Source organism: uncultured Tateyamaria sp. (assembly GCF_947487805.1).
Taxonomy (GTDB): Bacteria; Pseudomonadota; Alphaproteobacteria; order Rhodobacterales; family Rhodobacteraceae; genus Tateyamaria.
The window spans coordinates 169,912-227,582 of the sequence record NZ_CANKXW010000002.1 but is presented as its reverse complement, the minus strand read 5'-3'; the positions used below and the strand labels follow the sequence as shown (position 1 = coordinate 227,582).

General features: G+C 62.6%; 49 protein-coding genes and 1 tRNA gene (2 of these 50 only partly in view). 23 read left to right on the top strand and 27 right to left on the bottom strand.

Going from position 1 to position 57,671, the window contains the following annotated elements; genetic code table 11:
- Positions 1-775 carry the 3' portion of an NAD(P)-dependent oxidoreductase gene (locus Q0949_RS06685; protein WP_299369911.1) on the top strand. The gene continues 98 nt to the left of window position 1, outside the view, so the window shows 775 of its 873 coding nt (coding positions 99-873); the start codon falls outside the window, past its left edge; it ends in the stop codon at positions 773-775.
- 202 nt (positions 776-977) lie between these two features.
- Here the strand turns inward: Q0949_RS06685 and Q0949_RS06680 are convergent, their stop codons facing one another.
- Together Q0949_RS06680 and hemB are read right to left on the bottom strand one after the other, a co-directional pair.
- The gene (locus Q0949_RS06680; protein WP_299369910.1) at positions 978-1,544 is read right to left on the bottom strand and encodes a YSC84-related protein; all 567 of its coding nucleotides are present in this window, start codon (positions 1,542-1,544) and stop codon (positions 978-980) included.
- A 117-nt stretch (positions 1,545-1,661) separates the two neighbouring features.
- The gene (gene hemB, locus Q0949_RS06675; protein WP_299369909.1) at positions 1,662-2,663 is read right to left on the bottom strand and encodes a porphobilinogen synthase; all 1,002 of its coding nucleotides are present in this window, start codon (positions 2,661-2,663) and stop codon (positions 1,662-1,664) included.
- Positions 2,664-2,803: 140 nt separating this feature from the next.
- On the opposite strand from hemB, the gene Q0949_RS06670 reads away from it, so the two are divergent.
- Positions 2,804-3,331, top strand: coding sequence for a component of SufBCD complex (locus Q0949_RS06670; RefSeq protein ID WP_299369908.1), 528 nt, complete (start codon positions 2,804-2,806; stop codon positions 3,329-3,331).
- Positions 3,332-3,386: 55 nt separating this feature from the next.
- Positions 3,387-6,842 carry a transcription-repair coupling factor gene (gene mfd, locus Q0949_RS06665; protein WP_299369907.1) on the top strand — a complete coding sequence of 1,152 codons (3,456 nt, stop codon included), beginning with the start codon at positions 3,387-3,389 and terminating at the stop codon, positions 6,840-6,842.
- Here the strand turns inward: mfd and Q0949_RS06660 are convergent.
- From Q0949_RS06660 to Q0949_RS06650, 3 genes are all read right to left on the bottom strand, one after another.
- The gene (locus tag Q0949_RS06660) at positions 6,839-8,050 is read right to left on the bottom strand and encodes a multidrug effflux MFS transporter (protein WP_299369906.1); all 1,212 of its coding nucleotides are present in this window, start codon (positions 8,048-8,050) and stop codon (positions 6,839-6,841) included. The genes mfd and Q0949_RS06660 overlap by 4 nt on opposite strands.
- 122 nt (positions 8,051-8,172) lie before the next feature.
- Positions 8,173-8,817, bottom strand: a complete 645-nt coding sequence (locus tag Q0949_RS06655) for a DsbA family oxidoreductase (protein WP_299369905.1) — start codon at positions 8,815-8,817, stop codon at positions 8,173-8,175.
- A gap of 17 nt (positions 8,818-8,834) precedes the next feature.
- Positions 8,835-10,355: a class I adenylate-forming enzyme family protein gene (locus Q0949_RS06650; RefSeq protein ID WP_299369904.1), complete on the bottom strand. Its 1,521-nt coding sequence runs from the start codon at positions 10,353-10,355 to the stop codon at positions 8,835-8,837.
- A 65-nt stretch (positions 10,356-10,420) separates the two neighbouring features.
- Here Q0949_RS06650 and Q0949_RS06645 point away from each other — a divergent pair, with 65 nt between their 5' ends.
- A complete protein-coding gene (locus tag Q0949_RS06645) occupies positions 10,421-11,044 on the top strand; it encodes an XRE family transcriptional regulator (protein WP_299369903.1) in 624 nt (207 codons plus the stop codon).
- Positions 11,045-11,051: 7 nt separating this feature from the next.
- On the opposite strand, the gene Q0949_RS06640 is transcribed toward Q0949_RS06645, so the two are convergent.
- The 3 genes from Q0949_RS06640 to Q0949_RS06630 all read right to left on the bottom strand — a co-directional run bounded on the left by Q0949_RS06640 (position 11,052) and on the right by Q0949_RS06630 (position 13,767).
- The gene (locus tag Q0949_RS06640) at positions 11,052-11,270 is read right to left on the bottom strand and encodes a hypothetical protein (RefSeq protein ID WP_299369902.1); all 219 of its coding nucleotides are present in this window, start codon (positions 11,268-11,270) and stop codon (positions 11,052-11,054) included.
- A gap of 132 nt (positions 11,271-11,402) precedes the next feature.
- Positions 11,403-12,050 (bottom strand): aquaporin, encoded by a 648-nt coding sequence (locus Q0949_RS06635; RefSeq protein ID WP_299369901.1) that lies wholly within the window; start codon positions 12,048-12,050, stop codon positions 11,403-11,405.
- 4 nt (positions 12,051-12,054) lie between these two features.
- Complete coding sequence (locus Q0949_RS06630) at positions 12,055-13,767, bottom strand: extracellular solute-binding protein (protein ID WP_299370825.1); 1,713 nt, start codon at positions 13,765-13,767, stop codon at positions 12,055-12,057.
- A 400-nt stretch (positions 13,768-14,167) separates the two neighbouring features.
- Here Q0949_RS06630 and Q0949_RS06625 point away from each other — a divergent pair, with 400 nt between their 5' ends.
- Both Q0949_RS06625 and Q0949_RS06620 read left to right on the top strand, forming a co-directional pair.
- Complete coding sequence (locus Q0949_RS06625; RefSeq protein ID WP_299369899.1) at positions 14,168-14,953, top strand: 3-hydroxybutyrate dehydrogenase; 786 nt, start codon at positions 14,168-14,170, stop codon at positions 14,951-14,953.
- A gap of 18 nt (positions 14,954-14,971) precedes the next feature.
- Complete coding sequence (locus Q0949_RS06620) at positions 14,972-16,003, top strand: patatin-like phospholipase family protein (protein WP_299369897.1); 1,032 nt, start codon at positions 14,972-14,974, stop codon at positions 16,001-16,003.
- Positions 16,004-16,012: 9 nt separating this feature from the next.
- Here the strand turns inward: Q0949_RS06620 and Q0949_RS06615 are convergent, their stop codons facing one another.
- The 4 genes from Q0949_RS06615 to Q0949_RS06600 all read right to left on the bottom strand — a co-directional run bounded on the left by Q0949_RS06615 (position 16,013) and on the right by Q0949_RS06600 (position 19,522).
- Positions 16,013-16,762, bottom strand: a complete 750-nt coding sequence (locus Q0949_RS06615) for a DUF502 domain-containing protein (RefSeq protein WP_299369895.1) — start codon at positions 16,760-16,762, stop codon at positions 16,013-16,015.
- Between the two features lie 73 nt (positions 16,763-16,835).
- Entirely contained in the window at positions 16,836-17,756 is a 921-nt protein-coding gene (locus Q0949_RS06610; protein WP_299369893.1) for a pseudouridine-5'-phosphate glycosidase, read from the bottom strand.
- A complete protein-coding gene (locus Q0949_RS06605; RefSeq protein ID WP_299370823.1) occupies positions 17,753-18,646 on the bottom strand; it encodes a PfkB family carbohydrate kinase in 894 nt (297 codons plus the stop codon). Before Q0949_RS06605 ends, Q0949_RS06610 begins: the two co-directional genes overlap by 4 nt.
- A gap of 54 nt (positions 18,647-18,700) precedes the next feature.
- Positions 18,701-19,522, bottom strand: coding sequence for a DUF4198 domain-containing protein (locus Q0949_RS06600; RefSeq protein ID WP_299369891.1), 822 nt, complete (start codon positions 19,520-19,522; stop codon positions 18,701-18,703).
- Between Q0949_RS06600 and Q0949_RS06595 the strand changes: the two genes are divergently transcribed.
- The gene (locus Q0949_RS06595) at positions 19,521-20,669 is read left to right on the top strand and encodes a HupE/UreJ family protein (protein WP_299369889.1); all 1,149 of its coding nucleotides are present in this window, start codon (positions 19,521-19,523) and stop codon (positions 20,667-20,669) included. The genes Q0949_RS06600 and Q0949_RS06595 overlap by 2 nt on opposite strands.
- A gap of 4 nt (positions 20,670-20,673) precedes the next feature.
- Here the strand turns inward: Q0949_RS06595 and Q0949_RS06590 are convergent, their stop codons facing one another.
- Entirely contained in the window at positions 20,674-21,291 is a 618-nt protein-coding gene (locus Q0949_RS06590) for a thiamine phosphate synthase (protein WP_299370821.1), read from the bottom strand.
- Between the two features lie 135 nt (positions 21,292-21,426).
- Between Q0949_RS06590 and Q0949_RS06585 the strand changes: the two genes are divergently transcribed.
- The 4 genes from Q0949_RS06585 to Q0949_RS06570 all read left to right on the top strand — a co-directional run bounded on the left by Q0949_RS06585 (position 21,427) and on the right by Q0949_RS06570 (position 25,249).
- Positions 21,427-22,155: an RNA methyltransferase gene (locus tag Q0949_RS06585; protein ID WP_299369887.1), complete on the top strand. Its 729-nt coding sequence runs from the start codon at positions 21,427-21,429 to the stop codon at positions 22,153-22,155.
- Positions 22,156-22,215: 60 nt separating this feature from the next.
- A complete protein-coding gene (gene ctaA / locus Q0949_RS06580; RefSeq protein ID WP_299369885.1) occupies positions 22,216-23,358 on the top strand; it encodes a heme A synthase in 1,143 nt (380 codons plus the stop codon).
- A gap of 3 nt (positions 23,359-23,361) precedes the next feature.
- A complete protein-coding gene (locus Q0949_RS06575; protein ID WP_299369883.1) occupies positions 23,362-24,837 on the top strand; it encodes a carboxypeptidase M32 in 1,476 nt (491 codons plus the stop codon).
- 85 nt (positions 24,838-24,922) lie between these two features.
- Positions 24,923-25,249: a hypothetical protein gene (locus tag Q0949_RS06570; protein ID WP_299369881.1), complete on the top strand. Its 327-nt coding sequence runs from the start codon at positions 24,923-24,925 to the stop codon at positions 25,247-25,249.
- A gap of 41 nt (positions 25,250-25,290) precedes the next feature.
- Here Q0949_RS06570 and gyrA read toward each other — a convergent pair whose 3' ends face one another.
- The gene (gene gyrA, locus Q0949_RS06565) at positions 25,291-27,996 is read right to left on the bottom strand and encodes a DNA gyrase subunit A (RefSeq protein WP_299369879.1); all 2,706 of its coding nucleotides are present in this window, start codon (positions 27,994-27,996) and stop codon (positions 25,291-25,293) included.
- A 231-nt stretch (positions 27,997-28,227) separates the two neighbouring features.
- Between gyrA and Q0949_RS06560 the strand changes: the two genes are divergently transcribed.
- Positions 28,228-28,497 (top strand): usg protein, encoded by a 270-nt coding sequence (locus Q0949_RS06560; protein WP_299369877.1) that lies wholly within the window; start codon positions 28,228-28,230, stop codon positions 28,495-28,497.
- A 78-nt stretch (positions 28,498-28,575) separates the two neighbouring features.
- On the opposite strand, the gene Q0949_RS06555 is transcribed toward Q0949_RS06560, so the two are convergent.
- Positions 28,576-29,517 (bottom strand): radical SAM protein, encoded by a 942-nt coding sequence (locus tag Q0949_RS06555; RefSeq protein WP_299369876.1) that lies wholly within the window; start codon positions 29,515-29,517, stop codon positions 28,576-28,578.
- A gap of 190 nt (positions 29,518-29,707) precedes the next feature.
- Here Q0949_RS06555 and zwf point away from each other — a divergent pair, with 190 nt between their 5' ends.
- From zwf to Q0949_RS06535, 4 genes are all read left to right on the top strand, one after another.
- A complete protein-coding gene (gene zwf, locus Q0949_RS06550) occupies positions 29,708-31,159 on the top strand; it encodes a glucose-6-phosphate dehydrogenase (protein WP_299369874.1) in 1,452 nt (483 codons plus the stop codon).
- Positions 31,156-31,824 carry a 6-phosphogluconolactonase gene (gene pgl, locus Q0949_RS06545; protein WP_299369872.1) on the top strand — a complete coding sequence of 223 codons (669 nt, stop codon included), beginning with the start codon at positions 31,156-31,158 and terminating at the stop codon, positions 31,822-31,824. Before zwf ends, pgl begins: the two co-directional genes overlap by 4 nt.
- Positions 31,825-31,828: 4 nt before the next feature.
- Positions 31,829-33,406, top strand: coding sequence for a glucose-6-phosphate isomerase (pgi, locus tag Q0949_RS06540; protein ID WP_299369870.1), 1,578 nt, complete (start codon positions 31,829-31,831; stop codon positions 33,404-33,406).
- 154 nt (positions 33,407-33,560) lie between these two features.
- Complete coding sequence (locus Q0949_RS06535; RefSeq protein WP_299369868.1) at positions 33,561-35,180, top strand: long-chain-fatty-acid--CoA ligase; 1,620 nt, start codon at positions 33,561-33,563, stop codon at positions 35,178-35,180.
- 58 nt (positions 35,181-35,238) lie between these two features.
- On the opposite strand, the gene Q0949_RS06530 is transcribed toward Q0949_RS06535, so the two are convergent.
- From Q0949_RS06530 to speB, 7 genes are all read right to left on the bottom strand, one after another.
- A complete protein-coding gene (locus tag Q0949_RS06530) occupies positions 35,239-37,143 on the bottom strand; it encodes a PhoX family phosphatase (RefSeq protein WP_299369866.1) in 1,905 nt (634 codons plus the stop codon).
- 166 nt (positions 37,144-37,309) lie between these two features.
- Positions 37,310-38,953 carry a sulfatase-like hydrolase/transferase gene (locus Q0949_RS06525; protein ID WP_299369864.1) on the bottom strand — a complete coding sequence of 548 codons (1,644 nt, stop codon included), beginning with the start codon at positions 38,951-38,953 and terminating at the stop codon, positions 37,310-37,312.
- A gap of 3 nt (positions 38,954-38,956) precedes the next feature.
- Positions 38,957-39,217 (bottom strand): nitrate/nitrite transporter NrtS, encoded by a 261-nt coding sequence (nrtS, locus tag Q0949_RS06520; protein WP_299369862.1) that lies wholly within the window; start codon positions 39,215-39,217, stop codon positions 38,957-38,959.
- 88 nt (positions 39,218-39,305) lie between these two features.
- Positions 39,306-39,379 (bottom strand) — tRNA-Gly (locus Q0949_RS06515).
- Positions 39,380-39,424: 45 nt separating this feature from the next.
- Positions 39,425-40,267 (bottom strand): class I SAM-dependent methyltransferase, encoded by an 843-nt coding sequence (locus tag Q0949_RS06510; RefSeq protein WP_299369860.1) that lies wholly within the window; start codon positions 40,265-40,267, stop codon positions 39,425-39,427.
- The gene (locus Q0949_RS06505) at positions 40,264-42,303 is read right to left on the bottom strand and encodes an ASKHA domain-containing protein (protein WP_299369858.1); all 2,040 of its coding nucleotides are present in this window, start codon (positions 42,301-42,303) and stop codon (positions 40,264-40,266) included. Before Q0949_RS06505 ends, Q0949_RS06510 begins: the two co-directional genes overlap by 4 nt.
- A gap of 104 nt (positions 42,304-42,407) precedes the next feature.
- On the bottom strand, positions 42,408-43,373 hold the full coding sequence (gene speB, locus Q0949_RS06500; protein WP_299369856.1) for an agmatinase: 966 nt from the start codon (positions 43,371-43,373) through the stop codon (positions 42,408-42,410).
- A gap of 114 nt (positions 43,374-43,487) precedes the next feature.
- Here speB and guaB point away from each other — a divergent pair, with 114 nt between their 5' ends.
- The 3 genes from guaB (at position 43,488) to Q0949_RS06485 (ending at position 48,587) form a co-directional block, all read left to right on the top strand.
- The gene (guaB, locus tag Q0949_RS06495) at positions 43,488-44,936 is read left to right on the top strand and encodes an IMP dehydrogenase (RefSeq protein ID WP_299369854.1); all 1,449 of its coding nucleotides are present in this window, start codon (positions 43,488-43,490) and stop codon (positions 44,934-44,936) included.
- Between the two features lie 43 nt (positions 44,937-44,979).
- The gene (locus Q0949_RS06490) at positions 44,980-46,137 is read left to right on the top strand and encodes an RsmB/NOP family class I SAM-dependent RNA methyltransferase (RefSeq protein ID WP_299369852.1); all 1,158 of its coding nucleotides are present in this window, start codon (positions 44,980-44,982) and stop codon (positions 46,135-46,137) included.
- A 248-nt stretch (positions 46,138-46,385) separates the two neighbouring features.
- Positions 46,386-48,587 carry an ATP-binding protein gene (locus Q0949_RS06485; RefSeq protein ID WP_299370819.1) on the top strand — a complete coding sequence of 734 codons (2,202 nt, stop codon included), beginning with the start codon at positions 46,386-46,388 and terminating at the stop codon, positions 48,585-48,587.
- Between the two features lie 2 nt (positions 48,588-48,589).
- Here the strand turns inward: Q0949_RS06485 and Q0949_RS06480 are convergent, their stop codons facing one another.
- Positions 48,590-49,186 carry a gamma-glutamyl kinase gene (locus Q0949_RS06480; RefSeq protein WP_299369850.1) on the bottom strand — a complete coding sequence of 199 codons (597 nt, stop codon included), beginning with the start codon at positions 49,184-49,186 and terminating at the stop codon, positions 48,590-48,592.
- Between the two features lie 198 nt (positions 49,187-49,384).
- Between Q0949_RS06480 and recA the strand changes: the two genes are divergently transcribed.
- The 3 genes from recA (at position 49,385) to Q0949_RS06465 (ending at position 53,537) form a co-directional block, all read left to right on the top strand.
- A complete protein-coding gene (recA, locus tag Q0949_RS06475) occupies positions 49,385-50,464 on the top strand; it encodes a recombinase RecA (protein WP_299369848.1) in 1,080 nt (359 codons plus the stop codon).
- A gap of 129 nt (positions 50,465-50,593) precedes the next feature.
- Positions 50,594-53,248 (top strand): alanine--tRNA ligase, encoded by a 2,655-nt coding sequence (alaS, locus tag Q0949_RS06470; RefSeq protein ID WP_299369846.1) that lies wholly within the window; start codon positions 50,594-50,596, stop codon positions 53,246-53,248.
- 1 nt (position 53,249) lies between these two features.
- Entirely contained in the window at positions 53,250-53,537 is a 288-nt protein-coding gene (locus Q0949_RS06465) for a DUF1330 domain-containing protein (protein WP_299369844.1), read from the top strand.
- 87 nt (positions 53,538-53,624) lie between these two features.
- Here Q0949_RS06465 and typA read toward each other — a convergent pair whose 3' ends face one another.
- From typA to Q0949_RS06450, 3 genes are read right to left on the bottom strand one after another with little or no spacing between them, the layout of a single operon-like run.
- A complete protein-coding gene (typA, locus tag Q0949_RS06460; protein WP_299369842.1) occupies positions 53,625-55,442 on the bottom strand; it encodes a translational GTPase TypA in 1,818 nt (605 codons plus the stop codon).
- 59 nt (positions 55,443-55,501) lie between these two features.
- Complete coding sequence (locus tag Q0949_RS06455) at positions 55,502-55,837, bottom strand: SMR family transporter (RefSeq protein ID WP_299369840.1); 336 nt, start codon at positions 55,835-55,837, stop codon at positions 55,502-55,504.
- 13 nt (positions 55,838-55,850) lie between these two features.
- Entirely contained in the window at positions 55,851-56,309 is a 459-nt protein-coding gene (locus Q0949_RS06450; RefSeq protein ID WP_299369838.1) for an Lrp/AsnC family transcriptional regulator, read from the bottom strand.
- 116 nt (positions 56,310-56,425) lie between these two features.
- On the opposite strand from Q0949_RS06450, the gene Q0949_RS06445 reads away from it, so the two are divergent.
- A complete protein-coding gene (locus Q0949_RS06445; protein WP_299369837.1) occupies positions 56,426-56,632 on the top strand; it encodes a DUF6356 family protein in 207 nt (68 codons plus the stop codon).
- 38 nt (positions 56,633-56,670) lie between these two features.
- Here Q0949_RS06445 and Q0949_RS06440 read toward each other — a convergent pair whose 3' ends face one another.
- Positions 56,671-57,671: the 3' portion of an NADP-dependent isocitrate dehydrogenase gene (locus tag Q0949_RS06440; protein ID WP_299369835.1), read on the bottom strand. The gene runs 214 nt beyond the window's last position; the window shows 1,001 of its 1,215 coding nt (coding positions 215-1,215); the start codon falls outside the window, past its right edge; it ends in the stop codon at positions 56,671-56,673.

Genomic DNA, 57,671 nt, shown 5'->3' with positions numbered 1-57,671 from the left:
CGCGTCGCGGGCGCAGGATTGGGTCGACGCGCATGGCGGTGCGATGGCCGAGACCCCGCGTGCGGCGGCGCAAGGAGCGGAGTTCGTGCTGGCCTGCGTTGGCAACGACGACGATTTGCGGTCCGTGTGTCTGGGGGATGAGGGGGCTTTCGCCGGGATGGGCGGTGGCTCCGTTTTTGTCGATCACACCACGGTGTCGGCGCAGGTGACGGCCGAGTTGTTTGATCTGGCGAATGCGGCGCATATCAGTTTCGTGGATGCGCCGATTTCAGGCGGTCAGGCCGGGGCGGAGAACGGGGCGCTGTCGATCATGTGTGGCGGTGATGCGGGGGCTTATGCGCGGATGGAGCCCATCGTGCAGCCCTATGCCAAGCTGTGCCGCCGGATCGGCGAGAGCGGTGCGGGCCAGCGGACCAAGATGTGCAACCAGATCGCGATTGCCGGTTTGGTGCAGGGGTTGAGCGAAGCGCTGCATTTTGCGGAGAAGGCGGGGCTGGATGGGCGTGCGGTGGTTGAGGTGATCAGCCAGGGGGCCGCGGGCTCGTGGCAGATGTCGAACCGGTACGAGACGATGCTGGATGATGCGTTCGAGCATGGTTTTGCCGTGGACTGGATGCGCAAGGATCTTGGGATTTGCCTGGACGAGGCGGATGCGAATGGTGCGAGCCTGCCGGTGACGGCGGTGGTCGATCAATTCTATAAGGATGTGCAGAAGATGGGTGGCGGACGCTGGGATACGTCGAGCCTGTTCAAGCGGTTGCGGCATTTGGGGTGAGGATTGGGTCGGGGGCGGGACTGTTTGCCTGACGGCAAAGGCGCCCGCCCGCCGACCCTTTTGGGGTGTTGTGTTTGCCGGTCGCGTTTGCCTTCGCAAACGGCGGATGGCAGCTCTTTATGGATCTACTGTGTGGCCGGCAGCTTTTCTGGTGAAAAGCAGCCCTTGCCACTGGTCGCGTTTGCCTTCGCAAACGCGACCGTCAGGGGATAATCCGCGTATATTTTGTGCCTTCGAGCGTCGCGCCAACGCGCAGGCCTGCGCGGGCGAATACTGCGGCCAGAACGGGCGTCAGGGCGGTTGTGGTGTCGGCGGCGACGCTGTCGCCCTGGTCCGAGACCACGTATTCGAGGTCCGCGCCCGCGGCCCAGCCGGGCGACCGGCGGAAGCTGGTCAGCGCGTCATCTGTCATGAAGAAGAGCACATGGGCAAATTGCTGGGCGCCGATTTGCAGCCCGCCCGAGCCCTTGACCACGGAGTAGTAATCGACCGTGATGTCGTTGACCAGAAGTGCGCCGCGCCCGTAGGCGCCGCCAAAGCCAAGCCCCGCTTCGGTCACCAGCGGCATGACCAGCATGCCATTGGCCTTTTGCGCCAGCGTCACCGTGTTGGGATAGCTGCGATACATTTCGTCCAGCGTCGTGCTGACCCGTGCGTCGATGAGCGACGCGCCCCGTCCGCCGACCCCGTTGCCGCATGCGGCAAGCACGCCCGTGCTGGCCAGCGCCCCAGCGGCGAATGCGCGCCGCGAGATACCATTCGTTTTCATGTTGAACCGCCTGTACTGCTCAATGTGGTGCGCGGTTTGCCCGCGCTTGTGGGCAGGTATACGCCGATTGTGCGCAGCTGTCACCACTTTGCGCGACACTGGCAGGTTTCTGCCGGATCAGCCGCCCCGGAGGAGGCGTGCGGCGGCGGGGGCGAAATAGGTGAGGATGCCGTCGCAGCCCGCGCGTTTGAAGGCCATCAGGCTTTCCAGCATCACGCGGTTCTCGTCGACCCAGCCATTTGCGCCCGCAGCCTTGATCATCGCGTATTCGCCCGACACCTGGTAGGCGAAGGTCGGCGCGCCGAATTCGGTTTTCACCCGGCGGCAGATATCGAGATAGGGCAGGCCGGGTTTGACCATGACCATGTCGGCGCCTTCGGTGAGGTCGCGTTCGATCAGGCGCATGGCCTCGTCCGAGTTGCCGGGGTCCATCTGGTAGGTCTTTTTGTCGCCGGTCAGCGCGCCGGATGCGCCCACCGCGTCGCGGAACGGGCCGTAGAAGGCGCTGGCGTATTTGGCGGCGTAGCTGAGGATCATCACGTTCTGATGGCCCGCGCTTTCGAGTGCCTGACGGATCGCGCCGATGCGGCCGTCCATCATGTCGGAGGGGCCGATGATATCTGCGCCCGCCTCGGCCTGGGACAGCGCCATTTTCACCAGTGCTTCGACCGTGCGGTCGTTCACGATCTCGCCATCTTCGACAAAGCCGTCATGGCCGTTGATGTTGTAGGTGTCGAGCGCCACGTCCGTCATGATCGCAATCTCGGGCACCGCGTCCTTGATCGCGCGGATGGCGCGATTGGCGTGGTTGTCGGGATCCCACGCACCCGCGCAATCCTCGGTCCGTTCCTCGAGCCCGGTATAGGGAAAGATGCAGATCGCGGGGATGCCCAGATCGGCGGCCTCGCGGGCGGCGTCCACCACCTTGTCGACCGACCGGCGCAGGACGCCGGGCATGGAGGGGATCGGTTCCTCAATGCCTTCGCCAGAGCGCACGAAGACCGGCCAGATGAAATCATCGACGGTCAACGTGTTCTGCCGGACAAGGCCGCGGATGGCGGCGCTTTGACGGGTGCGGCGGAGGCGGGTGGCGGGATAGGGGCTTTGGGTAGGGCGCATGAAAGTGTCCAGTTTGAGTGACAGATTATCCGTGCCACGTATTTTTGCGCTTGCCAAGTCTAGGCACCGCCGTTTGCGCACGCTAAGAGGGGCGACAATCACGACGGGAACCGCGCAAGGCGCGGGCAGCAGGGCACCCATTGGACTGGCACGACACGATCTTTGAACTCATCGACATGCGGTCATTCTCGAACCTGTGGTTCTGGATTGCGCTGGCGGTTGTGTGGTCGACGGCCAGCCACTGGGTTCTGGGCGTGCCCTATGACATGGTCGCACGCGCCCGGCGCAATGGCGGGCAGACGGCCGAAGACCTCGAAGACCTTGTGCGGATCAACATCAACAGGTTGCTGTTCATCGGCAATGTCTCGGGCCTGTGGGTTCTGGGGATCACTTGTTTCGTGCTGACGGGGCTGGCGCTGTTGGGTTTTGTCTATGGGGTGGAATTTGCCCAAGCCGTTTTCCTGCTGGGCTTTCCCATGTCGCTGGTGGGGGCGCTGAACCTGTCCACGGCCCGCCTGATCCAGGCGGAGGGTGCCACGGGCGAGCAGTTGTGGCGGCGGCTGACGCGGCACCGCACATATGTGCAGGCCATCGGGATGATCGCGATTTTCGCCACGGCCCTGTGGGGGATGTACCAAAACATGTCCGTTGGCCCCTTCGGCGGTTGACAGGGCGCGGGATTGCCCCAATTGAAAACGCCTGTTTCACGAAGGCCCGTTGCGCATGAATCCGTCCGATCACATCACAGTCTCAGGCGCGCCCGAAGGGTTTGACGCCAAGCTGATCTTGGGCGAGGTCGCGGCCCGCGGCCCGGTGGTGCATGTGGCGCGCGACGACAAGCGGCTGGCGGCGATGCAGGCCGCCTTGCGCTTCTTTGCCCCCGACATGCCGGTTCTGGTGTTTCCGGGCTGGGATTGCCTGCCCTATGACCGGGTGTCGCCCAATGCCGATATCTCGGCCCAGCGGATGGCGACGCTGGCGGCACTGGCGCATGGGATGCCAGAGCGGTTCATCCTGCTGACCACGCTGAACGCCGCGACCCAGCGGGTGCCTGCGCGGGGGCTGTTGAAAGAGGCGGCCTTTACCGCGCGTGTGGGCAGTCGTGTGGACGAGGCGGGCCTGCGGCAGTTCCTGGTGCGCATGGGCTTCGTGCAAAGCCCCACGGTGATGGAGCCGGGGGATTACGCCATTCGCGGCGGCATCATCGACATCTATCCGCCCGGCGATCTGGGGCCTGTGAGGCTGGATCTGTTTGGCGATGTGCTGGACGGGGCGCGCCGGTTTGACCCGGCCACGCAGCGCACCACCGAAAAGCTGGATGTGATCGAGCTGGCCCCGGTGTCCGAGGTCATTCTGGACGAGGCGGCGGTGACGCGGTTTCGCCAGACCTACCGGCTGGAATTTGGTGCGGCTGGCACGGATGATCCGCTGTACGAGGCGATCAGCGCGGGGCGCAAGCATCAGGGGGCGGAGCATTGGCTGGCCTTTTTCCACGACGAGATGGACACGCTTTTTGACTATGTGCCGGGGGCGGTGATCACGCTGGACGATCAGGTCACGCCCAGCCGGTTGGCCCGCTGGGAGAGCATCGAGGACCAATACGAGACGCGGCGGCTGGCCATGGCGAACCGGTCCAAGATGGACAGTGTCTACAAACCTGCGCCACCGGGTGGGCTTTATCTGGACGATGCCGCGTGGGAGACGGCGGTGACCGGGTTCCGGGTCCTGCAATTCGCGGCGCTGGCACAGGCGACGGGGCCTGGTGTCACGGATGCGGGCGGGCGGGTCGGGCGCAATTTCGCGCCGGAGCGCCAACAGGAATCCATCAGTCTTTTCGGGGCTTTGGCAGCGCATATTAAGGCAAAGCTTGATGTTGGGCCGGTGGTTGTTGCCAGCTATTCCGAGGGTGCGCGCGAGCGGTTGACCGGGCTGATCGAGGATGAAGGTCTGGCCGAGGTCATCCCCATCACCGATGCCACGCGGATCGGCAAACGCGGCCTGCACCTGACCGTCTGGGCGCTGGAACACGGGTTCGAGGCGCCGGGCCTCACGGTGATTTCGGAGCAGGATGTTCTGGGGGATCGGCTGATCCGCGCGCCCAAGCGCAAGCGGCGGGCGGAGAATTTCCTGACCGAGACGCAGTCGCTGTCGCCCGGCGATCTGGTGGTGCATGTGGATCACGGGATCGGGCGGTATGTCGGCATGGAGGTCGTGACGGCCGCCGGGGCCGCGCATGAATGCCTGCTGCTGGAATATGCGGAACGATCCAAGCTGTATCTGCCGGTTGAGAACATCGAGCTGCTGTCGAAATACGGCCACGAGGAAGGGCTGCTCGACAAACTGGGCGGTGGCGCGTGGCAGGCCAAGAAGGCCAAGCTGAAGGAGCGCATTCGCGAGATGGCGGATCGTTTGATCCGCATTGCTGCCGAACGGGCGTTGCGCAAGGCCCCGGTCCTTGAGCCGCCCCCCGGCATGTGGGACGCGTTTTCGGCGCGGTTCCCCTATCAGGAGACGGACGATCAGCTGTCGGCGATTGCTGCCGTGATCGACGATCTGACCAGCGGCTCGCCGATGGATCGGCTGATCTGTGGCGATGTCGGTTTTGGCAAGACGGAAGTGGCGATGCGCGCGGCCTTTGTTGCGGCCATGACGGGAGTGCAGGTGGCGGTGATTGCGCCCACGACGCTGCTGGCGCGGCAGCACTACAAGAGCTTTGCCGAGCGGTTCCGGGGCTTTCCCATCGAGGTGCGGCAGTTGAGCCGCTTTGTCAGCGCCAAGGAGGCCAATGACACCCGTGCCGCCATGTCCAAGGGGACGGCGGATATTGTGGTGGGTACCCACGCGTTGCTGGCCAAGGGCGTGCGGTTCCAGAACTTGGGCCTGTTGGTGATTGATGAAGAGCAGAAGTTCGGTGTAACCCACAAGGAGCGCCTGAAGCAGTTGCGCAGTGACGTGCATGTACTGACCCTGACGGCGACGCCGATTCCACGGACCTTGCAGCTGAGCCTGACGGGTGTGCGTGATCTGTCCATCATCGGCACGCCGCCGGTCGACCGGCTTGCGATCCGGACCTATGTGTCCGAGTTCGATGCGGTGACGATCCGCGAGGCGCTTTTGCGCGAACACTACCGCGGCGGGCAGTCGTTCTATGTCGTGCCGCGCATCTCGGACCTGCGCGAGATCGAGGAGTTCCTGAAGGAGCAGTTGCCCGAGCTGACCTATGTGGTGGCGCATGGGCAGATGGCCGCCGGGGAGCTGGATGACCGGATGAACGCGTTCTATGACGGCAAATATGACGTGCTGCTGGCGACGACGATTGTGGAATCGGGCCTCGATATCCCTACCGCGAACACGATGGTGGTGCACCGGGCGGATATGTTCGGGTTGGCGCAGCTTTATCAGATCCGGGGGCGTGTGGGGCGGTCCAAGACGCGGGCCTATGCCTATCTGACCACCAAGCCGCGCGCCAAGCTGACGGCAACGGCGGAGAAACGGCTGCGCGTGTTGGGCAGCCTCGACACGCTGGGGGCGGGGTTCACGCTGGCGTCTCAGGATCTGGACATTCGCGGGGCGGGCAATCTCTTGGGCGAGGAACAGTCGGGCCAGATGCGCGACGTTGGGTTTGAACTCTACCAGTCGATGCTGGAAGAGGCGATTGCCAAGATCAAGGCGGGCGAGATGGAGGGCCTGTCGGAGGCCGATGAGCAATGGGCACCGCAGATCAATCTGGGCGTGCCGGTGCTGATCCCCGAAGACTATGTGCCTGATCTGGATGTGCGGCTGGGTCTCTATCGTCGCCTGTCGGGCCTGTCGACCAAGGTCGAGCTGGAAGGGTTCGCGGCCGAATTGATCGACCGGTTTGGCAAGTTGCCGCGCGAGGTGAACACGCTGATGCTGGTGGTGCGGATCAAGGCCATGTGCAAGCGGGCCGGTATTGCCAAGCTGGATGGCGGACCCAAAGGGGCCACGATCCAGTTCCACAACGACAAGTTCGCCTCGCCGCAGGGGCTGGTCGAATTCATTCAGGACCAGCGCGGGTTGGCCAAGGTGAAAGACAACAAGATCGTGGTGCGGCGCGACTGGAAGAAGGATGCCGACAAGATCAAGGGCGCCTTTGCCATCGCCCGTGACCTCGCCGAGAAGGTGATCGCGGAAAAGAAGAAGGCCAAGGCGGGCTAAGCTGCCGCGACCTCGGCCCGGCGCATCATCTGCATCATCACCGACGCCAAAAGGCACGCGATCAGAACGGTTGCAACCAGCGGCATCGGCGTGCCGTCAAACAGTGTCGCGATGGGCGAGGCAAGAGCCGCCCCAAGCACCGTCGACACCGCGCCGATCACCGACGCGGCCATGCCCGCGATGTGGCCCATCGGCTCCATCGCGATGGCGTTGAGGTTGGCGACGGTCAGTCCGCCCTGAAACATCACGCCCCATTGCCAGAAGATGTAAAAAGCAAAGAGGCCCGGCAGGTCGGCCATCATCCACAGCACAAAGGTCGTGGACACGACCAACTGGGCCAGAAGCGCCCAGGTAACGAGCCGCCGCATGCCGAACCGCCCCACAATGGCTGCGTTGAGCAGGCTGGACACGCCCGAGGCCAGCGCAATCGCGCCAAACCACAGCGGAAAGCTGTCGAGGCGGTCAAAGGTCACCTCAAAGATCGGCTGCACCATGGTGAGGATGGAAAACAGGATCATCAGCATCAGCGTCTGCACAAGGATCGACAGGCGCACGGTCGGGTGGGCGAACATCTGGCGCACGGCATCAACGATCAGGGGCGCGCGCAGCGGGCGGCGGTCCTCGGGCGCGAGGGATTCGTGGATGCGGGTGCTGAACCACAGCAGGATGCACAGGCCAAAGATCAGGAAGGCGGGAAAGATCGCGCGCCAGCCAAAGGCGTCGGTGACCAGCGACCCGATCAACGGCGCGACGGCGGGCACGAGCAGGAACACCATCATGGTCAGCGACAGGATGCTGGCCATGGCGCGCCCGCTATAGAGATCCCGGATGATGGCCGCCGACACCACGCGCGGCCCCGCAGCACCGAGGCCTTGCAGCACGCGCGCGGCCAGCACCAGTTCCAGCGTCGGTGCGGCCCATGCCAGCACGGCCCCGATGGCATAGATTGCAAGGCCGAAGAATACGATGGGCCTGCGCCCGTAGGCATCCGAGATCGGCCCGGCAAAGAAGGTGCCGACCCCCATCCCGATCAGGAAGGCAGTCATGATCCACGCGGCCTGATCGACCCCGCCGGGGGCGATGTCGGCGGCGATATCGGGCAGGGCGGCCAGCATCGCGTCTATGGAAAAGGCAATGATCGCAAACATCATCGCCATAAGGGCGATGAACTCGGGTTTGCTGACGATCTGACCTTTGGGTCGGGTCACGGGTGGGGTCCTGCGTTGAAATTGACGCTGTTTCACGTCACCTTGGCGACGCGATGCGGGAATGGCAACGACCCTCGGTTGAAAAAATGACCAATCGCTTAAGATGTGATCAGCAGAACGGTTTAGACTGCCCCGGTTGTCAGCTCATCAATCACACGCGCCCACAGTTCGGGCGGTTGCGCGCCGGGGACGGCGTGTTTGCCCGCGACGATAAAAGTCGGCACGGAATTTACGCCCATCTGCCGGCTGTGGGCATCGCGGGCCGAGATGTCGTCGCGGTCGGCATCGCTGTCCAGCAGTTTGCGCACCACGGCGGCGTCCATCTGGATGCTATCGGCGATGTCGGCCAGCACCTCGTGATCGCCAATGTCGCGGGCGTCGACGAAATAGGCCTTGAACAGGGCAGAGACGGCTGCGGTCTGTTTGCCCTCGATCCCGGCCCAGTGGATCAGGCGGTGCGCGTCCAGCGTATTGGGCGTGCGCTGCATGCCTTCAAAGTCGATCTTGAGCCCGGCCTTTTCGGCATGTTCGACCACGGGCGCATAGGCGCGCACGGCCCCTTCCTTGCCGCCGAACTTGCCCTCGAGATAGGCGCGGCGGCCCATGCCTTCGCGCGGCATGTCGGGGTTAAGCTGGAACGGGTGCCATTCGATGACAAAGGGGTGGTCCGGGTGGGCGGCCAGCGCGCGGTCAAGATGCGCCTTGCCGATATAGCACCAGGGGCAGATCGGGTCGGACATGATGTCGAGTTTGATGGGATCGGGCATGGGGTCTGCTTTCCTGGTCATTGCGGTCTGGACGGGTTCCAGAACTGGGGCAGGCGGCGGCGGAGCAGCTTGCCATTGGCGCCCAGTGGCATCCGGGCGATGTGGATGTAGGCGCGGGGGTGTTTGTAGCGCGCCAGCTTGGCGTCGACATAGGCGTGCAGGGACGCTTCGTCCAGTGCCGCGTCCGCGGTATAGAAGGCGGCGATGACAAAGGTGCCGGGTTTGACCTCGATCTGGGTCACACCGACTTGTCGTACGCCGGGCGCGTCGGCCAGGGCCGCCTCGACCTCGAGCGGGGAGACGCGGTAGCCGCCGGCGTTCATCATGTCATCGTTGCGGCCCAGATAGGTGATCTGTCCGTCTGCATCCATTTCGCCCATGTCGCCGGTCAGGAACCACCCGTCGCGGAACCGCGCGGCGGTGTCATCGGGCTGGTGCAGGTAGCCGAGCATGAGGCCCGGATCGGCGCGGTCCACCGCGATGATGCCGGGGGTGCCGTGGGGCACGGGGCCATCGGGGCCAAGGATCGCCACGCGGCGGCCCGGTTGCGGGCGGCCGAGGGCGTGCGGCGCGCACGCGCGATCCGGGCTCGACGAGATGAAGGTCGAGCATTCGGACATGCCGTAGGCCTCGAAGATCGGCGTGCGCGTTGTGGCTTCCCAGCGGGTGCGGGTGATCTGGGGCAGCTTTTCGCCCGCGCTGAGCCCGTGGCGCAGATGGGGCAGCTCGGGCAGAGTGGCGCGGTCGAGCATCTGGCGGAACACGCCGGGTGCTGCGGCAAAGAGCGTGGCGCGGTGGGTGGCGAGCAGGGTGCCCATGGCCTCCGGTGGTGTGCCGGGCGCGGGGATCAGAGCGGTGGCGCCGACCGTCCACGGGTCCATCAGCCCGGTGCCCAGCGTATAGGTCCAGTTGAACGCGCCCGCATGCAGCAGCCGGTCCTGCGCGGTCAGCCCGTACCAGCCTGCGTGCATCATCCGGCGGGCCCAGATGGCGCGGTGTGCGTGCGACACGGCGCGAGGATGTCCCGACGTCCCGGAGGTATAGATGATGTAGCCGGGCCGGTTCGGATCGCCCATGTGCCAGTCGGTGGCGGGCATCTTGCGCATGGCGCGCAGCGTGGCCAACCCGATCTCGGGCGCGCCGGGGGCGGACGCCACGGCCGGGTCGCGCAGGATCAGGCGGGGGGACAGTTCAGCGACGATCCGCGCCACTTCGGTCTCCGTCAGCGCGGCAGATGTGGGCACAGGCACCAGCCCCACGGCCAGCGCGCCCAGATAGGCGATGGGAAAGTCGAGCGTATTGCCCAGCCGCATCAGGATGATGTCACCGGGTGCGCAGCCCGCCTGAAGGAACCCGGCCCCGGTGCCGCGCACAGCCTGTATCAGCGCGGCATAGCTCAGGTCCTGCGCGCTGTCCGTACCGAGGATCGATACGGCGATCTTGTCCGGCATTTCGGCGCCCGCCTCCAGCACATGGGCCGCCATGTTGAAAGGCGCGGGGCAGGGCGGGGGTGGGCCGATGTCGAACAGGCTTGGCATATCTGTTGGCTATGCTGTGGCGCGCGGCGTTGCAAGCCTGACACGGGCGACCTATACAGATCGCCATGCAAGGCAAAGACCCCAAATCCCTGATTGAGATCGCCCGCGCGACGGGCAGTTCCGACGCCGCAGAACCGCTGGATCTGGGCGCGCGGGTGCGCGATCTGCGCAAGGCGCGCGACTGGACGCTGGAACAGGCGGCCAGCCAGGCGGGCCTGGCACGGTCGACCCTGTCCAAGATCGAGAACGGACAGATGTCACCCACCTACGAGGCGCTCAAGAAGCTGGCCGTGGGGCTGGAGATCTCGGTACCGCAGCTGTTCACACCGCCCGAAAAGGGGCAGGTCAACGGGCGCATGGTCGTGACCAAATCGGGCGAGGGCAATGCGCAGGCGACCGTCACCTACGAGCACGAGTTGCTGGCCGAGGCACTGACCAAGAAGACGATGCTGCCCTACCGCGCGCGGGTGCGGGCCCGGTCGATGGATGAATTCGACGGCTGGGTGCGCCATGACGGCGAAGAGTTTCTGTACGTGCTGACCGGGGTGATCCGGCTTTATACGGAATTCTATGAACCGATCGAGATGCGCCGCGGCGACAGCGCCTATTACGACGCCACGATGGGTCACAACGTGGTATCAACCAGTGATGACGACGCGCTGATCCTGTGGGTGACGTCGCTGGCCTGAGATCTGCTCAGGCGGTGTGCATCATGCCCGCGGAACGCTCCAGGAACGCATCGAACGCATCCTGCGCTTCCTTGAGGCTCATTTCATGTGTCGCGGCCAGGTAGCTTTCAAAGCGATCCTGATCGGCCTTGAGAAACGGCATCGCGCTGGGTTCGAGGCCGGGAAATTCCTTGCACAACGCGCGATAGCTCTCGGCCCAGTTCTGGGTCAGGTCATTCCAAGTCATATCTACCCCCGTCAGGTTTTATTCGGCCCCCGTTTTCAGGGGCAACTTGGGACGTCGCAATTTCTTGAGGTGCGCACGTCGGACATCCACCACGGGCCAGACAATATTGCAATTTGGTGACAGATCAACCGTTTATCTGAAAAGTTTCCGCAGTGCAGCATGCGCAACTAGGGCTGTGCCCAGTTGCGCCAGCACGAAGGCGGCGATGTGACCCGGATAAATACCTGCAAACGTGTCGGAAAATCCGCGCGCGATGGTGACAGCCGGGTTTGCGAAGCTGGTCGACGATGTGAACCAGTATGCACCGGTAATGTAGAGGGCCACCAGGGTCGGCACAACCTGTGGTCGTGATTTCAGCCCGCCAAAGATGACAAAGAGCAGCCCGAAGGTCGCGACACACTCAGACCACCACTGTGCTTCACCCGTGCGGTGCAGCGTTTGCGAGACCTGCCAGAGGGGCAGGTCGAACATCGCGTGCGTGGCCCACACACCCAGCAGCGCGCCCGCGATCTGCACCGGCACATAGGCCAGCGCAGTGCGGGTGGCGATATCGCTACGCAGCCAGAAGGCCAGCGTCACGGCCGGGTTGAAATGCGCGCCCGAGATCGGCCCCAGCACGGTGATGATCACATAGAGCATGCAGCCTGTCGCGATGGCATTGGCTAGCAGGGCGATGGCGGTGTTTCCGTCCGCCAGCGCCTGTCCCATGATGCCCGATCCGATCACGCTGATCAAAAGCAGCGCGGTGCCGAGGCCCTCGGCGGCCAGTTGGCGCAGCATGGGATTACTCTTGATACCACCAGAATTGCGGCATCCAGTCGGGGCCATCGCCATAGATCGGCAGCACCTCTGGATGGCGCATCTGGGCGACATGGGCGATGCGCCCGGTGGTGAACTGCCAGAACGGCACCACATAGCGGCCCGAGATCAGCAACCGGTCCAGCGCGCGTGTGGCGGCGATGCTGTCCTCGCGGGTGCGCGCGTTCAACATGGTGTCGATCATCGCGTCGATGGCCGGATCCTTGGCCCCCATCAGGTTGCGCGTGCCGTCCTCGTCCGCGGCCTTGGAGCCCCAGTAGAAATACTGTTCATTGCCGGGGCTGAGCGACATGGCGCGGCGGTGATAGGTCATGTCAAAGTCGTAGGTTGCCGTGCGTTCGGTATATTGCGCGCCGTCCACCAGATCGATGTCGACCGTGATGCCCATCTGGTCCAGCGCTTGGGTATAGAGATCCGCGATGGCGCGGTCCTCGGTGCGTTGCTGGTCGAGCAGGATGGTAAAGGCCATCGCGGTGCCGTCTGCATTGCGCAGCTTGCCGTCCTGCGTGGTCCATCCGGCCTCTTCCATCAGGCCAAGGGCGCGGCGCAGGCCGCGGCGGTTGCGCAGGGTGCCGTCGCTTTCGGGCAGGGTATAGCCCTCCATCACGCCGGGCAGCAGTTTGCCGTTGAACGGGGCGAGCAGGGCCGCCACAGCGCCCTTGGCCGGGCCAGGTTCCATCGCGAGCGGGGAGTTGGAGAAATAGGAGGTGATGCGCGGCTGTGCGCCGCCGGTGAGCGTGTCGTTGATATATTCGAAGTTGAAGGCGGTGATCAGCGCCTCGCGCACGCGCCAGTCGTCAAAGGGCGCGCGGCGGGTGTTCATCACGAAGCCAGTGATGCCCGACGGTTTCTGGTGTTTGACCTCGGTCTTGATCACATCGCCGGACGTGGCACGGGGAAAGTCGTACTGGTTGGCCCAGGCATCGGCGTTGAACTCCCGGATGGCTGAGACTTCGCCCGCCTTGAATGCCTCGAACACCACGTCCTGATCGCCGTAGAAGTCGATGGTGATCTCGTCGAAGTTGAAGGTGCCTTTCATGAAGTTCAGATCCGCGCCCCAGTAGTCGGGATTGCGGGTGAGCACGACGTTGCGGGCGGCCTCGAAGTCGCTGACCACATAAGCGCCGGAGCCGATGGGCACGTCATTGATGGTGGCGGCGGCGAAATCCTTGCCTGCCCACTGCGCCTTTTGCAGGATCGGGCGCATGCCCGCGAGCAGGGCCAGCTCGCGGTTTTCGGTGTTGAAGGTGAACTTCACGCTGCGCGGTCCGGTCTGTTCCAGCGTTTCGATCTGGCCCCAGAGGCTGCGGTAGCGGCCGTGGCCTTCGGTGCCCAGCGTCTCGTAGGACCACATGACATCCTCGACCGTGACCGGGCTGCCATCGGAGAAGCGGGCCTCGGGGCGCAGGGTGAATTCGACCCAAGACCGGTCGTCCGGCACCTCAATCGATTCGGCCAGCAGGCCATATAGCGCGAAAGGTTCGCTGCGGTTGCGCCCCATCAGGCTTTCGTGGGTGAGAAAGCGCAGCTGCCAGGGCACGTTGCCTTTCTGGATGTAGGGATTGAGCGAATCAAAGCTGCCGGTATTGGCAAGCGTGATCTTGCCGCCTTTGGGCGCGTCGGGATTCGCGTGCGGAAGAGATACAAAATCCGGTGGTAGCTGAGGTGCCCCATACATAGCTATGCCATGCATTGGCTCTGCTTGTGGTTGCGCAGGTGCAGCAAACACCCCGCCGAGAATCACGGCCAGCGCCGCAAAATGCGTGCGCTTCATTTGGAAAAAATCCTGCCCCATTTCGTAAACAATCCCTGGTTGCCCTTGTTTTGTTAACAATAGCGGGGCTCAGACCTTTACGCATTATCAAACTTTTAGCTTGGACTCTGTGCGCGGCTTTGCGTATAAAGATGTCACTGCTCGATAGGTTTCTTGCCTGTATGAAACCTGCCTCAATAACTTAACGCCAGCTTCGTGCTGGCGTTTTTTTTTGGCCCCGTGCAACCGTCACGGGACATGGATTGTTCCTTTTGCAGGTGCAGCATGACATGCTGCGCGCAACATAAAGCAAAGGAACATCGTCATGGCGTTTGAAATTTCACTCTCCGGTAAAACCGCTGTCATCACCGGGTCCAATTCCGGGATCGGTCTGGGCATGGCGTGGGAACTGGCGCGCGCAGGGGCGGATGTTGTGTTGAATTCCTACTCTGACACCGAAGAGGATCACGCCATCGCCAAGGAGATTGCCGATGCGACGGGCAGCAACGCGCGTTACATTCAGGCGGACATGTCCAAGGGCGACCAATGCCGGGCGCTGATCGAAAAGGCGGGCGCTTGCGATATCCTGATCAACAACGCGGGCATTCAGCACGTGGCAGGCATTCCCGAATTCCCGGTCGAGAAATGGGACGCGATCATCGCGATCAACCTCAGCTCGGCCTTTCACACCACGGCAGCGGCGCTGCCGATGATGCGGGACGCCGGGTGGGGGCGGGTGATCAATGTGGCCTCGGCCCATGGTTTGACCGCGTCGCCCTATAAATCCGCCTATATCGCGGCCAAGCACGGCATTGTCGGCCTGACCAAGACCACTGCGCTTGAAACGGCCGAGGAACCGATCACGGCGAACGCGATCTGCCCCGGATATGTCCTGACACCGCTGGTCGAAAGCCAGATCCCCGACACGATGAAGGAATATGACATGGGCCGCGAGGAGGTGATCAAGAACGTCATGCTCAAGCGGCAGCCATCCAAGGAATTCGCAACCACCGAACAGATGGGCGGCACGGCGGTGTTCCTGTGTTCGTCCGCTGCCGACCAGATCACCGGCACCACGATCAGTGTGGACGGCGGCTGGACCGCGCTGTGATGCGCTGAGGATCGGGCCATGGCGGTGAAAAAGATCAACCTCGCGCTTCAGGGGGGCGGTGCACATGGCGCGTTCACCTGGGGTGCGCTGGACTGTTTGCTGGCCGATCCGCGGATCGAGATCGCGGGGATTTCGGGCACGTCTGCGGGCGCACTGAATGGCGCTGCGGTCAAGGCCGGGCTGGCCGCAGGCGGTGCAGAGGCCGCACGCGACAACCTTGCATGGCTCTGGGATCAGGTGGCGGGCACGCAAGACAGCCGCCTGACCGGCTGGCTGGCGCATCTGGGGCCGGGGCAGGTGTCGCAGGCGCTGGAATATTCGCTGCCCTATGCTTTTGGCGACGCGTTCACGCGGATGGTGTCGCCCTATGCCTACGGTCCGTTCTATCGCAATCCGCTGACGGATATCGTGGCGCGGTTCGACATGGACAAGGTGTGTTGCGATGCGGGCCCGCAGCTTTTCATCAACGCCACGCGGGTGCGCAACGGCAAGCTGCGGGTATTTTCGCAGGCCGAGGTGACACCGGACGTGATCATGGCGTCGGCCTGTTTGCCGACCCTGTTTCAAGCGGTAAAGATCCACGACAACGAGACCGGGCAGGACGAGGAATTCTGGGACGGTGGTTATACCGGCAACCCGGCGCTGTTCCCGATGTTCGACCGGTCGTTGCCGGATGACATCGTGGTGATCAACATCAACCCGCTGGAACGCGAGGATCTGCCGCGCACGCCGCAACAGATCCAGAACCGGATCAACGAGATCAGTTTCAATTCGTCGCTGTTGCGCGAGATGCGTGCCATCGATTTCGTGCAGCGGTTGCTGGATGACGGGACCTTGCCCGAGGGGCGCATGGCGCGGGTCCTGATCCACATGATTGCGGATGATGATCTGATGGGCGAGTTGAGCGTGGCGACCAAGACGGTGCCCAATGCCTATGTGATCTCGCAGTTGAAAGAGGCGGGAACGCGCGCTGCACAGGCGTTTCTGGACGCGCATTTCGACGACATCGGCAACAAAAGCTCGGCAGCCTTGCGCCAGATGTTCGCCTGAGGCGACGGGTCAGCCAGGGGGCGTCGTCGGATCCTTGCCATTGGGATAGACGAGGCCCGCCGAGATCACCAGCTTGGCCGCGTCCTCGACGCTCATGTCAAGTTCGATCACGTCTTCGGCGGGGAAGAACAGCAGGAAGCCCGAGGTCGGGTTCGGCGTAGTGGGCACAAAGATGCTGAGCAGCGTGCCGGTGTTGCCCGCACGTTCGGACACTTCGCCCTTGGCCACGGTGGAGATGAAGCCGATGGCCCAGATGCCCTTGCGCGGGTATTCGATCAGGCATGCCTTTTCAAAGGACCGTTCGGATTGGGCAAAGACGGTTTCGGAGATCTGCTTGATGCCTGAATAGATCGAGCGCACGACGGGCGTGCGTTCCACGAGGCTTTCGGCGTAGCGGATCAGCGACCGACCGATAAAGCCCTTGGCCACCCAGCCGATGAAGATCGTGAACAGCAGGAAAACGATGACGCCCACGCCGCGGACGTTGACGTTGATCCAGTCGGGATTGGCGATCCGCAGGCCCGCGTCGTTTTCGATGAACCGGGGATTGCCCACGAAATAGTTCACGATGGAATCAGGTTGCCAGACGGTCGGCACCAGCGGCCAGACGAACCCGTCGACCCAGCCGATCACCGTCCAGATCAGCCAGATGGTCAGGCCCACGGGCGCAATGACCACGATGCCGGTCAGGAACGACGCGCGCAGCCGGGAAAACAGGCCGGGGCGGCGGGGCTGTTGCGGATCAAATGGGGTGTTCATAAATCGTTGGGCGCCTTTGTTATGGACTAGTTAGGGGAACCCATGGGCCCTTACAATGGCGAACGCCCGCTTGTTACGCCTGTTGCGCAAGTTTGCCCAATTCGGTGGCGATTTCCGCGGCCAGCCGGGCGTTGTTGCGGACCAGCGCGATATTGGCGGTAAGCGAGCGTCCATCGGTCAGCTCGAATATCCGTTGCAGCAGGTAGGGCGTGACGCCCTTGCCGCTGATCCCGTGCGCGTCCGCGTCCTGTGTGGCTTGTGTAATGATCGGGGCCAGCGTGGCGCGGTCGATTTCGGCCTCTGCCGGGATCGGGTTCACGACCAGCTGCCCGCCGGGCAGGCCGAGGGCTGTGCGCATCTTCTGGGCCGCGGCAATGTCGCTTGCCCGGTCCATGCGCAGGGGCGCGGGCAGGCCCGCGCTGCGCGACCAAAAGGCGGGCATGTCGTCCTGACCATAGGCGATGACGGGCACGCCCTGGGTTTCGAGCACCTCCAGCGTCTTGGGAATGTCGAGGATGGCCTTGGCCCCTGCGGCCACGACCGTCACGGGGGTTTGTGCCAGTTCCATCAGGTCGGCGGAGATGTCGAACGTGCCCTCGGCCCCTTTGTGCACGCCACCGATGCCGCCGGTGGCAAACACGCCGATGCCTGCGATGCGCGCGGCGATCATGGTGGCGGCCACGGTTGTGGCCCCGGTGCCGCCCGTCGCCATGCAGGCCGCCATGTCGGCGCGGCTCAGCTTGGCCACGCCCTTGGCTTGTGCCAACGCCTCGAGCTGGGTGTCGGTCAGGCCGCAATGCAGCCTGCCGTCAATCACCGCCATGGTGGCCGGTTCTGCCCCGCCTGAGCGCACGTCCGCCTCGACCTGCCGGGCAACCTCGAGATTCTGGGGATAGGGCATGCCGTGGGTGATGATCGTACTTTCCAGCGCGACAACAGGCGTGCCGCTGGCCAGAGCTGCCGCGACGGCGGGCGAGGGGGTGTGGAGGGTCATGTCGGTGTCTTTCCTGAAACATAGATCGCGGCGGCATCAAGGGCGCGGTCCAGCGCCTGCGCCCGGTCTGCGCCGCGCAGTTCTGCGGCGATGTGGGCGGCCATGAACGTATCGCCTGCGCCGGTGATGCGGGTGACGAGGACCTGCGGCGGCGTCTGGCTGATCAACCCATCAGCAGAGCCTTCGGTCGCCATGTCACCGCCATTGGTGACCAGCACCCGTGCCGCACCGCGATCCAGCAACCCCTTGGCGGCATCCTCTGCGCTGTCAAAGCCGCGCTGGCACAGCAGGCCCGCCTCTTCGAGGTTCACATAGAGCGTGCCGCGCGTCCGGGTGAGGAAGGGCGACAGGCGTTCGGCCTTGCCCGGAGAGGCAGGCGCCACGCGCAGATCGGCCTGCGCCAGCACCGGGCTGGTGGCGATCTCGTTCAGCAGATCCAGCGTCAGGTTCCCGTCAAGCGCGGCAAGGCCCGTATAGGGGGAAGCCTCTGTCGCGACAGTGCCATCGGTCAGGGGGCGCAGGATCTTGGCCCCGGCCTTTTCCAGCGAATGCGCATCTGCGATGGCGGCGATCAGGCCGTTCGCCCCCTCGACGGCCATGTATTGGTCAGTGGGCAGATCTTCGGAGCGGTAGACGGTCGAGGTGATCATGCCGCGCGCGGTGCAGGCCGCGATCAGCTCGTCCCCTTCAGCATCGCGGCCAATGGCCGTCAACAATGCGGGCGTCAGGCCAAAGCGGGCCAGCGTCATCGCGATGTTCATGGCCACGCCACCGGGCAGGCGCGTGATGCGCCCCGGCACGTCCGATCCCTGCCGCATGGCAAGGGGCGCGCGTCCGATCACGTCCCACAGGACGGATCCGATACACAGAATGTCAGGCTTTTGCGTCATGCCCGCCTTGTGCCGCCCGTCGCGGTCCAAGGCAAGGGCCAAGGCGTGCGATGGTCAGCGCGCGGGCACGCCAAAGGTCAGTGCCGCCCAGAACGTGTCCCAGACCGCCTCGCTGTTTCCATCGTCGATGGGCGCGAGCGTGACCGCGTCAAAGAGGTACTCATGTCCGGGCGCCACGGGCACCCGCGCGATGCCGTCCGCATCGGTCCAGTGCAGCGTGATTGTCACGGCATCGGCGGCGTCGCGGTCAAATACTTCGACCTGGGCATCTGCGCGTGGCGCGCCATCCAGCAGGACCTGCACCGCCATGGTGCCGTCGAAATCCGCGGCATAGGGGTTGGTCAGAGCCACGAATTCGGTTTTCAGACCCAGCGCCCGGTCGGCCCCTTGCGCGTCGCCCACGCCGATCAGCGCCTTGGCGTGGCGGGTGTAGCGTTCCTTGAACGGCACATCCGGAAAACCGTTGGCGGCATGGCGCGCGGCGATATCGGGGAAATCCTTGTGATCGGCGAATTTCTGGAATTTGGCCCATTCGGAATAGGTCACGAAGGACGGCGTCGTCTCGTGTACAACCATCACCAACCCACCAACGGGGGCGGGTACATCGAGCGCGGGGTTGTCGCCCATACGCCCTTCGACCGGGCGGATCGTGTCGCCCACGACGACGTCAAACCGTGTGATGCTGCGTTCGAAATAGGACACCGTCGTGCCTTTGAATTCCTGCCCGTTTTTTAGCCGGGCGACCAGTTTGCCCGATGGGGCGACCTGATAGGTATCCGCCTCGATCCAGAACTCATGTGCGGTTGCAACCCCGGCGTAAATCGCGCACCAAAGCGACAGGAGAAATCTGATCAGGGTGAGGCGGGACAGAGCCATGAGTGGAACCTTTCTGGGGTTGAGTGGAAAGCTGCGGTTTTGTGCCGTGATGTCAAGCCTGTGGCTGGGTTTCTGGGCTGGAATGGCCGTGGCTCACGAGGTTGTGCCCACCATATCGGACCTGACCGTGGCGGATGGTGCCGCGCGGATCGAGATGCGGGTGAACCTAGAGGCGCAGCTGTCGGGCATCGATCTGGATGCGATCGAAGACACCGATGCTGCTGAGAACGCGGCCGACTATGATGCCCTGCGCGCGCTGACGGCGGCGGATGTGGCCGCGCGAGTGGATGCGCTGATCGCAATCTGGAACACCGAACCGCTTTTGTCCGTGGACGGCGCGCCTGTGGCTCTGTCGGTCGAGGCGGTGACGGTGCCGGATGTGGCGGATATCGAGCTGCCGCGGATCTCTGACCTTGTTCTTACCGGGGTGGTGCCTGCGGATGCGGCGACCGTTACCGTGGCATGGCCTGCGGGCGCGGGCGATCTGGTTCTGCGCCAGCAGGGTGTCGATGCGCCCTATACCGGGTTGATCGGGGGCGGAGAAACCAGCGGCGCGATCGCGCTGGCCGGTGGCGATGCGGCAACCGGTTGGCGAACCTTTGTGGACTACATTCCGGTCGGCTTTGACCACATCCTGCCCAAGGGGCTGGATCACATCCTGTTCGTGTTGGGCTTGTTTTTCCTGTCCACGCGGCTGGGTCCGCTCTTGTGGCAGATCAGCGCGTTCACATTGGCGCATACGGTGACGCTGGCGCTGGGGGCGCTGGGGTTGGTCAATGTACCCGGCAGCATCGTGGAGCCGTTGATTGCGGCGTCGATTGTCTATGTCGCGGTGGAGAACATCTTTGCCAAAGGCGGATTGAGCAAATGGCGGCCCGTGGTGATCTTTGGCTTTGGCCTCCTGCACGGGTTGGGGTTTGCGTCGGTGCTTGGCGAGTTCGGCCTGCCGCAGGGGCAGTTCATCCCGGCGCTGATCGGGTTCAACATCGGGGTCGAGTTGGGGCAGTTGACAGTAATCGCTCTGGCGTTCCTCGCCGTGGGCTGGTTCGCATCCAAGGCGTGGTATCGCACGGCAATTGCGGTGCCCGCATCGGTCGTGATCGCGGCCATCGGGGCCTATTGGGTGGTGGAACGCGTGTTCCTGTAACCGCCTAGCCGCGCAGCGCGGCTGTCAGGTCGGCCAGCGCTTGCGCTGGTGTGTCCGCGATCCAGATTTCTTCGCCGATGCCGAAAAAGTCGGTGATGGGGGCGAGGCGCGCGATAATCTCGGGTGTCAGGCCCCCTTCGGCGACGACAGGAACCTCAATCATCTCGGACCACCATTGGAACAGATCGTCATCTGCCACGGCGCTGTCGGCCACGCCCGTCAGGGGGCCGAAAGAGATGTAATCCGCCCCGGCTTCGCCCGCGCTCATCCCGGCATGGCGCGACGTGCCGCAATTGCTGCCGACGATGGCGTCAGGGCCAAGCGCCTTGCGCGCGTCGCGGACGGATTTGGCCGCGTCCATCAAGTGCACGCCATCTAGGCCCAGCCGTTCGGCCAGTGCGGTGTGGTCGTTAACCACGATCGCCACATCGCGCGCGTGCGCCACTTCGCGGCAGACGTCTGCGGCGCGGGAAATCCGGTCTTCGTCCTGGGTGGCGAGGGCGAGGCGGATGCAGGCGATGTCGTGGGCGTCGAGAACGGCGGCCAGTTGATCGGGGAAATGCGACAGCTCGAACACGGGCGGCGTCAGAAGGTAGAGTTGCGGCTGCTCGGGTGCGTCCATCATGGGGTGTCCTGTTGCTTTTCGCCTGCTCTAGCGGATGTGGCGGGGAAAGAAAACTTTTATGCCTGCGGCGCGCATATTTTGGGAACAATGAAGGGATTGTGGTGCGCCGCAGCGATGGGGTAGACGGCGGACATGACACCGACATTTGTGCTGACACGGCCCCAGATGGGCGAAAACATCGGGGCGGCGGCCCGGGCGATGCTGAATTTTGGCGTGGACCGGATGCGGATCGTGGATCCGCGCGACGGCTGGCCCAACCCGGCCGCAGTGGCACTGGCCAGCGGGGCGGGCCGGGTGCTGGATGCGGCGAGCGTGCATGATGATCTGGCGGGGGCGGTTGCGGATTGCACTTACGTTTATGCAACGACCGCGCGGCAGCGGGATCTGACCAAGGAGGTTCTGAGCCCGGAGGCGGCGATGGCGGATGCGGCGCGGCGCATGGGCGACGGCGCGCATGTGGCGGTGTTGTTCGGACCGGAGCGGGCGGGGTTGGAGAATGAGGACATCGCGCAAGCCAACGCGTTGATCTCGGTCCCCGTGAACCCGGAATTTCCGTCGCTCAACCTGGCGCAATGTGTGTTGCTGGTGGGCTATGAGTGGATGCGGGCCGCAGGTGACGTGACCGCGCACAGCACAGAGATGGCTGGCACGCAGTGGGCAACGGCAGACGAGGTGGAGCATCTGGCGCGCCATTTCGAGGATCGGCTGGATACGGCCGGTTTCTTTTTCCCGGACCACAAGGCCGCCAGCATGCGCGTCAACCTGCGCAACATGTGGAGCCGGATGCCGTTGACGCGGGCGGATGTGCAGACGCTGCACGGGATGCTGCGTCAGATGGTCCGGTGGGCCACGCGCGACTGACGCTGGACGCGCCCGCCCTGCGGACTTAGGTTGCCGGCTGACACGACAGATGAGGCTGGCATGGCAAAGAACCGCAGCATTTTCGAAGAGGTGGGCACCACCGAGAAACAGGTGGCGCAGGCAGGTGTGATCGACGCAGGCCGTGGTGGCGCACGAGGTGCGATCCGGGTGTGGCTGATGATCCTTTTCGGGCTGGTGGTCTTGATGATCGCGGTGGGCGGTTTGACCCGCCTCACCGACAGCGGGTTGTCGATCACCGAGTGGCGGCCCCTGACCGGAGCGATCCCGCCGATGAATGCCGCCGACTGGCAATCGGAGTTCGAGAAATACCAAGCCATCGACGAATTTCGCATCCAGAACCAGTGGATGGAGCTGTCGGATTTCAAGGTGATCTATTGGTGGGAATGGGGCCATCGCCAGTTGGGCCGCGTGATCGGCGTTGTCTGGGCCATCGGGTTCCTGTGGTTCCTGTTGCGGCGCAAGATCCCGACGGGCTGGACGCTGCCCCTGCTAGGTCTGGGCGTGCTGGGTGGTCTGCAAGGGGCCATTGGCTGGTGGATGGTGGCCAGCGGTGTGACCACGGGCGAGGGGATGGTGGATGTGGCAAGCTACCGGTTGGCCACGCATCTTGGGCTGGCCTTTGTCATTCTGGGCTTTATCGCGTGGTACGTGTTTCACATGGGCCGGGCGGAGCGGGACCTGATGCAGGCCCGCCGCGGCAAGGAAACGCGGCTGTTCTCCATATCCACCGGGCTGATGCATTTCGCGTTTTTGCAGATCCTGATCGGTGCACTGGTGGCGGGGATTGACGCCGGGCGCAGCTATACTGATTGGCCGCTGATGGGCGGGCAGGTGTTTCCAGCGACGGCGTTGATCCTTGAGCCGTGGTGGCGCAACCTGTTTGAAAGCCCCGGTCTGGTGCAATTCGTGCACCGGATGACGGGATACCTGCTGTTTGCTTTTGCGGTGGTGGTATGGCTGCGCGGGCGGCGCTCGGCCCATCCGCGCACGCGTTTTGCATTCAATGCAGTCATGGCCGCGATGGCGTTGCAGATCGTGCTGGGTATCGTCACCGTTCTCTATGCCGCGCCGTGGCAGGTGGCGATCCTGCACCAGTTGCTGGCCGTGATCCTGTGGGTGTTGATCCTGCGCGCGCGCTTCCTGTCTGCATATCCTGTTGCCACATCCATTCGGGGGACCTGACCGATGACTGCTTATGATGACCTGATGGCCTTTGATCACGACACGCAGGCCTTGTCGCAAGTGGCCGGGCGGCTGGGGTGGGATCAGGAGACAATCATGCCCCGCGGGGCCGCACCGCAGCGCGCCGAAGAGATGGCCGCGATGGAGGGCGTCTTGCATGCCCGCCGGACCGACCCGCGCGTGGGTGACTGGCTGGCGGCGATTGATCCTGCGACGCTGGATGCCGTGGGGGCGGCGCGTGTGCGCGAAATCCGCCGCAGCTTTGACCGGGCCTCAAAGGTGCCGGGGGATCTGGCGGCGACCATCGCGCGGGTGACATCCGCGGCGCAAGGCGCTTGGGCCGAGGCACGGGCGGCCGATGACTTTGCAGCCTTCGCACCGGTGCTCGAAGAGGTCGTAGGCCTCAAGCGCGAGGAAGGGGCTGCACTGGCCGCAGGTGGCGACGTCTATGACGCGATGCTGGCCGACTACGAGCCCGGCACGACCGCTGCCGATCTGGAGGCGATGTTTGGCGCATTGCGCCCGGCACTGACCGAGTTGCGTGCCGCAATCCTGGACAAACCCGCGCCCAAGGGCCTGAGCGGTACGTTTGACGAGGCCAAGCAACTGGCGCTGAGCAGCAAGCTGGCGGAGGCCTTTGGCTATGACATGGGGCATGGCCGCATCGACAAGGCGGTGCATCCATTCTCGTCCGGGTCTGGCCTGGATGTCCGCATCACCACACGCACCAATCCGGCCGATCCGTTCAACTGTTTCTACTCCACGATTCACGAGGTCGGGCATGCTTGCTACGAGCAGAACATCGACGGCCAGCACCTGCTGACCCCTCTGGGGCGTGGCGTGTCGATGGGGGTGCATGAGAGCCAGAGCCGGATCTATGAAAACCAGCTGGGTCGCAGCCGCGCGTTCACCGGCTGGCTTTTCGGTCAGATGCGGGACGCGTTTGGCGATTTCGGGATCGCGGACGAGGACGCATTCTATGCCGCCGTCAACAAAGTGTCCGACGGCTATATCCGCACCGAGGCGGATGAGGTGCAGTACAACCTGCATGTCCTGATGCGGTTCGATCTGGAACGTGCGCTGATGGCGGGCGATTTGCAGGTGGCCGATCTGGAGCCTGCGTGGAATGACCGGTTTGCCGCCGACTTCGGCTATGCTGTTGATAAGGCGTCGAATGGCGTCTTGCAGGATGTGCACTGGTCGGTGGGTCTGTTTGGGTATTTCCCGACCTACAGCCTTGGCAATGTCTATGCCGGATGCCTGTACGAGGCGCTGCGCGCTGCTGTTCCGGGGCTCGACGATCAACTGGCGCAGGGTGATACATCCGCCGCCACAACCTGGTTGCGTGACAACCTTCAGACACATGGCGGGCTTTATGCGCCGACAGATATTATCGCCCGCGCAAGCGGAATCTCGCCGAAACCAGACCCCCTGATCGGCTATTTAACGTCGAAGTTCACCCAACTATACGATTTGTGACGCAGCATCCGGCGAATTCCCCTTTAGTTGCGGAACCATTTTTCGTGTTGATGGTTAACGTAATCTAAAGAGTGGAGTGAACAGAATGAAACGCATGCTATGTGCTGCGGTTGCGGCCACATTGATGGGCGCACCTTTGGCTGCGCAGGAAACGACACAGCAAACCGTGTTGGGGGCCTCGGGCGACTCGGTCTATTCGGTGCGGGTTGTCGGTGCGAATGGCGAAAGCTATAACTGCCGTCCCAACATCGAGACCGTTGGTGGGCAGCTTGTGCGCCGTTGCCAACGTCTGAACGTTGTGAATGGGCAATTGCTGGGCGGGTCGCTGACGACCGGCGCTGCGGTTGCAGGCGCTGCGATTGTCCTGCTGGCGCTGGCTGCCGACAATTCGACCACAACCACAACCAACTGATAAATATCGGAGGAAGGCCAAAGCGGCCTTCCTCATTTTGCTCAGCTTTCTTCCGCGTCCTCGTCCGCCTGATCGGCGATCCATGCGACGCTGACGACTTCTTCATTCTTGCCGGTGTTGAAGACCTTGACCCCGCCCGCGCTGCGCGAGCGGAAGCTGATGCCATCCACGGGCACGCGGATCGATTGCCCCTTGGACGTGGCCAGCATGATCTGGTCATCCATGTCCACCGGGAAGGAGGCGATGATATCGCCTGTCTGCATCCGCTTGTCCCATGCCGTCACGCCCATGCCGCCGCGTCCGCGCAGGGGGTAGTCATGCGAGGATGACAGTTTGCCAGCCCCCCCCGCAGTGATGGTGAGGATCAGGTTTTCGGCCGCCGACATCTCGGCATAGCGGTCCTGTGGCAATGGCATGTCGGCGTTTCCGCCTTCGTCGTCCGTCATGTCCGGATCGTCCGCGATGCCCGCCATGGCGCGGCGCATCTTGAGATAGGCGGCGCGTTCGTCCGAGGTCGCCTCAAAGTGCCGAATGACGGACATCGACACCACGCGGTTGTCGCCCGACAGTTTGATCCCCCTCACACCGGTCGAGGCGCGGGAGTTGAACACCCGCACATCGTCAGCACGGAAGCGGATGGCGCGCCCGGCGTTTGTGACCAGCATTACGTCATCATCGTTGGCGGCAATGCGCGCGTTGATCAGCTTCCAGCCTTCGCTGTCGCCTTCGAACTTCATTGCGATCTTGCCGTTGGCTTTCACATTGGTGAAATCCGACAGCTTGTTGCGGCGCACAGTGCCGTGGTCGGTGGCAAAGACGACCTGCAGGTCATCCCATTCCTTTTCATCCCGGTCGACCGGCATGATGGCGGCGATACTGACCCCTTGGGGGATCGGCAGGATGTTGATAATCGCCTTGCCCTTGGACGTGCGGCCACCTTGCGGCAGGCGCCAGGTCTTGAGCTTGTAGACCATGCCGTCGGTGGTGAAGAACAGCAGTTGCGTATGCGTATTGGCGACGAAGAGGGTGGTGATCACGTCCTCTTCCTTGGTCTGCATGCCCGACACACCCTTGCCGCCGCGTTTCTGGCTGCGGAAATCGGCGAGCGGCGTGCGTTTGATATAGCCGCCCGAGGTGACGGTCACGACCATGTCCTCGCGCTCGATCAGATCCTCGTCTTCCATGTCGCCGGACCAATCGACGATCTCGGTGCGACGGGGGACTGCGAACAGTTCGCGGGTTTCCTTCAGCTCGTCGCCGATGATGCCCATGATCCGTTCGCGGCTGCCCAGAATCTCCAGGTATTCCTTGATCTTGCCTGCCAGTTCTTCAAGTTCGTCCGTGACTTCCTTGACGCCGATCTGGGTCAGACGTTGCAGACGCAGATCGAGGATCGCGCGGGCTTGTGTCTCGCTGAGGTTATAGGTGCCGTCCTCGTTCGCGGTGTGGGTCGGATCGTCGATCAGCGCGATGTAGGGCAGGATGTCCTGCGCAGGCCAGCGGCGTTCCATCAGCTTGGCGCGGGCGGCGGCGGCATCGGCGGATTGCCGGATGGTCGCCACGACCTCGTCGATATTGGTGACGGCAACGGCAAGGCCACAGAGGATGTGGCTGCGTTCGCGCGCCTTGCGCAGCTCGTAGGCGGTGCGGCGCGCGACAACTTCCTCGCGGAAGTCTATGAAACTGGTGAGAAAACGGCGCAGCGTGAGTTGTTCAGGTCGGCCGCCGTTCAGGGCCAGCATGTTGCAGCCAAAGGACGTCTGCATCGGCGTGAAGCGGAACAGCTGATTCAATACCACCTCGGCGGTGGCATCACGCTTGAGTTCGACGACGACGCGCACACCGTTGCGGTCAGATTCGTCCTGTACGTGGCTGATGCCTTCGATGCGCTTGTCGCGCGCGGCCTCGGCGATGCGTTCGATCATCGTGGCCTTGTTCACCTGATAGGGAATCTCATCGATTACAATGGCATAGCGGTCTTTCCTGATCTCTTCGACGCGGGTCTTGGAGCGGACGATGACACTGCCGCGTCCTTCGAGATAGGCTTTACGCGCGCCGGAGCGGCCCAGCATGATACCACCCGTGGGGAAGTCGGGTCCGGGCACGTAGTCGATCAGCTGTTCGCTGCTCAGGTCGGGATCCTCGATCAGGGCCAGGCAGGCGTCGACCACTTCGCCAAGGTTGTGCGGTGGGATGTTGGTGGCCATGCCGACCGCAATGCCGCCCGCACCGTTGACCAGCATGTTGGGGAAACGCGCGGGCAGAACCGTAGGCTCGCGGTCCTTGCCATCATAGTTGTCCTGAAAATCGACGGTGTCCTTGTCGATGTCGGCGAGGATGAAGGCGGCGGGCTTGTCCATCCGCACCTCGGTATAGCGCATGGCGGCGGGGTTATCACCGTCCATGGAGCCAAAGTTGCCCTGGCCGTCCAGCAGCGGCAGCGACATCGAGAAATCCTGCGCCATCCGTACCAGCGCGTCATAGATCGCAGAGTCGCCGTGAGGGTGGTATTTCCCCATGACGTCGCCCACGGGGCGCGCGGACTTGCGGTAGGACTTGTCGTGGCTGTTGCCCGTCTCGTGCATGGCATAGAGGATGCGACGGTGCACAGGTTTTAGGCCGTCCCTTAGATCGGGAATGGCGCGGCTGACGATGACAGACATGGCATAGTCCAGGTAGGACGTGCGCATTTCTTGTTCGATAGACACCGTGGGGCCGTCATAGGCGGGCCGTTCCGGCGGGGTCATTTCATCATCGTTTTCAGGGGGTTGTGGCGTGTCGTTCACGTGGGCCTGCCCGTTCTTTGCGTGGCTCTATATCTTGGGTCCCAGTCTATCAGAAACCACAGATCATGTGCAATGGCCGCTGCTGTGGTGCTGTTAGCAGCCGTGGGTGTTCGGTGCTAATCAACTGTTTTCATTGAAAATTAAACTGCGCTGAAGTGAGATGGCGGGCAACAGGCAAGAAAGGTAGATAATATGGCGGAAAGCGAGACTGAATTGATGCTGAAGGGCTATGGGCTGACGACGGCAGAGATGTTTTATCACATGCCCGATTATACGCATGTGCTGAATACGTTTGTCTGGCAGGATTATGATCTGGCGCCGGACCATCCGAGACTGTTCCGGTTCATCGATTTCTGGAAGGCAGAGATCGAGGGAATGCTGCATTCGGTGCGGTTTACCCATCGCAAGATGATTGCGCCGGGGGAGTGGCGGCATGTGACCGTGGAATTTACAGTGCACTGACCGGGTCGGGTGTTGCGTGTGCACTCTTTGCTGCGCAAATTCGCCCACCCACCACACCCGGGGGACCGGAGCCCCTTGTCAGGCGGAGCAGGAGGCGCCGCCGAGGACGCAGAATTTAGCGCAGTGCGGGTGGTTCAGTGATACGTCGCGTTCGGCATCCTGCAACGACGCGCCCAGCTCGAATTGTGGATCATAGGGCAGCAGAGTGCAGGCCAGGACGGCCGGCGTCGCGGCGCCCTTGCGTTTGACCACCATCCGGGACGAGGCGCACATGACGGCCTCGGGATGTTTGCCCAGAATGCCCCAGCAGGCGGTTGTGATTTCCGGCACCTCGACCGTTTCATCCATTTCGGGAAACAGAACGGTCATGCTCGGATCCTGCGCATCAATGTTCCAGCCATGCCCGGCGTAAAGTGCGGCATAGCCTGCGCGCGCTTCGGTCTCGCTTTCGGCCATTTCGACACGACCGGCCACGGCCAGCCGTGCACCGATGGAAGCCAGCCAGTTGATACCGGCGAGCGTCTTTTCAAATGTACCATCGCCGCGTTCGGCGTCGTGGATGTGGGCGGCGTGGTGATCGAGGCTGATCCTAAAGGTGAGCTTGGCGCCATAGGTAGCCACCAGTTCGGTCAGGCCTTCCTTGATCCTGGGTCGCATCATCGGCGCCATAGCGTTGGTTAGCACCAGCACGTCATAGCCGCGCACGAGGCTGCGGCCGAGCATGTCGAGAAAGGCGGGGTTCATGAACGGCTCACCCCCGGTAAAAGCAATCTCGCGCACATTCCAGGCGCGGGTTTCAAGCTGGTCGAGGTAGTCCGACACCTCATTCGCCGTCAGGTAGACCAGTGCGTCATTGGTGGGAGAACTTTCGATATAGCAATTCGTGCAGGCGATGTTGCAGAGCGTGCCGGTGTTGAACCACAGCGTTTCGGGATTGCTCAGCGACACGCGGGCCCTGTCTTCGCCCTTGGCCGTCACATCAGGGTTCTGAAATTTTCCCAGATTTGCGAGGTCTTTCATCGGGGCCGTCCTGTCAGTTTTTCGTGACAGTAGACCTAGGGCGTCGCGGGGCAAGTGGAAAGCGCGTCTGTGATCCCCTGACAGCTTTGTGATAGGCATATGGTCGCAAGGGGGGCGGGGCGTGTTTCCTGCGTTGAGTATGTCATTGAACTTGCGTATGTTTGCGCAAACATTCTGAGGAGCCAGAACCATGGTGTCGCGCGTCATTCCGGTGGACCCGTTTGATCTAGTTATCTTTGGCGGTACGGGCGATCTGGCCCGTCGCAAGATCCTGCCGGGGTTGTTCCGGCGGTTCTGTGCCGGGCAGATGCCCAAGGATGCGCGCATCATAGGTGCCGCACGGGCGGACATGGATGCGGCGGGGTACCGGGATATGGTCGCCGAGGCGATTGCCGAATTTGGCGGCGCGCGGGCCTGCGAGGACGGCACGCTGGAGGAATTTCTGGATCGTCTGGACTATGTGTCGATCGACGCGCGCGGCGAAAAGGGCTGGCAGGATCTGGCAGAGATGGTGCGCGGCGACGTGGTGCGGGCGTTCTATTTTTCGGTCGGCCCCAGCCTGTTCGGCGACTTGGCCGAGCGCTTGAACACCCATGGCATGACCGACGCTGCCACCCGTATCGTCGTGGAGAAACCGTTTGGCCGGGATCTGGCTTCGGCCAAGGCTTTGAACCGGGATCTGGCTGCGTATTTTGACGAAAGCCAGATTTACCGCATCGATCATTACCTGGGCAAGGAGACGGTGCAGAACCTGATGGCGGTGCGCTTTGGCAACATGCTGTTCGAGCCGCTGTGGAACAGCCAATACGTTGATCACATTCAGATCACCGTGGCCGAGACCGTGGGCGTGGGGGGGCGTGGCGAATATTACGACCGCTCGGGCGCCATGCGCGACATGGTGCAGAACCACCTGATGCAGCTGCTGTGCCTGATCGCGATGGAGCCGCCGTCGAAATTTGATCCCGACGCGGTGCGGGATGAAAAGCTCAAGGTGATCCGCGCCCTCGATGCGGTCGAGCCGCATCACATCGTGCGCGGTCAGTACGAGGCAGGTGCCGAGGGTCCGGGATACCGCGAAGAGGCGGGCGACCCGCGGTCGCGCACCGAAAGCTATATCGCGATGAAGGTCGGCATTTCGAACTGGCGGTGGGCGGGCACGCCGTTCTACCTGCGCACGGGCAAGCGGCTCAAGGCGCGGTCGAGCGAGATCACCGTTGTGTTCAAGGAGTTGAACCACTCGATCTTTGGCGAACAGCAGGATCATCGCAATGTCTTGTCCATCCGACTGCAACCGAACGAGGGCATCACGCTGGGCGTGACCATCAAGGAGCCGGGACCGGGTGGGATGCGTCTGGTGGACGTGCCCTTGGACATGACATTCGCGGATGCCCTGGGCGAGGAGGGCGCGGATCAGACCGATGCCTATGAACGTCTGATCATGGATGTGATCCGGGGCAACCAGACCCTGTTCATGCGCGGTGACGAGGTCGAGGCAGCCTGGGCCTGGACCGATCCGATCATCGAAGGTTGGGAAGCACGCGGCGATGTGCCAAAAACCTATGACAGCGGCAGCGAGGGCCCCGTGGATGCGGTGCAGATGCTGGCCCGCGACACACGTGTCTGGCGCAAGGTGGCCCCATGAACATCATCGAATATCCCGACCGCGAATTGCTTGCCATGGGTGTCGCGGACATTCTTGCCAGTGAGTTGAAGAACTGCCTGCTGGTGCACCAGTGGGCCTCTTTTGTGGTGCCCGGAGGCACGACTCCGGGGCCGATTTTTGACAGTCTGTGTGCTGCTGACCTCGATTGGGATCGGGTGCACGTCATGCTGAGCGACGAACGCTGGGTGCCCGAAGACCACGACCGGTCCAATGCCAAGCTGCTGCGCGCGCACCTGTTTCAGAGCCGCGCCGCAGAAGCGCGGTTCGTGCCGTTCTATACCGATGGCGAGACGCCTGCGTCGGCCGCACCCGGCCTGTCGGACCGCCTTGCCGAACAGGTGCCGGTTTCGGTGCTGTTCCTCGGCATGGGCGCGGATATGCACACCGCGTCGCTTTTCCCCGGTGCCGAAGGTTTGGCCGATATGCTCGCCGATGATGCACCGCTGGTCGTACCGGTTAGCGTGGCGGGGCAGGAGCCCCGCATTTCTTTGTCGGGGCCTGCATTGGCGGGTGCGATGGCCAAGCATCTTGTCATATACGGAGCGGAGAAGCGCGCGGCACTGGAGCGGGCGCAGACGCTGGATGCGACGCAGGCACCGATCAAGGTGGTGCTAAACGGGCTGACGGTACACTGGGCGGAGTAAGACGATGTGGAATGACCTCAAGGCGCGGGCAGCGCAGGCGGCAGAGCGGAAAATCCTGGACCTGTTCGATGCTGACCGCGCCGCGGATTTCGCGGTTCAGACGCAGCACATGCGCTTTGACTATGCCAAGACGAATATCGATGCGGGCACCCGTGACGCGCTGCTGAAATTGGCCGAGGACGCGGGCGTCGCTGCTCGCCGCGATGCGATGTTCGCCGGTGAAAAGGTTAATGAGACCGAAGGGCGCGCCGTTTTGCACACCGCTCTGCGCAACTTGGATGGCGGGTCGGTGCACGTGGATGGCACGGACGTCATGCCCGGGGTCCTTGAGACGCTGGATCGGATGGCCACATATGCGGACGAGGTGCGCGGAGGTCCGATCACGGATGTGGTGAATATCGGCATCGGTGGGTCTGACCTTGGGCCGTCGATGGCTGTGCAGGCCCTGTCGCCCTATCACGATGGGCCGCGTTGCCATTTCGTGTCCAATGTGGACGGTGCGCACATCGCGGACGTGCTCGAAGGCCTGAATGCCAAGACTACGCTTGTCATCGTGGCCTCGAAGACATTTACCACCATCGAAACCATGACCAACGCGCGCACCGCGCGGGCATGGATGGCGGACCATGGCGGCGATCCGGCCACGCAATTTGCGGCCCTGTCGACCGCACAGGACAAGACCTCGGATTTCGGCATCCCGTCGTCGCGCGTCTTCGGTTTCGAAGACTGGGTGGGCGGGCGCTATTCTATGTGGGGGCCCATCGGGCTGAGCCTGATGATCGCGATTGGCCCGGATGCGTTCCGCGCGTTCCTGCGTGGCGGCCAAGACATGGACCGGCATTTCTGTGCCGCGACCGGCACCGAGAACATGCCGCTGATGCTGGCGCTCGTGGGCATCTGGCACCGTCAGGTTCTGGGCCACGCCACGCGTGCGGTCCTTCCCTATGACCAGCGGTTGGGCCAGCTGCCCAACTATCTGCAACAGCTGGAAATGGAATCGAACGGCAAATCGGTGGACATGGCAGGCGCGCCGTTGCCCGTCGAAAGCGGGCCGGTTGTCTGGGGCGCACCCGGCACCAACGGGCAACACGCGTTTTACCAACTTATCCATCAGGGCACTGCTGTGATCCCGTGCGAATTTCTTGTGGCCTGCGCCGGTCACGAGGACGAGTTGAAACATCACCACGATCTGCTGGTTGCCAACTGCTTTGCCCAATCGGAGGCGCTTTTGAGGGGGCGCAACCTTGACGAGGCACGCGCCAAGGTCGTGGACAAGTTCGAGGGCGCGGAACTGGAGCGGCAAGCGGCACATCGCGTCTTTGCGGGCAACAGGCCATCCACCACGCTGATCTATCCCAAGCTGGATCCGTTCACGCTGGGCCAGATCATCGCGCTTTATGAGCACCGGGTGTTTGTTGAAGGGGTGATCCTTGGCATCAATTCCTACGACCAGTGGGGCGTCGAGCTGGGCAAGGAATTGGCCACGGCTTTGCAACCGGTGATCGAGGGCACGGCCACGGCCCATGACAAGGACGGGTCGACCCAGGCGCTTGTCGCCTATCTGCACGCCAACCGCGACTGATCCCCGGCGACTTGCTTGGCGCAAGGGAAAGCGCGCCGCGCGTCACGCCGCACTTGCATGGATGACCGCCCCTTGGCAGGGTTGCCCGCAGGGGAGGATCACCCGCGCGATTGGCGCGGCGGTCCCGCATGACAAAATACGCAGGGAGGCGCCGATGCTTGGCCAAATGATGAACTATCCGCTGACCATTCAGTCACTGGTCGACCATGCGGCGCGATACCATGCCGAGACAGAGATCGTGTCGGTCAACACCGCTGGCGGGGTGGAGATGGTAAATTGGGGGCAGGTCGGCGCCAATGCGCACCAGCTGGGCGACGCGCTGACGCAACTGGGTCTCGGGCCGCAGGCGCGCTGCGCGACCATCGCGTGGAACAACCGCCGCCATCTCGAGATCTACTTCGGCGTGTCGGGCGCGGGTCTTGTGTGCCACACGATCAACCCGCGGCTCTTTCCCGAACAGTTGGTGTATATCATCAACCACGCCGAAGATCGGGTGCTGTTTATCGACCGCACCTTTGTCCCGCTGGTCAAGGCGATCCGCGACAAGATCCCCGGCGTGGCGCATATCGTTCTGATGGAGGGACGCGACGATGCCTTGGCGGCCGAGATCGACGGCCTCGAATTCTATGACGAACTGATCGCCAAGGGTGCGCCCGATTTTGCCTGGCCCGAGTTCGACGAAAACATCGCCTCTTCGCTGTGCTACACATCCGGCACGACCGGCAACCCCAAAGGGGTGCTGTATTCGCACCGGTCGACTGTGCTGCACGCTTTTGCGTCCAACACGCGCGATTGCATCGGGTACTCGGCGCGTGACGTGGTGTTGCCGGTGGTGCCCATGTTCCATGTGAACGCGTGGGGCACGCCCTATGCCTGCGCGCAGGTGGGTGCGCGGATGGTGATGCCGGGGCCGGGTCTTGACGGGCCATCACTGGTCAAGCTGATCGATACGCACCGGGTCAACATTGCGCTTGGTGTGCCGACGATCTGGCTGGGCCTGCTGGGCGAGGCCAAGGCGTCGGGATCGCGGCTGGAGAGCTTGGAGCGCACCGTTGTTGGCGGCTCCGCGTGCCCGCCGTCGATGATCACAGCGTTCCGCGAGCAATATGGTGTCGAACTGATCCACGCCTGGGGCATGACCGAGATGTCGCCCCTGGGCACCTCCAACCAGCCGCTCGCCAAACACGCGGACCTGCCGATCGAGGCACAGCACGCCCTGCGCGAAAACCAGGGCCGCGCGCCCTGGGGTGTCGAGTTGGAGATCATGGACGACACAGGCCAGCCGCTGCCGCATGACGGTCAGGCGCAGGGCGCGCTGATGGTGCGCGGGCACTGGATCCTCAACAGCTATTTCCTCAAGTCGCGCGACGAGACGCTGACAGACGGGTGGTTCGACACGGGCGACGTCGCGACCATCGACGCGGACGGCTATCTGTCGATCAAGGACCGATCCAAGGACATCATCAAGTCAGGCGGCGAGTGGATTTCGTCGGTCGATCTTGAGAACATCGCCATCGCGCATCCCGGACTGGCGGATGCCGCCGTGATCGGTGCGCGGCACGAGAAATGGGATGAACGGCCGGTGCTGATTGCCGTGGCGGCGGAGGGGCAAAACCCGTCCGAGGCCGAGGTGCTGTCAATCTTTGACGACAAGATCGCCAAATGGCAGATCCCGGACAAGGTGGTGTTCACCGACGTATTGCCGCGCAATGCGACCGGCAAGGTGCTCAAGCGCAACCTGCGTGAGGCGTTCGGCGACGTTCTTATCGATTGAACTCCTTGGTGCTCAGGTGCCCCGTGCAGGGCACCTGAAATCATTTAGCCTTTGCCGATCACCCGATCAGCGCGCCATCGGTGCGTTTGACCGCCACGATGGACGACCGGGGCAGGGACCCGTCGCCATCCGGGAATGGTGCGGCGGGGTGCTGGATGCCCACGAACATCGTGCGGCGGTCGGCCGACCACGTCAGGCCCGTCACCTCGGACCCGTTCGGGCCCGTCAGGAAACGGCGTATTTCACCGGTAACTGGGTCGCCCGCCAGCATCTGGTTATTGCCCATGCCGGCAAAGTCACCTTCGTTGTCGTCATCACCGTCCGTCTGGATCCACATGATGCCAGTGCTGTCGAACTGCATCCCGTCGGGCGAGTTGAACATGTTGCCCGCGTTGATGTTGGACGACCCCTTGTAGGCGCCTTGCTGATTGGTCGGGTTGCCCGCCATCACGTAAAGGTCCCAGTCAAAGGTGTTGGCGGCGTGGGTGTCCCCGTGGGGACGCCAGCGCACGATCTGGCCATATTTGTTGGCCTCGCGCGGGTTCGGCCCGTTGGGGGACGTGTCATCACCGCCCGCATTCGGCTTGAGCCCGCGGTTCTTGTTGTTGGTCAGGCAGCAATAGCCCTCGACCGCCTGGGGGTTCACGGCGACCCATTCGGGACGGTCCATGGTGGTGGCCCCCACCTTGGAGGCGGCCATACGGCTGAAGATGGCGATCTCGGCCTCGGTCATGCCTGTGGCGGCGGGTGTCAGCGCGACCCATTCACCGGACATGTCGATGTCGAACCGGGCCACAAAGAGTTGGCCCTCGCTCAGCAGGGTCGAGGTGTCGCCACCGGGGACGTATTTGTCACGGCTCAGCCATTTGTACATGAACTCGCCCCGTTCATCGTCGCCCATATAGACGGCGACACGGCCATCCGGGGTCAGCGCGCAGGCGGCGTTTTCGTGTTTGAACCGGCCCAGTGCGGTATGCTTGACGGGTGTGCTGTCGGGATCGCTTGGGTCAATCTCGACGATATAGCCCGCGCGATGCGGTTCGTTCGGGTTCTTGGAGATGTCAAAGCGCGCGTCAAAGCCGTGGTAGTTGTAGCGGCCCGGATCCACATCCGTCTTGACGCCGTAGCGTTTGAACCCTGCGGCGGTGGCTTCGTCCAGCGTCGGTTCTTCGGTCGCGCCGAAGTAGCCGTTGAAGTTTTCTTCGCAGGTCAGATACGTGCCCCAGGGCGTGCGGCCAGAACCGCAGTTGTTGAATGTACCAAGCGATGCGGTCCCCGTGGGGTCGGCATCGGTTTTCAATAGGTCATGCCCGGCGGCTGGCCCGTCGATCTTCATCGGTGTGTTGTGGTGGATGCGGCGGTTGTAAGGGCTGTCGACGACGACCTCCCAGCCGTTTGCGCCTTCGGTGACTTCCATCACCGACACACCTTGGAAGTTCTGGAGCCGCTGGACGTCACCTGCCGACGCAGGTTTGCCGCCCTCGTTTTCGGGCAAGTTGGTCTTGGTGTTCACATATTCGCTGTTCACCGCGATCAGTTCGGTGCCGCCGCCGATATTGAACAGCTCCATTCCGTCGGTGTTTTCGCCGAACACACGGTCGGATCCTTCGGTGGGAATGCCCGTGGCCGGATCAAAGGCGGGCGCGTCGGAAAAGAGCGGATCGCCCCAGCGCACCAGCACCTTCCATTCGTAGCCTTCGGGCACGTGGACGGTGCCGTCTGTCTGGATAGGCAGCTGTTCAAAGGCAAAGCGGTCCGATTGCCCGGCCATCGCGGTCGTCCCGCGCAGCATCGACGTGCCCATAACCGCAGCACCTGAGCCGAACGCCAGAACGCCATTCACGAACCCGCGGCGCGAGATCGCCGTCTCGACGACGTCATCGAAGGCGCTGTGATCTGCGCGGGGAAAGTGCAGTTCGTCCCAATCGTCGGGGGACAACTCGGCTTGGTCGATATCTTTCATTCCTGGCTCCCATATGGCTGGATTTTCACGCAGTGCTGCGTGAGGCGCTCTCTAGCGGGCGATCCCAAAACATTTGTGACAGGTCCAACTGCCTTGGGTAAAACTGTTCCCGCTTTGCGGGAAAAATAGGCGCATCCTTGCCGACGCGCCCTCCGCTCGGGACGCTTTAGTCGGGAAGGTGGTTCTGGCGGACAGGGCCGCGGTATTTTTCGGTCAGGCGTGCCTCCACCTCAGTGCCGTCCTTGAGAAAGGGCAGGACGCCCTTGGCCAAGGACGCCCCGCGAGAGGCCGCGATATCCGCTTCGGATATGGTGGTGCGCTGCGACATGCGCAGGCCCCAGTCGTGCAGATGGCCTGTCAGGCGCGCGATCACATCCACATGGGTATCCGTCTTGGCCAGATCCACGTGTTCCTCGGGATCGTCTTGGAGGTCAAACAACATGGGCCGCATCGTGTCCGACGCGCAGTGCATCAGCTTGTAGCGCCCGTCAAAGACCATGAACAAACGGCAATCCCGCGGGGCCAGACCAAAGCGCGCTGCGGGTGGCTGCGCGCTGAAGTCATATTCGGAGATGACATAGTCGCGCCAGTCTGGTGTCTCGCCACGCAGCCATGGCATCAAGCTGCGACCCTCGACGATATGATCCGGCACGGTGCCGCCTGCGGCCTCGATAAAGGTCGCCGCGATGTCGATGGATTCGACCAGAGCTTCGGATGTGGTGCCGCGCGTGCCGTCGGCGTGGCCGCGCGGGTCATAGACGATCATCGGGACCTTGACCGAAGGTTCGTGAAACAGGTTCTTTTCGCCCAGCCAATGATCGCCCAGATAGTCGCCGTGATCCGATGTCAGTACGATCATCGTGCTTTGCATCTGTCCGGTAGCCTCCAGATGGTCGAGCAGGCGGCCCAGTTGATCGTCGCATTGCTTGATCAGGCCCATATAGGCCGGGATGACCTTGGCGCGCACTTCGTCATCCGAAAACGCGCGCCCTACGGGGCCGTTCATGAACGCGTCAAAGACCGGGTGCGCGTCGTCACGTTCGCCTGCATCGCGGTTCGCGGGGGCCACGTGTTCGGGGCCATACATGGACGCATAGGGTTCGGGCACGATATAGGGCCAGTGCGGCTTGATATAGCTCAGATGCGCGCACCAGGGCCCCTCGGCCTGATCGATGAAACGTATCGCCTCACCGGTGAGCCAGGGCGTTTCGCTGTCTTCCTCGCGGATATTGGCGGGCAGGTCGGTGTTGTCGAACATCCAGCCACTGGCGATTTGGCCATCACGGATTCCAGCATTGGCATAGTCGGCCCACGGGTTTTCGCCGTCATACCCCTTTGACTTGAGGTATTCGTTATAGGGGCTTGTCTTGTCGTCATAAAATCCGTCTGGGCCTTGCGCCCAGAGCCCGTCATCCCGCACCCACGGATCAAACCCGCATTCCGAGGTGCGCACACCGATGACGCTGTCGGGATCAAGGCCCAGACGCGCCATGCCCTCTGCATCCGCCTTCATATGCGTCTTGCCGATCAGGTGACAGGACATGCCGATCTTGCGCAGATGGTCGCCCAGCGTGTGTTCACCCACGCGCAGGGGAAACTTGTTCCAGTGGGCGCCGTGCGAGGACGCATACCGGCCCGTATAGTAGCACATGCGCGAGCCGCCGCAGATGGGCGATTGGACATAGGCGTTTGTAAACCGCACACCCATGGCCGCGACGCGGTCGAAGTTGGGTGTGTGCAGGTGTGGGTGTCCGGCGCAGCTGAGGTAATCGAACCGCAGCTGGTCATACATGATAAAGAGGATGTTCACGGATCAGTCGTTTCCAAGGCTTTGCAGCCGGTCCCGGACTGCCATCACCGAAGAATAGGTTGAGACGGAATAGGGCACAAGAAAAGTCAGGGCGCATTTGAGCCAGTCGATGCCGGTCATCGCCCCTGTCGCAACCTTGTCGCCGTGATTGATCAACGCAATGACCGTGCCGACGATCAGGGCGATCTTGAAGGCGCGGGCCACCACCGTGCGGTCGGTCGCAATGGTCCAGAAGCGGGTTGGAGGGGTGGTCTGCTTGCCCATGATGACAGGGATTTGGCGTTATTGTGCATCAAGTGCAAGCCAAATAACCGCCGCGCACGGGCCTGTGATGGTCAGAGCTGCGGGAGACTGGAGCGGGTAACGGGAATCGAACCCGTAACTAAAGCTTGGGAAGCTGCCGTGATACCTTTTCACCATACCCGCCCTTGGCGCGGGGATAGGCGGCCCGGGCGGCTGCGTCAAGGGCCGTCAGGCGGGATTGCTGCACTCGTACAGGTGAATGCTGGCCGGGATCCTGAGGCCATCGGGGCCGTCATATTGCGCGAACCGAAGTGCGATCGCATCGGCCACGGCGGCGCGCTCATTGTCGGAGGCATCAAAGTATTGCAGTGCGCTGTCCGCGGGCCCGATGCGGCAGCAGAGGTCGGCCACGTCCTTGAGACTGCCGCGCGGTGTCAGGGGCAGGCCATGTGTCGTCACGTGCACGTCGCTCAGACCGGTCTGTTCCAGCTGCGGTATGATGCGCGCCGGGTCCTCGAAGGCGAAGGGGCCGGGGAGGGTGCGGTCAACCTTGGGCATCGGGCCGAGGATCTCGCGGGCAGCGTGCGCCGGTTCCATGAACCATGGGTTGTCAGCGGGGCTGGCCCATGTGGCCAAGGTCATCGCGCCGTTCGGCTTCAGTGCCGTGCGCATGTTGGCGAAGGCCGCGACCGTGTCGTCAAAAAACATGACCCCGAACCGGGAAATCACCGCGTCAAAGCTCGCCGGTTCAAAAGCATGGGTCTGGACATCGACCTTGATCAGCGTGGTGTTGGGGTGGTCGACCAGCCGGTCGCGCGCCAGATCCAGCATGGTGTCAGCGATGTCGGCCCCGGTGACGTGGCCCTGATCGCCCACACGTGCGGCGGCCTCGATCACGCTTGCGCCAGTGCCGCAGCCCACGTCCAGCACCCGGTCGCCGGGGCGCAGTACGGCCGTGTCCAGCAAGGTGTCGAGCACCGGCTGCATCAGAGTGTCCATCTGTGCCTGCAGGAACACCCAGGCCGGACCGGCAGAAGTATTCCAGAAGGTTTCCTGATCGTCGTTGGTCATGCGCGTCTGCGCCGCCTGCGGCCGCCACCCTGAGTGTCGCCGCCAGTGTTGAAGCTGACGTCGGGCAGTGTGACGACCGAATTCAGCACCGGAAACGGGTCGGTCGCATTGGGGATCGCGGAGGCATTGACGAAATGCTCCTGAAACCGTGGTTCGATGGCGGTTTCAATCTTGTGGATACGGCGCACCGTCTCTTCTATCTCGCCGCGCGCATCGCGGTTGAGTAGGGCAATACGCGCGCCGGTTCCGGCCGCATTGCCAGCGGATGTGACCTTGTCAAGCGGAGCGTCCGGGATCATGCCAAGCACCATAGCATGTTTGGGCGAGATATGTGCGCCAAAAGCACCGGCCAGCACAACACGGTCGACTTTTTCGACGCCGAACTTGTCCATGAGCAGGCGCGCGCCTGAATAAAGGGCAGCCTTGGCCATTTGGATCGCACGGATGTCCGGGTTGGTCACGGTGATGCGGGGCCCGCCCGTGGCGGATCCGTCATGCAGCAGATAGGAATGTGTGCGCCCGTCCGCGATGGACCGGGCGGAGCCGGTCTGTTCTGCGCTGCCGATCAGGCCCGAGGCATCGAGGAGGCCCGCAAGCCGCATCTCTGCAATCGCCTCGATGATGCCGGACCCACAGATACCCGTGATGCCGCTGGCGGCGGTGGCCTCTTCGAATCCGTCTTCGTCGGACCACAGATCGACGCCTATCACGCGAAAGCGCGGCTCCTTGCTTACAGGGTCAATCTCGACCCGTTCAATGGCACCCGGCGCCGCCCGCTGGCCGGAGGTAATCTGTGCACCTTCAAAAGCGGGGCCGGTGGGCGAGGAGCAGGCCAGCACCTTTTCGGTGTTGCCCAGCAGAATCTCGGCGTTGGTGCCCACGTCGACGACCAGCACGAGGTCGTCCGATTTGTCGGGCGCTTCGGACAGGGCTACGGCGGCGGCATCCGCGCCCACGTGCCCCGCGATGCAGGGCAGGATGTAGACGCGCGCAGACGGGTGGATGTTGAGATCCAGATCGTCGGCCCGCATGCGCAGCGCATCCGATGTGGCAAGCGCAAAGGGCGCCTGGCCCAGCTCGAACGGATCAATACCCAGAAACAGGTGGTGCATCACCGGGTTGCAGACAAACACGGCGTCCACGATCAGGCCCTTGTCGATCTGCGCCTCGCTGGCGATCTGGGTAAAAAGCGCGTTCATCCCCTCGCGCACGGCCGCGGTCATTTCGCCCGCGCCGCCTGCGTTCATCATGCCATAGCTGACCCGGCTCATCAGGTCTTCGCCAAAGCGGATCTGGGGGTTCATGATGCCGGAGGACGCGACCACTGCACCGTTTGTCAGATCGCACAGATGCGCGGCAATGGTTGTGGAACCCAGATCGACGGCAAGACCGTAGACCACCCCGTCATAATAGCCCGGCCAGATGTGCATGATGCGCGGCGCGTTCGCGTTGTCGCCGAGGTGGATGGCAACGGTGACCTTCCAATCGCCCTTGCGCAGGACAGGCTGCAGGATTTGCAGGATATGCAGATCCGCGTGGATGTTTGTGATGCCCCAATCGGCCTCGATGGCGCGGACCAGGCGTTCCAGATCGCCGGACGGCTCGTGCATGTCCGGTTCCTGCACCTCGACATAATAGAGCTTGGTCGACGGGTTCATCACAATATCCCGCGCCTCGGCCCGCTTGCGCACGACCTGCTTGTGCACCTGGCTTTCAGGCGGCACGTCGATGACCACGTCGCGCTGCACCGTTGCCTGACATCCGAGGCGGCGCCCGTCGATCATACCGCGCTTGGACTTGTAGCGTTCCTCGACCGCGTTCCAGTCTGACAAGGCATCCGTGGCGACCGTGACCCCGTGTTTGGGAAATTCACCCAGACCCGGCGTGACCTGACATTTGGAGCAGATGCCGCGCCCGCCGCAGACGGAATCGAGGTCCACGCCCAGTTGCCGGGCCGCTGTCAGGATCGGCGTGCCCACGGGGAAATGCCCGCGCTTGCCGGAAGGTGTAAAAACAACGAGTGGGTCAGTGCTCATGTCGGCCTCAGTGGTCTTGGTTGACGCTACAATAGTCGGCGCGCTGTCAGGGGAAAGGTGCCAAACGACATCGCTTGGGTTGGCCGCGTCAGTTTTTTCGCGGTTCAGACGTCTGCGGCGGCTGCGCGGGCGTGGAAGACAAAACCCAGCAGGTTCATCAGCACCTGCGCGGCCAGGATCGCGGTCGATCCTGTGGGGTCGTAGTCGGGTGCGACTTCGACCAGATCGATGCCCACGATGTCGTGTCGCTGTGCGGCTGCCTGCAACATCTCGAGCACGTCGTAATAGAGAAACCCGCCATGGCTGGGCGTACCGGTGCCCGGCGCGATGGAGGGGCAGAAGGCGTCGATGTCGATGGTGATGTAGAGCCGCGCACCGGCCGGGATGCGGTCGATCAGCGCCTTCGGCCCAAGCGCGCGCGCCTGCCGTACGGACAGGATGTCGGACCCCATCGCACGCGCGTCGGCATAGCCTTCCTTGGCGGTGGAGCTGACATTGCGGATACCCACCTGGGTGAGGCCCGTGACGTAGTCGCATTCAGCCGCGCGACGCATCGGGTTGCCGTGTCCGTGGCGCACCCCGTGCCGTTCGTCGACGAAATCCAGATGCGCGTCGATTTGCAGGATGTGGATGTCGCCCTGGTCGTCAAAGGCGCGGATGCAGGGGATGTTGACCGAATGATCACCGCCGATAGTGACGGGCAAGGCCCCGGCCTTGAGCGCCGCGCGCACACCGGTTTCAATATTGGCGTGCGAGCCGGTCGTGTCGGTGTGGATGATGTCCGCGTCGCCCATGTCCACAATTCGCACTGTCTCGGGCAGGTAGGTTGCGTCGTCCTCGTGATCATAGGCGCCTGCGTGCCCAAAGCTGAACAGGGTCGACGCCTCGCGCACCGCGCGCGGTCCAAACCGTGCACCCGACCGCCACTGGGTGCCTGCGTCAAACGGCGCACCAAGGATCGCCACATCCGCGTCCAGTGTGCTCCAATCCGCGACATAGGGGCGTTTGCCAAAGGTCGAGATGCCCACGAAGGGCAGGTCGAGGCGGCCTTTATCATAGCTGTTTGTCATGGCGGCACTTTGCGCATGTGAGTGAGGGCGCGCAAGACAGCGGATTGCCCCTTTCCATTTTTGCGAACCCGTGAAATACGAAATCGTCAAACGAACCCTCCCAAGGAGACCCCCATGGAGATTCGCGAGGCACTTACCTTCGATGATGTCCTTCTGGTTCCGGCCGCGTCAAACGTGCTGCCGACAACCGCAGATACCCGCACCCGTGTCACCAGCCGCATTGATCTGAACATCCCGCTGCTCAGCTCTGCCATGGACACGGTGACCGAAGGGCGCATGGCCATTGCGATGGCACAGGCGGGCGGCATGGGCGTGGTGCACCGTAATCTGGATATCGAGGCGCAGGCCCGCGAAATCCGTCGCGTCAAACGGTTCGAAAGCGGGATCGTCTACAACCCAATCACCTTGCGCCCAGACCAGACCCTGGCCGATGCCAAGGCGCTTCAGGACCGGTACCGCGTGACCGGCTTTCCTGTTGTTGACGACGCGGGCCGGGTCGTCGGCATCGTGACCAACCGCGACATGCGCTTTGCCAGCGACGACGCCACACCTGTTTCGGTGATGATGTCGTCGGACAACCTCGCCATCCTGACCGAACCTGCGGACCGGGACGAAGCGATCAGCCTGATGAAGGCGCGCCGCATCGAAAAGCTGTTGGTGACGGACCAGACCGGCAAGCTGACGGGGCTGCTGACCCTCAAGGATACCGAACAGGCAGTGCTGAACCCCACGGCCTGCAAGGATGAGCTGGGCCGCCTGCGTGTGGCTGCGGCCTCGACCGTGGGCGATGCAGGGTTCGAGCGGGCAGAGGCGCTGGTGGATGCGGGCGTGGACATGATTGTCATCGACACCGCGCATGGCCATTCCGAAGGCGTGGCCGAAGCGGTGCGCCGCGCCAAGAACCTGTCCAACGAAGTGCAGATCGTGGCGGGCAACGTCGCGACCGGTGCGGCGACGCGTGCGCTGATCGATGCAGGTGCTGATGCGATCAAGGTGGGCATTGGCCCCGGATCCATCTGCACCACGCGGATGGTCGCAGGCGTGGGTGTGCCGCAACTGACCGCCATCATGGACTGCGCGGCGGCCGCGGGCGACGTGCCGGTGATTGCGGATGGTGGCATCAAGTTCTCGGGCGATTTTGCCAAGGCAATCGCCGCGGGCGCGTCTTGCGCCATGGTTGGCAGCATGATCGCGGGCACCGATGAAAGCCCCGGCGAGGTGATCCTTTACCAGGGGCGCAGCTTCAAATCATATCGCGGTATGGGGTCATTGGGCGCCATGGCGCGCGGGTCGGCGGACCGCTATTTCCAGAAGGACGCGGCCAGCGACAAGCTCGTGCCCGAAGGCATCGAGGGGCAGGTGCCTTACAAGGGGTCTGCGGGCGCGGTGATTCACCAACTTGTGGGCGGGTTGCGCGCGGCGATGGGTTATACCGGCTGTGCCACGGTCGACGAAATGCGCCGCAATTGCAGCTTTGTGAAGATCACGGGCGCAGGCCTCAAGGAAAGCCATGTGCATGATGTGCAGATCACGCGCGAGTCGCCGAATTACCGGATCATGTGATCATGCCTAACGGCGTTCGCCTGACAATTGCGCGGGCACCGGCATGACCCCCGGCGCACGCGTGGCCGCGGCCATCGAGATCATAGACGCCATTGCGGGTGGGCAAGCGGCGGAGCAGGAGCTGACCCGCTGGGCGCGCAACAGCCGATTTGCTGGATCCAAAGACCGCGCGGCCGTGCGCGACCACGTGTTTGACGTCCTGCGGAATTGGCGCAGTGACGCGGTGCGCGGTGGAGGTGACACGGGCCGCGCTCGCATGATCGGGCGGCTGCGCGATCTGGGCATCGATCCGTCCGACATGTTTACCGGTCAGGGCCACGCGCCGTCCGTTCTGACCGAGGTTGAACAGGCATCGCGCGGCATCCCCGAAACGCCCGGCGACCGTTGGAACCTCCAGGACTGGATGGTTCCGCATTTCAAGGAAAGTTTGGGCGAAGACGCGGAACCTACCGCGATGGCACTGGCGACGCGTGCGCCCGTGACACTGCGCGTGAACTGCACCCGCAGCACTGTGGTTCAGGCACAGGCTGCGCTTTTGTCAGAGGGTATCTCAACAGCGCGCAACGCGCGTGCGGAGACAGCGCTGACTGTGATCGAAGGCGCAAAACGTGTGCGGTTGAGCCAAGCCTTTGCCGACGGCTTGATCGAGTTGCAGGATGCGTCGAGCCAAGCCGCCGTCGCGGGGTTCCAGCAGGCGGGACGCGCCCTGGATTTGTGTTCCGGTGGGGGTGGCAAGGCCCTTGCTCTTGCCGCGCAGGGTTGGGCTGTGACGGCCCACGATATCGATCCTGGGCGCATGCGTGACCTGCCGGCAAGGGCCGCACGCGGTGGTCATCGCATCGACATCTGTCCGCCCGAGAACATCGGCAAGGCAGGCCATTTCGATCTTGTCTTTTGCGATGCGCCCTGTTCGGGCAGCGGGACATGGCGCCGGACACCCGACGCCAAATGGGCGTTGACCCAAGACCGATTGACCGCATTGCAACAGATGCAGGCGGGCGTGCTGGACGCGGCCGTCTCGCATGTCGCGCCCGGCGGGGTTCTGGCTTATGCGACCTGCTCGGTGCTTGCGGTCGAGAACGCAGCACAAGTGGCCGCTTTCCGCGCCAGGCATCCCGGCTGGCAGGTGCTTTCAAGCTGCACATGGCCGGTTGACAAAGATGGCGATGGCTTCTTTCTCGCCTGCCTTCAGATCGCTTGAGATTGCGCGCAACCTAAAGTTTAGCAACTTGCCCTCAGGTTGTGTTATAGATGCTCTGACAGGTCGGATGTGCTGTGGGCTTAAGAGCCAATTAACCGTTTCCAGCGCAAAACTGATCCAACGAATCGACCGCAATGAGGTGACAGGTGTCAGACAGCGCTCAGCCGACCACCACGCAAGCACGCCCGGCTGAGGGTGGCAACCATCGTGCAGCCAGCCTTCTTGGGGCGGCTGCTCTGTTGGGTGTTATGGCCGCACTGGCGCCCGAGCCTTTGATCCAATTGGGGCTGGCCGTTGGGGCCGCGGTGCTGATGGGTTTGGGTTTCGCGGTGACACTGACCACCCGCAAGGCACGCGGCAAGGACGCGCTGGCCCTGTCCGCAATCAGTTCCTTTATCGAAAAGGATGCCTCACCCAGTTTTGTCTGCACGCCCGATGGCGAAGTGATCCGTGCCAATGCGGCGGCACGGCAACTCTATTCCACACGGTCCGGTGAAACGCTGGCCGGTACTTTGCGCAACACCTTTGCCAATCCGGGTGGTATCCTGTTCCGTCTCAAGGCCGCGGCCGAGATCGATGGGGCAGCCCGGGAAGATCTGGTCACGCGGCGCGGTCACATGCGCCTTGCGGTGCACGAAATGGATGACAATCGCCTGCTGTGGCGTTTGGAAGCCGTCCCGGATACGGGTCAGGGTCGCGGGACCGAGGGGCCGGGGCTGCCCATGGTCATGACGGGGCGCAATGGGGCCGTGCTGTATATGAACGAAAACGCCCGCACACTGATCGGCGGCCGGATCAAGGCTATCGACGGCATTTTCGATGCGCTGCCGGTGCGCTTTGGGCAAGTCAATCAAATTTCGACAGCCGAAGGATCCGTGGATGTTCTGGCAGCGCGGGTCGACGCAGGGGCCGGGCGGACGGCCATCTATCTGCTGCCGCCCCCTGCAGAAGGGGAAGCGACCGCGACATGGTCGTCGTTCCAGGATCTGCCTGTTCCGCTTGTGCGCTTCGCGCCCGATGGCACCGTGCGCAGCTTCAACCGAAAGGGTGCCGACCTGGTGGGTCCCGGGCTTGAGGAAGGCGTGCACATATCCGATTTGATGGCGGGTCTGGGTCGCCCCATCGCCGACTGGCTTGATGAAACCGTGTCCGGGCGCGCGGTACAGCAATCCGAGTTCCTGCGCCTCAAGCGCGAGGACAAGGAGATGTTCGTGCAGGTCGCGCTCAACCGTATGGCGGACCATGGTGATGTATCGATTGTGGCTGTCTTGGCCGATGCGACCGAACTCAAAACGCTCGAGGCGCAGTTCGTCCAAAGCCAGAAGATGCAGGCTATTGGCCAGTTGGCGGGCGGGGTGGCGCATGATTTCAACAACTTGTTGACTGCGATTTCCGGGCACTGTGATTTGCTGTTGTTGCGCCATGACCAGGGCGATTCGGACTACAGCGATCTCATCCAGATCAACCAGAACGCCAATCGCGCCGCAGCCCTTGTTGGCCAGCTTCTCGCTTTTTCGCGCAAGCAGAACCTGCGCCCGGAGGAGCTTGATCTCAGGGATACAATGGCGGACCTCACGCACCTGTTGAATCGCCTGGTGGGGGAAAAGGTGCGATTGTCGCTCAGCCACGATCCTGTTCTCAAACCCATTCGCGCCGACAAGCGCCAATTGGAGCAGGTTCTGATGAACCTGGTGGTCAATGCGCGCGACGCCATGCCGGAAGGCGGTGAAATCGCGATCGAAACTGAGTGTATGACACTGGCAAATCCGCTTGAACGTGATCGGGTCACTGTACCAGCGGGCGAATACGTGTGCCTGCGGGTCAAGGATGCGGGCATCGGGATTCCCGCGGACAAGATGCAAAAGGTGTTCGAGCCGTTTTTCACCACCAAGAAGACTGGCGAGGGAACGGGGCTCGGGCTGTCCACCGCTTACGGCATCGTGAAACAGACGGGCGGGTATATCTTTGTCGACAGTACGCTGGGCAAGGGCACAACGTTTTCGATCCTTTTCCCCGTACTTGAACGCTCGACGCCCAAGCCAAAGGCGGCAGTGCAACCCGCCCAGGTTTCCGAGCCAAAACATGGCGACGGCGTGATCCTCCTCGTCGAAGACGAGGCACCCGTACGCGCATTTGCCAGCCGCGCATTGCGTTTGCGGGGGTACACGGTGCTCGAGGCGGATTCTGCTGAGGCGGCACTGAAGACGCTCGAAGACAAAGACCTGAACGTCGACCTGTTTGTGACGGATGTCGTGATGCCGGGCAAGGACGGGCCAAGCTGGGTGCGCGAGGCGCTCAAGGTGCGGCCGGAGGTGCGGGTGGTCTTCGTGTCCGGCTATGCCGAAGACAGGCTGAACAATCAGCAGGACAGCATTCCGAACTCGGTATTCCTGCCCAAGCCGTTCTCACTGAACGATCTTGCGGAAACGGTGCACAAGCAGCTTCACTGATCTCAGTGCGGAATGCTGTCGTACAAGGCAAACTCATCGGCAAATTTGCGGCGCAACCTTTCTTCGACACCCGCTGACAGTTCGACCGGCACAGAAGGGGAGACGTTCGCGCGTTCCAGAGCGAACGTCACTCCAAGCCGGTCGGTCAGAAACGCCTGCAACCTGTGCTGGTCCTCGTACCGAAAGAGATGCGTAATGCCCGTACCGTTTGGCTGGGTTTCAAGAAATTTGAATTGGCTGCCCACATCGGCAAAACCGGGTTTTTGACCTTTCATGTAGGCCAGAACAAACTCATCGAAACTTATCTCGTGCGTCGCGTTCGGCTTGCCGACCATGAAGGGGCGCTGGCGGTATCGCCACCAACTGCCCAGCCAGCTGATCGGCTCTCGCATGACTGCCATCAATTCTAGTTCCACCTTGCAGACGTTCACGAACATGGGCCGGACGAACCTGTTATAGCGGTAAACCGGCGCGTGCTTGAGCATCGGCGGTTCGGAGATCACCAAATCTGCGTGATCGCGCAAAGCATTTTCGTAGGCGGTCGTGCCTGTCTTGGGGACCGAAAGAAAGGCAAGGCCCGCCTTGTAGAACACCATCATCCGCTCACCTCACAGAATTTATTTCAACAGCCCTTTTGTTCGTAAACTACTCCTTAACTCCTCAGGGCAAAAGGTAGGTCTGTAGAATTTAATTGAAATGTTCTCTTTTTGATCTCATAAGGAACGCAAGGGGAACATCGAAGCAGAAGCGGCAGTGATTGCCGCCCCCCAGCGGGTATGACACAAAGGATCAACGCAATGGCAACGGCAGACCTACTGACCATGACAGACAAGAAATCGGCAGACAAACAAAAGGCGCTGGACAGCGCGTTGGCCCAGATCGAACGCCAGTTCGGCAAGGGGTCGATCATGAAGCTGGGCGACGAGGGTGCGATCCAGGATATCAAGGCCAGCTCGACAGGCAGCCTTGGTCTGGACATTGCCCTCGGCATCGGTGGCCTGCCCATGGGGCGCATTGTCGAGATCTATGGCCCTGAATCGTCAGGCAAAACGACGCTGACACTGCACTGTGTGGCCGAACAGCAAAAGCAGGGCGGGGTCTGTGCTTTCGTCGATGCGGAACACGCGCTTGATCCGCAATACGCGCGGAAACTGGGTGTGAACATCGACGAGTTGCTGATCTCGCAGCCCGACACGGGTGAACAGGCCTTGGAAATCACCGACACGCTGGTGCGGTCCGGAGCGGTCAATATGGTGATCGTCGATTCGGTGGCGGCCCTGACGCCGAAATCCGAACTCGAAGGTGATATGGGCGACAGCAGCGTGGGCGTTCAGGCTCGCCTGATGAGCCAGGCCATGCGCAAGCTGACCGGTTCGATCAGCCGTTCGAACTGCATGGTCATTTTCATCAACCAGATCCGCATGAAGATTGGCGTCATGTTCGGCTCGCCGGAAACGACCACCGGTGGCAACGCCCTGAAATTCTACTCCTCGGTGCGTCTCGACATTCGCCGCATCGGCGCGCTCAAGGATCGCGACGAGGTTGTCGGAAACGCCACCCGCGTCAAGGTGGTCAAAAACAAGGTCGCCCCCCCGTTCAAACAGGTCGAGTTCGACATCATGTATGGCGAAGGCATCTCGAAAATGGGTGAGCTTCTGGACTTGGGCGTCAAGGCTGGTGTCGTGGAAAAATCCGGATCCTGGTTCAGCTATGGCGACGAACGGATTGGCCAAGGTCGTGAGAACGCCAAAAGTTTCCTGCGCGACAACAGCAGGATGGCCTTCGAGATCGAGGACAAGATCCGCGCCGCACACGGGCTCGACTTTGATATGCCCGAAGGTGAAAAGGCCGCGGATGACGATATTCTGGAGGCCTGATTAAGCACCCGGCTTTAAGAGGAACAGCGACAGGGCGCAGCATCGACTGCGCCCTGTTTCGTTTGTGGACAGTCCAAGCGCACAGAGCTATGTCAGAGCAACCCATCAGACGCCCCGGAACACACGCTTATGCCTTCGCTCAACGACATCCGTTCGACCTTCCTGTCCTACTTTGAAAAACAGGGCCATGCGGTTGTGCCATCCAGCCCGCTGGTGCCCCGCAACGACCCGACCCTGATGTTCGTGAACTCGGGGATGGTGCAGTTCAAGAACCTGTTCACCGGCCTCGAACGGCGGGACTACACCCGGGCGACAACGGCACAAAAATGCGTGCGGGCGGGCGGCAAGCATAACGACCTCGACAATGTCGGTTACACCGCGCGCCACCACACGTTCTTCGAAATGCTGGGGAACTTCAGCTTCGGTGACTATTTCAAGCATGAAGCCATCCCCTTTGCCTGGAACCTGATCACGGGTGAGTTCGACATCCCTAAGGATCGGCTTTATGTGACGGTCTATCACACCGACGACGAAGCCTATGAGATTTGGAAAAAGGTCGGTGTGCCGGAGAGCCGGATCATCCGCATCGCGACCTCGGACAATTTCTGGCAGATGGGACCCACCGGACCCTGCGGACCGTGTACCGAAATTTTCTATGACCATGGAGATCACATCTGGGGTGGCCCTCCCGGCAGTCCCGAAGAGGACGGTGACCGTTTCATCGAGATCTGGAACATCGTTTTCATGCAGAACGAACAGTTCGAAGACGGCTCGATGATAGACTTGGATATGCAGTCCATCGACACCGGCATGGGTCTCGAGCGCATTGGCGCCTTGCTGCAAGGCAGCCATGATAACTATGACACGGATCTGTTCAAGTCGCTGATCGAGGCATCTGCCGATGCAACCGGCGTCGATCCCTACGGCGATCAGAACGTCCATCACAGGGTGATCGCGGACCATCTGCGGTCGACATCCTTCCTGATTGCGGACGGTGTTATGCCCTCCAATGACGGGCGCGGCTATGTACTGCGGAGGATCATGCGGCGGGCCATGCGGCACGCGCATTTGCTGGGGGCCAAGGATCCGGTCATGTACCAATTGGTGCCGACGCTTGTACGCCAGATGGGCGCGGCCTATCCGGAACTCGGGCAGGCGCAATCCCTGATCACCGAGACCTTGCAGGCCGAGGAAACGCGGTTCAAACAAACGCTGGATCGGGGCCTGAAACTGCTGGATGACGAAGTGGCCGGGTTGGCCGAAGGTGCCGATCTGCCGGGTGCCGCCGCGTTCAAGCTCTACGACACATATGGCTTCCCGCTGGACCTGACGCAGGACGCCCTGCGCGAACAGGGGCTGGGGGTCGACACCGAGGGCTTTGATGCCGCGATGGCGGAGCAAAAGGCCAAGGCGCGCGCGGCCTGGTCCGGGTCAGGTGAGGCGGCGGATGCGACTGTCTGGTTTGACGTGGCCGAAACGGCGGGCACGACCGATTTCCTCGGGTATGACACTGAAACCGCCGAAGGCCAGATCGTCGCCATCGTCGTGGACGGCGCACAGACCGACAGCGCCCCCACCGGGACGTCCGTGCAGATTGCCTTGAACCAGTCTCCGTTCTATGCGGAAAGTGGCGGGCAGGTCGGCGACACCGGCCTCATCCGAACCGAAAGCGGTGAGGCACAGGTAACGGACACCCGCAAAACCGCCGATGTGTTCATCCACATCGCAACGGTTACAAAAGGTAGCCTTTCCAATGGGCAAGCGGCTGTTCTTGAAGTGGATCACACGCGCCGCACGGCCATTCGCGCCAACCATTCGGCCACGCACCTGCTGCACGAGGCCCTGCGCGGTGCGCTTGGCGATCACGTGGCCCAACGCGGGTCACTGAACGCGCCGGACCGGCTGCGCTTTGATTTCAGCCACGGCAAGGCGCTCAGCCTGGATGATCTGGCAAAGGTCGAGGCCGAGGTGAACAGTTTTATCCGCCAGAATGATGCCGTCGAAACCCGCATCATGACCCCGGATGACGCGCGTGCGCTCGGTGCGCAGGCGCTCTTTGGTGAGAAATACGGGGACGAGGTGCGGGTCGTGTCCATGGGCACGCAAGACGGATCCGGCAAGGGCACAAGCGGCGACACCTATTCGCTCGAGCTTTGCGGTGGCACACATGTGCGCCAGACCGGCGATATCGGCGCCTTCGTTACTCTGGGAGACAGCGCGTCAAGTGCCGGAGTGCGCCGGATCGAGGCACTGACCGGGGACGCGGCCCTGCAATATCTGCGCGGACAGGATCATTTGCTGGCCGAAACGGCCTCTGAACTCAAGGCGCAGGCGCAGGACGTGCCAAGCAGGGTCAAAGCCCTGCTGGACGAGCGCAAGGCACTGATGGCGGAGGTTGCGCAATTGCGCCGTGATCTGGCCATGTCGGGCGGCGGTCAGGCCGCGCCCGAAGCCGAGGACGTGGGTGGCACCGCCTTCCTCGCTCAGGTCCTGCAAGGTGTGACGGGCAAGGATCTGCCCGCCCTGATCGACGAACACAAACAGCGCCTCGGCAGCGGTGCAATCCTGCTGATCGCGGACGCAGAGGGCAAGGTAGCCGTCGCTGCCGGGGTTACGGCCGACAAGACGGACACGGTCAGCGCTGTGGACCTGGTCAAGGCCGCGGTGGTCGAACTGGGCGGCAAGGGCGGAGGCGGGCGCCCCGACATGGCGCAGGGCGGCGCCAAGGATGCAAGCAATGCGGATGCAGCGATTGCAGCCGCAAAATCCATCTTGGGAGGTTAAGATGCCAGCACTCTGGATTGCGCATGTCACGGTGACAGACGAAGAAGCATACAAGAAATATGCCGCCGGCGCGACAGTCGCCATTGCCGACCATGGCGGCACTTTCATCGCCCGTGGTGGCCGTTATGTCCAACTCGAAGGCACGGACCGCCCACGCAATGTCGTGGCCAAATTCCCGGACGTCGAAACGGCCGAGAAATGCTACCACTCCGCCGCCTACCAAGCCGCACTTGCACATGCCCGCGGCGCGTCCGAACGCGAACTCCTCATCGTCGAAACCTCGGAATAGCGCAACAAAAAGGGGCCGCCCAATAACGGCGACCCCTTCATTGTTCTTCAAATATGCCGGGGTCCGGGGCAGCGCCCCGGTGCGCCCTCAGGACGCGCGCGCCATACGCTTGCGCTCATGCGGGTCCAGATAGCGCTTGCGCAACCGGATCGCATTCGGCGTCACCTCAACCAGCTCGTCATCATCGATATACGCAATCGCCTCTTCCAGCGACATGGTGATCGGCGTGGTCAGGCGCACGGCCTCATCCGTGCCACTTGCACGCACGTTGGTCAGCTTCTTGCCCTTGAGCGGGTTCACTTCCAGATCATTCTCGCGGCTATGCTCGCCGATGACCATACCGGTATAGACGTCTGCCTGCGCGCCAATGAACATACGCCCGCGCTCTTCCAGGTTCCACAGGGCAAAGGCCACCGACTGCCCGTTTTCCATCGAGATCAGAACGCCCGCGCGACGCCCGGGGATCGGCCCCTTGTGTGGCGCCCATTCATGGAAAACCCGGTTCAGAACGCCAGTGCCGCGGGTGTCGGTCAGGAATTCGCCATGATAGCCGATCAGCCCACGCGACGGCACATGCGCCACGATCCGCGTCTTGCCCGCCCCTGCGGGCTTCATCTCGACCAGGTTGCCCTTGCGCGCGCCGGTCAGTTTTTCGATCACGGCGCCGGAATACTCGTCATCCACGTCAATCGTCGCCTCTTCGATCGGCTCGTGACGCACGCCGTCGATCTCCTGGAACAGGACCTGCGGGCGCGAAATGCTAAGCTCGAACCCCTCGCGCCGCATGTTTTCGATCAGAACACCCATCTGCAATTCGCCGCGACCTGCGACTTCGAACGCATCTCCACCGGGCGTGTCCGTAATCTTGATGGCGACGTTTGATTCCGCCTCTTTCATCAATCGGTCACGGATGACGCGGGACTGCACCTTTTTGCCGTCACGGCCCGCCAAAGGCGAGTCGTTGATGCCGAAGGTCACGGTGATGGTGGGCGGATCAATCGGCTGTGCGGGCAGGGCGTCGGACACTGACGGGGCTACGATGGAGTCGGCCACCGTCGCCTTGGACATGCCCGCCAGCGTGACAATATCGCCCGCCTCTGCCACGTCGATGGGCTGCTGACCCAGTCCGCGGAAGGCGAGGATCTTGGTGCAGCGGAAATTCTCGATCAACGCGCCGTCACGGCTCAATGCCTTGACGGTTTCACCCGCCTTGAGCGTGCCGGATTCCACACGGCCCGTCAAAATGCGCCCGATAAATGGATCGGATCCGAGTGTCGTCGCCAACATGCGGAACGGTTCGTCCTTGGCCGCAATCTGCGCAGGCGCAGGCACGTGATCCACAATCAGGTCAAAGAGGGCAGTCAGGTCTTTGCGCGGCCCGTCCAGCTCCATGTCCGCCCAACCGGACCGGCCCGACGCATACATCGCCGGGAAATCCAGCTGGTCGTCATCCGCGCCCAGGTTGGCAAATAGGTCAAAGCATTCATCCAGCGCGCGGTCGGGTTCCGCGTCGGGTTTGTCGACCTTGTTCAGCACCACGATCGGGCGCAGGCCCAGCGCCAGCGCCTTGGAGGTCACGAACTTGGTCTGCGGCATCGGCCCTTCGGCGGCGTCCACCAGGAGCACGACTCCATCGACCATGGACAGGATCCGTTCGACCTCGCCGCCGAAATCGGCGTGGCCGGGCGTGTCCACGATGTTGATACGTGTGTCTTTCCACTCGACCGAAGTGGCCTTGGCCAGAATGGTGATCCCGCGCTCGCGCTCCAGATCATTGCTGTCCATGGCGCGTTCGGTCGTCGCCTGATTTTCACGGTAGGTGCCCGACTGCTTCAGCAGCTCGTCCACAAGCGTGGTTTTGCCGTGGTCGACGTGGGCGATAATGGCGATATTTCGCAGATCCATAGACGGGCCTCATGAGTTGTTGCCCGGCCCATATAGCGCTGCGACGCAGAAAGGAAGGTCTAGTGTGTCGCAGAATTGGAGAAGAGCTGGATCACGACGATTCCGCCAATGATCATGGCCAGTCCGAGCACCGCGGCCAAGTCCAGCGTTTGGCCAAAGACCGCGAAACCGATGAGTGCGATCAACACGATGCCAAGCCCGGACCAAAGCGCATATGCGATGCCTACGGGAATGTACTTGAGCGCAACGCCAAGAAAATAGAACGCAACCGCATAGGCCAGGACGACAAGGATGGTCGGACCGACCCGCGTAAATTGGTTGCTGGCCTGAAGGGCTGTTGTACCGATCGTTTCGGCGGCCACGGCCACGATCAGGTAGATGTAGTGCACGGGCATTATCGGTTCCTTTTCAGACGGGCAGGGCGGTGCTGTCCTTGATTTCTTCCATCACGAAGCTGGCGGCCACATCGGCAACAGGCACAAGGTGAATCAATTGTTGGTAGAGCGCATCATATCCCGCCATATCACGCACGCGGGCGCGGATCAGGTAATCCAGATCGCCCGTCATGCGATAGACGCTGAGGATACCGGGGATCTTGCGTGTGGCCGCGTTGAACAAGGCCTGCCAGTCGGGATCATGGCTTTGGGTGCGGATCTGCATGAACACCATCAGACCCAGTCCCACTGCGCCGGGATCAACGATCGCTACGCGCCCGCGGATCACGCCACGGTCTTCCAGCGACTTGATCCGCCGCCAGCAGGCGTTTCTGCTCAGACCGACGGTATCGCCCAGCGTGTCCAGCGATTGGCCCGCGTCGCGTTGCAGCGCGGACAAGATACGTGCGTCGATATGGTCAATATTCTCCATAGCGAGGCAATACATGGGATTTATTCCCGCTCAAAGCCCAAATGAGCGTGATAAATGGGAGTATTGCAACCTTGCCCTCGCATAGTTTGGTGGAAAGCCACTCAAGGAGCGTTCAAATGTTGCATCGCGTTTTTCTGTCCCATCCCCACAGCGTTGACGAGAGTTATGCGGAACATGCCGTGTTTGCCGGGGGATTTGCGCTGCGCCTTTTGCTCGCAAGTGGGGCCGCCCTGATACATGCGGTCATCCCGTGCCTGTTTGAGAAAACGGCAAGCCGCATGATCGCGGACATGTACGCGCGGACGCACAATCGCGGCGCGTGACAACGGCCCGTTTGGGGCGGGCCGTTGCAGATGCGTATTCAGCCCTTGAGGGCTGCGTTCAGATTTTCATCGATCTTTTCAAGGAACCCCATTGTGGTCAGCCAGCCCTGATCGGGCCCGACCAAAAGGGCGAGATCCTTGGTCATGTGGCCGCTTTCGACCGTGTCGACGATCACCTTTTCCAGCGTTTCGGCGAAGTTCTGGAGGGCTGCGTTGCCGTCCAGTTTGGCGCGGTGCTTGAGCCCCCCGGTCCACGCATAGATCGACGCGATGGAGTTGGTGGACGTCTGTTCACCCGCCTGATGCTGGCGGTAGTGGCGCGTGACGGTGCCGTGGGCCGCTTCGGCCTCCACAATCTTACCATCGGGGGTCATCAACTGGCTGGTCATCATGCCCAGGGACCCGAACCCTTGCGCCACGACGTCTGACTGCACGTCGCCGTCATAGTTCTTGCAGGCCCAGACAAATCCGCCGTTCCATTTGATGGCACAGGCGACCATGTCGTCGATCAGGCGGTGCTCGTACCAGATGCCTGCCGCCTCGAATTTATCTTTGAATTCAGCGTCATAGACTTCCTGAAAGACCTCGAGGAACCGCCCGTCATATTGTTTGAGGATCGTATTCTTGGTCGACAGATAGACCGGCCAGCCGAGGCTCAGACCATAGTTGAACGACGCACGCGCAAAGTCATAGATCGACGGGTCGATGTTATACATCGACATGAACACGCCCGCATCTTTGGCCTGATAGACCTCGTGCTCGATTTCGGTGCCATCTTCGCCCACGAATTTCATTGTCAACGTGCCCGCGCCGGGGAACTTCATGTCCGTCGCCTTGTACTGGTCGCCAAAGGCATGACGCCCGACCACAATGGGCTTGGTCCAACCGGGCACAAGCCGCGGCACGTTCTTGCAGATGATCGGCTGGCGGAAAATCACACCGCCCAGAATGTTGCGAATTGTACCGTTGGGGCTGCGCCACATCTTCTTAAGGCCAAATTCCTCGACCCGCGCTTCGTCCGGCGTGATGGTGGCGCATT

Excerpts from the sequence above, each read along its gene's own strand:
- Q0949_RS06680 (WP_299369910.1), bottom strand. The coding sequence starts at position 1,544 with ATGAAAACGAATGGTATCTCGCGGCGCGCATTCGCCGCTGGGGCGCTG.
- Q0949_RS06465 (WP_299369844.1), top strand. The coding sequence starts at position 53,250 with ATGCCAGCACTCTGGATTGCGCATGTCACGGTGACAGACGAAGAAGCA.
- Q0949_RS06560 (WP_299369877.1), top strand. The coding sequence starts at position 28,228 with ATGGCGGAAAGCGAGACTGAATTGATGCTGAAGGGCTATGGGCTGACG.
- alaS (WP_299369846.1), top strand. The coding sequence starts at position 50,594 with ATGCCTTCGCTCAACGACATCCGTTCGACCTTCCTGTCCTACTTTGAA.
- Q0949_RS06620 (WP_299369897.1), top strand. The coding sequence starts at position 14,972 with ATGGCGGTGAAAAAGATCAACCTCGCGCTTCAGGGGGGCGGTGCACAT.
- Q0949_RS06625 (WP_299369899.1), top strand. The coding sequence starts at position 14,168 with ATGGCGTTTGAAATTTCACTCTCCGGTAAAACCGCTGTCATCACCGGG.
- Q0949_RS06610 (WP_299369893.1), bottom strand. The coding sequence starts at position 17,756 with ATGACCCTCCACACCCCCTCGCCCGCCGTCGCGGCAGCTCTGGCCAGC.
- hemB (WP_299369909.1), bottom strand. The coding sequence starts at position 2,663 with ATGCGCCCTACCCAAAGCCCCTATCCCGCCACCCGCCTCCGCCGCACC.
- Q0949_RS06555 (WP_299369876.1), bottom strand. The coding sequence starts at position 29,517 with ATGAAAGACCTCGCAAATCTGGGAAAATTTCAGAACCCTGATGTGACG.
- Q0949_RS06450 (WP_299369838.1), bottom strand. The coding sequence starts at position 56,309 with ATGGAGAATATTGACCATATCGACGCACGTATCTTGTCCGCGCTGCAA.
- ctaA (WP_299369885.1), top strand. The coding sequence starts at position 22,216 with ATGGCAAAGAACCGCAGCATTTTCGAAGAGGTGGGCACCACCGAGAAA.
- Q0949_RS06650 (WP_299369904.1), bottom strand. The coding sequence starts at position 10,355 with ATGCCAAGCCTGTTCGACATCGGCCCACCCCCGCCCTGCCCCGCGCCT.
- Q0949_RS06490 (WP_299369852.1), top strand. The coding sequence starts at position 44,980 with ATGACCCCCGGCGCACGCGTGGCCGCGGCCATCGAGATCATAGACGCC.
- Q0949_RS06615 (WP_299369895.1), bottom strand. The coding sequence starts at position 16,762 with ATGAACACCCCATTTGATCCGCAACAGCCCCGCCGCCCCGGCCTGTTT.
- Q0949_RS06630 (WP_299370825.1), bottom strand. The coding sequence starts at position 13,767 with ATGTATGGGGCACCTCAGCTACCACCGGATTTTGTATCTCTTCCGCAC.
- Q0949_RS06510 (WP_299369860.1), bottom strand. The coding sequence starts at position 40,267 with ATGACCAACGACGATCAGGAAACCTTCTGGAATACTTCTGCCGGTCCG.
- Q0949_RS06485 (WP_299370819.1), top strand. The coding sequence starts at position 46,386 with ATGGCCGCACTGGCGCCCGAGCCTTTGATCCAATTGGGGCTGGCCGTT.
- Q0949_RS06635 (WP_299369901.1), bottom strand. The coding sequence starts at position 12,050 with ATGCTGCGCCAACTGGCCGCCGAGGGCCTCGGCACCGCGCTGCTTTTG.
- typA (WP_299369842.1), bottom strand. The coding sequence starts at position 55,442 with ATGGATCTGCGAAATATCGCCATTATCGCCCACGTCGACCACGGCAAA.
- Q0949_RS06480 (WP_299369850.1), bottom strand. The coding sequence starts at position 49,186 with ATGATGGTGTTCTACAAGGCGGGCCTTGCCTTTCTTTCGGTCCCCAAG.
- Q0949_RS06655 (WP_299369905.1), bottom strand. The coding sequence starts at position 8,817 with ATGCCCGATCCCATCAAACTCGACATCATGTCCGACCCGATCTGCCCC.
- pgl (WP_299369872.1), top strand. The coding sequence starts at position 31,156 with ATGAACATCATCGAATATCCCGACCGCGAATTGCTTGCCATGGGTGTC.
- Q0949_RS06570 (WP_299369881.1), top strand. The coding sequence starts at position 24,923 with ATGAAACGCATGCTATGTGCTGCGGTTGCGGCCACATTGATGGGCGCA.
- Q0949_RS06585 (WP_299369887.1), top strand. The coding sequence starts at position 21,427 with ATGACACCGACATTTGTGCTGACACGGCCCCAGATGGGCGAAAACATC.
- Q0949_RS06535 (WP_299369868.1), top strand. The coding sequence starts at position 33,561 with ATGCTTGGCCAAATGATGAACTATCCGCTGACCATTCAGTCACTGGTC.
- Q0949_RS06600 (WP_299369891.1), bottom strand. The coding sequence starts at position 19,522 with ATGGCTCTGTCCCGCCTCACCCTGATCAGATTTCTCCTGTCGCTTTGG.
- zwf (WP_299369874.1), top strand. The coding sequence starts at position 29,708 with ATGGTGTCGCGCGTCATTCCGGTGGACCCGTTTGATCTAGTTATCTTT.
- guaB (WP_299369854.1), top strand. The coding sequence starts at position 43,488 with ATGGAGATTCGCGAGGCACTTACCTTCGATGATGTCCTTCTGGTTCCG.
- Q0949_RS06645 (WP_299369903.1), top strand. The coding sequence starts at position 10,421 with ATGCAAGGCAAAGACCCCAAATCCCTGATTGAGATCGCCCGCGCGACG.
- nrtS (WP_299369862.1), bottom strand. The coding sequence starts at position 39,217 with ATGGGCAAGCAGACCACCCCTCCAACCCGCTTCTGGACCATTGCGACC.
- Q0949_RS06505 (WP_299369858.1), bottom strand. The coding sequence starts at position 42,303 with ATGAGCACTGACCCACTCGTTGTTTTTACACCTTCCGGCAAGCGCGGG.
- Q0949_RS06605 (WP_299370823.1), bottom strand. The coding sequence starts at position 18,646 with ATGACGCAAAAGCCTGACATTCTGTGTATCGGATCCGTCCTGTGGGAC.
- Q0949_RS06445 (WP_299369837.1), top strand. The coding sequence starts at position 56,426 with ATGTTGCATCGCGTTTTTCTGTCCCATCCCCACAGCGTTGACGAGAGT.
- recA (WP_299369848.1), top strand. The coding sequence starts at position 49,385 with ATGGCAACGGCAGACCTACTGACCATGACAGACAAGAAATCGGCAGAC.
- speB (WP_299369856.1), bottom strand. The coding sequence starts at position 43,373 with ATGACAAACAGCTATGATAAAGGCCGCCTCGACCTGCCCTTCGTGGGC.
- mfd (WP_299369907.1), top strand. The coding sequence starts at position 3,387 with ATGAATCCGTCCGATCACATCACAGTCTCAGGCGCGCCCGAAGGGTTT.
- Q0949_RS06590 (WP_299370821.1), bottom strand. The coding sequence starts at position 21,291 with ATGGACGCACCCGAGCAGCCGCAACTCTACCTTCTGACGCCGCCCGTG.
- Q0949_RS06595 (WP_299369889.1), top strand. The coding sequence starts at position 19,521 with ATGAGTGGAACCTTTCTGGGGTTGAGTGGAAAGCTGCGGTTTTGTGCC.
- gyrA (WP_299369879.1), bottom strand. The coding sequence starts at position 27,996 with ATGACCCCGCCGGAACGGCCCGCCTATGACGGCCCCACGGTGTCTATC.
- Q0949_RS06640 (WP_299369902.1), bottom strand. The coding sequence starts at position 11,270 with ATGACTTGGAATGACCTGACCCAGAACTGGGCCGAGAGCTATCGCGCG.
- Q0949_RS06455 (WP_299369840.1), bottom strand. The coding sequence starts at position 55,837 with ATGCCCGTGCACTACATCTACCTGATCGTGGCCGTGGCCGCCGAAACG.
- Q0949_RS06575 (WP_299369883.1), top strand. The coding sequence starts at position 23,362 with ATGACTGCTTATGATGACCTGATGGCCTTTGATCACGACACGCAGGCC.
- pgi (WP_299369870.1), top strand. The coding sequence starts at position 31,829 with ATGTGGAATGACCTCAAGGCGCGGGCAGCGCAGGCGGCAGAGCGGAAA.
- Q0949_RS06530 (WP_299369866.1), bottom strand. The coding sequence starts at position 37,143 with ATGAAAGATATCGACCAAGCCGAGTTGTCCCCCGACGATTGGGACGAA.